The sequence below is a fragment of the Nocardia acidivorans NBRC 108247 genome (assembly GCF_001625085.1).
GTDB lineage: Bacteria > Actinomycetota > Actinomycetes > Mycobacteriales > Mycobacteriaceae > Nocardia > Nocardia acidivorans.
The window spans coordinates 1-57444 of the sequence record NZ_BDAW01000024.1 but is presented as its reverse complement, the minus strand read 5'-3'; the positions used below and the strand labels follow the sequence as shown (position 1 = coordinate 57444).

Annotated in this window: 52 protein-coding genes, 4 tRNA genes and 1 pseudogene (1 of these 57 only partly in view); 26 read left to right on the top strand and 31 right to left on the bottom strand. The window is 66.9% G+C overall.

What is annotated here, in order from left to right:
* Together NA10_RS14855 and NA10_RS14850 are read right to left on the bottom strand one after the other, a co-directional pair.
* Positions 1-383: the 5' portion of a DUF937 domain-containing protein gene (locus NA10_RS14855; RefSeq protein WP_067568409.1), read on the bottom strand. It extends 211 nt beyond the left edge of the window; 383 of the gene's 594 nt are visible here — the first part of the coding sequence; it begins with the start codon at positions 381-383; the stop codon falls past the left edge of the window.
* Positions 384-539: 156 nt separating this feature from the next.
* Positions 540-612: transfer RNA gene (locus NA10_RS14850), tRNA-Lys, on the bottom strand.
* Positions 613-1727: 1115 nt separating this feature from the next.
* Here NA10_RS14850 and NA10_RS14845 point away from each other — a divergent pair.
* From NA10_RS14845 to NA10_RS14825, 6 genes are all read left to right on the top strand, one after another.
* Positions 1728-2393, top strand: a complete 666-nt coding sequence (locus tag NA10_RS14845) for a TetR family transcriptional regulator (RefSeq protein ID WP_067568408.1) — start codon at positions 1728-1730, stop codon at positions 2391-2393.
* Between the two features lie 94 nt (positions 2394-2487).
* Positions 2488-2560: transfer RNA gene (locus NA10_RS14840), tRNA-Glu, on the top strand.
* Between the two features lie 36 nt (positions 2561-2596).
* Positions 2597-2670, top strand: a tRNA-Asp gene (locus NA10_RS14835).
* Between the two features lie 35 nt (positions 2671-2705).
* A tRNA-Phe gene (locus NA10_RS14830) sits at positions 2706-2782 on the top strand.
* 85 nt (positions 2783-2867) lie between these two features.
* Complete coding sequence (locus NA10_RS37565) at positions 2868-3041, top strand: hypothetical protein (protein ID WP_169812581.1); 174 nt, start codon at positions 2868-2870, stop codon at positions 3039-3041.
* Positions 3042-3201: 160 nt separating this feature from the next.
* Positions 3202-3903, top strand: coding sequence for a polyprenol monophosphomannose synthase (locus NA10_RS14825; protein ID WP_067568460.1), 702 nt, complete (start codon positions 3202-3204; stop codon positions 3901-3903).
* On the opposite strand, the gene NA10_RS14820 is transcribed toward NA10_RS14825, so the two are convergent.
* Together NA10_RS14820 and NA10_RS14815 are read right to left on the bottom strand one after the other, a co-directional pair.
* Positions 3900-5399, bottom strand: a complete 1500-nt coding sequence (locus NA10_RS14820; protein ID WP_084514687.1) for an HAD-IB family hydrolase — start codon at positions 5397-5399, stop codon at positions 3900-3902. The genes NA10_RS14825 and NA10_RS14820 overlap by 4 nt on opposite strands.
* Positions 5396-7762: a glycerol-3-phosphate 1-O-acyltransferase gene (locus NA10_RS14815; protein ID WP_067568407.1), complete on the bottom strand. Its 2367-nt coding sequence runs from the start codon at positions 7760-7762 to the stop codon at positions 5396-5398. Before NA10_RS14815 ends, NA10_RS14820 begins: the two co-directional genes overlap by 4 nt.
* A gap of 200 nt (positions 7763-7962) precedes the next feature.
* Between NA10_RS14815 and NA10_RS14810 the strand changes: the two genes are divergently transcribed.
* Positions 7963-9300: a salicylate synthase gene (locus tag NA10_RS14810; protein ID WP_067568406.1), complete on the top strand. Its 1338-nt coding sequence runs from the start codon at positions 7963-7965 to the stop codon at positions 9298-9300.
* 378 nt (positions 9301-9678) lie between these two features.
* On the opposite strand, the gene NA10_RS14805 is transcribed toward NA10_RS14810, so the two are convergent.
* The 4 genes from NA10_RS14805 to NA10_RS37560 all read right to left on the bottom strand — a co-directional run bounded on the left by NA10_RS14805 (position 9679) and on the right by NA10_RS37560 (position 13208).
* On the bottom strand, positions 9679-10557 hold the full coding sequence (locus tag NA10_RS14805; RefSeq protein WP_067568405.1) for an oxidoreductase: 879 nt from the start codon (positions 10555-10557) through the stop codon (positions 9679-9681).
* 134 nt (positions 10558-10691) lie between these two features.
* Positions 10692-12317 carry a (2,3-dihydroxybenzoyl)adenylate synthase gene (locus tag NA10_RS14800; protein WP_067568404.1) on the bottom strand — a complete coding sequence of 542 codons (1626 nt, stop codon included), beginning with the start codon at positions 12315-12317 and terminating at the stop codon, positions 10692-10694.
* Between the two features lie 73 nt (positions 12318-12390).
* Positions 12391-13050, bottom strand: a complete 660-nt coding sequence (locus NA10_RS14795) for a disulfide bond formation protein B (RefSeq protein ID WP_067568403.1) — start codon at positions 13048-13050, stop codon at positions 12391-12393.
* The gene (locus NA10_RS37560) at positions 13044-13208 is read right to left on the bottom strand and encodes a DUF5993 family protein (RefSeq protein ID WP_169812580.1); all 165 of its coding nucleotides are present in this window, start codon (positions 13206-13208) and stop codon (positions 13044-13046) included. Before NA10_RS37560 ends, NA10_RS14795 begins: the two co-directional genes overlap by 7 nt.
* Positions 13209-13367: 159 nt before the next feature.
* Here NA10_RS37560 and NA10_RS14790 point away from each other — a divergent pair, with 159 nt between their 5' ends.
* From NA10_RS14790 to NA10_RS14780, 3 genes are all read left to right on the top strand, one after another.
* Positions 13368-14252 carry an oxidoreductase gene (locus tag NA10_RS14790; RefSeq protein WP_067568402.1) on the top strand — a complete coding sequence of 295 codons (885 nt, stop codon included), beginning with the start codon at positions 13368-13370 and terminating at the stop codon, positions 14250-14252.
* Positions 14253-14255: 3 nt separating this feature from the next.
* Positions 14256-14618, top strand: coding sequence for a PH domain-containing protein (locus NA10_RS14785; RefSeq protein ID WP_067568401.1), 363 nt, complete (start codon positions 14256-14258; stop codon positions 14616-14618).
* A gap of 289 nt (positions 14619-14907) precedes the next feature.
* Complete coding sequence (locus NA10_RS14780; protein WP_067568400.1) at positions 14908-15996, top strand: 3-deoxy-7-phosphoheptulonate synthase; 1089 nt, start codon at positions 14908-14910, stop codon at positions 15994-15996.
* 186 nt (positions 15997-16182) lie between these two features.
* Here the strand turns inward: NA10_RS14780 and NA10_RS14775 are convergent, their stop codons facing one another.
* Positions 16183-16764 (bottom strand): GNAT family N-acetyltransferase, encoded by a 582-nt coding sequence (locus tag NA10_RS14775; protein WP_067568399.1) that lies wholly within the window; start codon positions 16762-16764, stop codon positions 16183-16185.
* A 134-nt stretch (positions 16765-16898) separates the two neighbouring features.
* On the opposite strand from NA10_RS14775, the gene sigJ reads away from it, so the two are divergent.
* Positions 16899-17825: an RNA polymerase sigma factor SigJ gene (gene sigJ / locus NA10_RS14770; RefSeq protein WP_067568398.1), complete on the top strand. Its 927-nt coding sequence runs from the start codon at positions 16899-16901 to the stop codon at positions 17823-17825.
* Between the two features lie 66 nt (positions 17826-17891).
* Here sigJ and NA10_RS14765 read toward each other — a convergent pair whose 3' ends face one another.
* Positions 17892-18146: a hypothetical protein gene (locus NA10_RS14765; protein ID WP_067568397.1), complete on the bottom strand. Its 255-nt coding sequence runs from the start codon at positions 18144-18146 to the stop codon at positions 17892-17894.
* 174 nt (positions 18147-18320) lie between these two features.
* On the opposite strand from NA10_RS14765, the gene NA10_RS14760 reads away from it, so the two are divergent.
* Entirely contained in the window at positions 18321-19502 is a 1182-nt protein-coding gene (locus NA10_RS14760; RefSeq protein ID WP_084514701.1) for a pyridoxal phosphate-dependent aminotransferase, read from the top strand.
* Positions 19503-19675: 173 nt separating this feature from the next.
* On the top strand, positions 19676-20320 hold the full coding sequence (locus tag NA10_RS14755; protein WP_067568395.1) for a LysE family translocator: 645 nt from the start codon (positions 19676-19678) through the stop codon (positions 20318-20320).
* Between the two features lie 31 nt (positions 20321-20351).
* On the opposite strand, the gene NA10_RS14750 is transcribed toward NA10_RS14755, so the two are convergent.
* The 4 genes from NA10_RS14750 to NA10_RS14735 all read right to left on the bottom strand — a co-directional run bounded on the left by NA10_RS14750 (position 20352) and on the right by NA10_RS14735 (position 24887).
* Entirely contained in the window at positions 20352-21761 is a 1410-nt protein-coding gene (locus NA10_RS14750) for a M1 family metallopeptidase (RefSeq protein ID WP_067568394.1), read from the bottom strand.
* A gap of 60 nt (positions 21762-21821) precedes the next feature.
* The gene (locus NA10_RS14745; protein WP_067568393.1) at positions 21822-22460 is read right to left on the bottom strand and encodes a LysE family translocator; all 639 of its coding nucleotides are present in this window, start codon (positions 22458-22460) and stop codon (positions 21822-21824) included.
* A gap of 61 nt (positions 22461-22521) precedes the next feature.
* Entirely contained in the window at positions 22522-23190 is a 669-nt protein-coding gene (locus NA10_RS14740; RefSeq protein ID WP_067568392.1) for a DUF3239 domain-containing protein, read from the bottom strand.
* Positions 23191-23228: 38 nt separating this feature from the next.
* Positions 23229-24887, bottom strand: coding sequence for a DNA repair helicase XPB (locus NA10_RS14735; protein ID WP_067568391.1), 1659 nt, complete (start codon positions 24885-24887; stop codon positions 23229-23231).
* A gap of 207 nt (positions 24888-25094) precedes the next feature.
* On the opposite strand from NA10_RS14735, the gene NA10_RS14730 reads away from it, so the two are divergent.
* The 3 genes from NA10_RS14730 to NA10_RS14725 all read left to right on the top strand — a co-directional run bounded on the left by NA10_RS14730 (position 25095) and on the right by NA10_RS14725 (position 27325).
* A complete protein-coding gene (locus NA10_RS14730) occupies positions 25095-26534 on the top strand; it encodes an endoglycoceramidase I (protein ID WP_067568390.1) in 1440 nt (479 codons plus the stop codon).
* 10 nt (positions 26535-26544) lie between these two features.
* Complete coding sequence (locus tag NA10_RS36705; RefSeq protein WP_157556518.1) at positions 26545-26700, top strand: hypothetical protein; 156 nt, start codon at positions 26545-26547, stop codon at positions 26698-26700.
* Between the two features lie 97 nt (positions 26701-26797).
* Positions 26798-27325, top strand: coding sequence for an LppU/SCO3897 family protein (locus tag NA10_RS14725; protein WP_067568389.1), 528 nt, complete (start codon positions 26798-26800; stop codon positions 27323-27325).
* A 3-nt stretch (positions 27326-27328) separates the two neighbouring features.
* Here NA10_RS14725 and NA10_RS14720 read toward each other — a convergent pair whose 3' ends face one another.
* From NA10_RS14720 to NA10_RS36700, 4 genes are all read right to left on the bottom strand, one after another.
* Positions 27329-29581: a helicase-associated domain-containing protein gene (locus NA10_RS14720; protein WP_067568458.1), complete on the bottom strand. Its 2253-nt coding sequence runs from the start codon at positions 29579-29581 to the stop codon at positions 27329-27331.
* 366 nt (positions 29582-29947) lie between these two features.
* Positions 29948-30136, bottom strand: a complete 189-nt coding sequence (locus tag NA10_RS14715) for a hypothetical protein (RefSeq protein ID WP_067568388.1) — start codon at positions 30134-30136, stop codon at positions 29948-29950.
* A 156-nt stretch (positions 30137-30292) separates the two neighbouring features.
* Positions 30293-30919 (bottom strand): resuscitation-promoting factor Rpf1 domain-containing protein, encoded by a 627-nt coding sequence (locus NA10_RS14710; RefSeq protein WP_067568387.1) that lies wholly within the window; start codon positions 30917-30919, stop codon positions 30293-30295.
* 425 nt (positions 30920-31344) lie between these two features.
* Complete coding sequence (locus tag NA10_RS36700) at positions 31345-31575, bottom strand: hypothetical protein (protein ID WP_157556517.1); 231 nt, start codon at positions 31573-31575, stop codon at positions 31345-31347.
* A 181-nt stretch (positions 31576-31756) separates the two neighbouring features.
* Here NA10_RS36700 and NA10_RS14705 point away from each other — a divergent pair, with 181 nt between their 5' ends.
* Positions 31757-32185 carry a cold-shock protein gene (locus tag NA10_RS14705; protein ID WP_174562516.1) on the top strand — a complete coding sequence of 143 codons (429 nt, stop codon included), beginning with the start codon at positions 31757-31759 and terminating at the stop codon, positions 32183-32185.
* A gap of 113 nt (positions 32186-32298) precedes the next feature.
* On the opposite strand, the gene NA10_RS14700 is transcribed toward NA10_RS14705, so the two are convergent.
* From NA10_RS14700 to NA10_RS14690, 3 genes and pseudogenes are all read right to left on the bottom strand, one after another.
* A complete protein-coding gene (locus NA10_RS14700; protein ID WP_067568385.1) occupies positions 32299-32883 on the bottom strand; it encodes a DUF2771 family protein in 585 nt (194 codons plus the stop codon).
* 15 nt (positions 32884-32898) lie between these two features.
* Positions 32899-34736 (bottom strand): annotated as a pseudogene (locus NA10_RS14695) (MFS transporter).
* Positions 34737-34840: 104 nt separating this feature from the next.
* Positions 34841-35635: a glutaminyl-peptide cyclotransferase gene (locus tag NA10_RS14690; protein WP_067568384.1), complete on the bottom strand. Its 795-nt coding sequence runs from the start codon at positions 35633-35635 to the stop codon at positions 34841-34843.
* 17 nt (positions 35636-35652) lie between these two features.
* On the opposite strand from NA10_RS14690, the gene NA10_RS39530 reads away from it, so the two are divergent.
* On the top strand, positions 35653-37053 hold the full coding sequence (locus NA10_RS39530) for a DUF3027 domain-containing protein (protein WP_084514684.1): 1401 nt from the start codon (positions 35653-35655) through the stop codon (positions 37051-37053).
* A 184-nt stretch (positions 37054-37237) separates the two neighbouring features.
* On the top strand, positions 37238-40237 hold the full coding sequence (locus NA10_RS14680) for a sacsin N-terminal ATP-binding-like domain-containing protein (protein WP_245677210.1): 3000 nt from the start codon (positions 37238-37240) through the stop codon (positions 40235-40237).
* A gap of 49 nt (positions 40238-40286) precedes the next feature.
* On the opposite strand, the gene NA10_RS14675 is transcribed toward NA10_RS14680, so the two are convergent.
* Positions 40287-40901 (bottom strand): TetR/AcrR family transcriptional regulator, encoded by a 615-nt coding sequence (locus tag NA10_RS14675; RefSeq protein WP_245677209.1) that lies wholly within the window; start codon positions 40899-40901, stop codon positions 40287-40289.
* A 127-nt stretch (positions 40902-41028) separates the two neighbouring features.
* On the opposite strand from NA10_RS14675, the gene NA10_RS14670 reads away from it, so the two are divergent.
* Positions 41029-43104, top strand: a complete 2076-nt coding sequence (locus NA10_RS14670; protein WP_067568382.1) for a neutral/alkaline ceramidase — start codon at positions 41029-41031, stop codon at positions 43102-43104.
* 159 nt (positions 43105-43263) lie between these two features.
* Here the strand turns inward: NA10_RS14670 and NA10_RS14665 are convergent, their stop codons facing one another.
* Positions 43264-43503: a DUF2530 domain-containing protein gene (locus tag NA10_RS14665; RefSeq protein ID WP_067568381.1), complete on the bottom strand. Its 240-nt coding sequence runs from the start codon at positions 43501-43503 to the stop codon at positions 43264-43266.
* A 163-nt stretch (positions 43504-43666) separates the two neighbouring features.
* Between NA10_RS14665 and NA10_RS14660 the strand changes: the two genes are divergently transcribed.
* Complete coding sequence (locus tag NA10_RS14660) at positions 43667-44104, top strand: MarR family winged helix-turn-helix transcriptional regulator (RefSeq protein WP_067568380.1); 438 nt, start codon at positions 43667-43669, stop codon at positions 44102-44104.
* A gap of 343 nt (positions 44105-44447) precedes the next feature.
* Here the strand turns inward: NA10_RS14660 and NA10_RS14655 are convergent, their stop codons facing one another.
* From NA10_RS14655 to pdxH, 6 genes are all read right to left on the bottom strand, one after another.
* Positions 44448-44858: a YccF domain-containing protein gene (locus tag NA10_RS14655; RefSeq protein WP_174562515.1), complete on the bottom strand. Its 411-nt coding sequence runs from the start codon at positions 44856-44858 to the stop codon at positions 44448-44450.
* A gap of 57 nt (positions 44859-44915) precedes the next feature.
* On the bottom strand, positions 44916-46121 hold the full coding sequence (locus tag NA10_RS14650) for a GNAT family N-acetyltransferase (protein ID WP_067568379.1): 1206 nt from the start codon (positions 46119-46121) through the stop codon (positions 44916-44918).
* 505 nt (positions 46122-46626) lie between these two features.
* On the bottom strand, positions 46627-47940 hold the full coding sequence (locus NA10_RS14645; protein ID WP_084514680.1) for a citrate synthase: 1314 nt from the start codon (positions 47938-47940) through the stop codon (positions 46627-46629).
* Positions 47941-48142: 202 nt separating this feature from the next.
* Positions 48143-48517: a DUF4189 domain-containing protein gene (locus NA10_RS14640; RefSeq protein WP_067568378.1), complete on the bottom strand. Its 375-nt coding sequence runs from the start codon at positions 48515-48517 to the stop codon at positions 48143-48145.
* Between the two features lie 96 nt (positions 48518-48613).
* The gene (locus tag NA10_RS14635; protein ID WP_067568377.1) at positions 48614-49894 is read right to left on the bottom strand and encodes an MFS transporter; all 1281 of its coding nucleotides are present in this window, start codon (positions 49892-49894) and stop codon (positions 48614-48616) included.
* Between the two features lie 108 nt (positions 49895-50002).
* On the bottom strand, positions 50003-50728 hold the full coding sequence (gene pdxH, locus NA10_RS14630) for a pyridoxamine 5'-phosphate oxidase (protein ID WP_067568376.1): 726 nt from the start codon (positions 50726-50728) through the stop codon (positions 50003-50005).
* A 100-nt stretch (positions 50729-50828) separates the two neighbouring features.
* Here pdxH and NA10_RS14625 point away from each other — a divergent pair, with 100 nt between their 5' ends.
* The gene (locus NA10_RS14625; RefSeq protein WP_067568375.1) at positions 50829-51968 is read left to right on the top strand and encodes a citrate synthase 2; all 1140 of its coding nucleotides are present in this window, start codon (positions 50829-50831) and stop codon (positions 51966-51968) included.
* Between the two features lie 178 nt (positions 51969-52146).
* Here NA10_RS14625 and NA10_RS14620 read toward each other — a convergent pair whose 3' ends face one another.
* On the bottom strand, positions 52147-52956 hold the full coding sequence (locus NA10_RS14620; protein WP_067568374.1) for an RDD family protein: 810 nt from the start codon (positions 52954-52956) through the stop codon (positions 52147-52149).
* Positions 52957-53133: 177 nt separating this feature from the next.
* Here NA10_RS14620 and NA10_RS35600 point away from each other — a divergent pair, with 177 nt between their 5' ends.
* Positions 53134-53313: a DUF1272 domain-containing protein gene (locus tag NA10_RS35600; protein ID WP_084514676.1), complete on the top strand. Its 180-nt coding sequence runs from the start codon at positions 53134-53136 to the stop codon at positions 53311-53313.
* A gap of 50 nt (positions 53314-53363) precedes the next feature.
* A complete protein-coding gene (locus tag NA10_RS14615; RefSeq protein ID WP_245677208.1) occupies positions 53364-54233 on the top strand; it encodes a polysaccharide deacetylase family protein in 870 nt (289 codons plus the stop codon).
* A 245-nt stretch (positions 54234-54478) separates the two neighbouring features.
* On the opposite strand, the gene NA10_RS14610 is transcribed toward NA10_RS14615, so the two are convergent.
* Positions 54479-55312 (bottom strand): hypothetical protein, encoded by an 834-nt coding sequence (locus tag NA10_RS14610; RefSeq protein ID WP_245677207.1) that lies wholly within the window; start codon positions 55310-55312, stop codon positions 54479-54481.
* Between the two features lie 133 nt (positions 55313-55445).
* Between NA10_RS14610 and serC the strand changes: the two genes are divergently transcribed.
* Together serC and sepH are read left to right on the top strand one after the other, a co-directional pair.
* On the top strand, positions 55446-56570 hold the full coding sequence (gene serC, locus NA10_RS14605; protein WP_067568373.1) for a phosphoserine transaminase: 1125 nt from the start codon (positions 55446-55448) through the stop codon (positions 56568-56570).
* 175 nt (positions 56571-56745) lie between these two features.
* A partial coding sequence (sepH, locus tag NA10_RS14600) for a septation protein SepH (RefSeq protein WP_218021523.1) occupies positions 56746-57444 on the top strand: 699 nt, incomplete at its 3' end.

The window sequence follows — 57444 nt, the reverse complement described above, 5'->3', positions numbered from 1 at the left end:
CCAAGGTAGGCCAACACGATGGGGGCGAGCATGGGGAGCAGTTTCGCCATCAGGTCCTGCGCATTGCCGCCGCCCACATTTCCGAGCGCGCTGATGACGGTGTTCTTCTCGGTGCCGAAGGTCTGATCGACGATCTGGTTGCCATTCTCGGTGTCGACCTGGGTGATGTCGACGCCGCCGTCGAGCAGACCGAGCGGCTGGTTGGCTACTTCACCCTCGAGGTTCAACCCGACATCGGGGTTGCCGGCCTGTGCCTGAAAGCCTCCGAGGAGGACGGGAATGGCCGCGTTGATCGCGGTGGTGGCGGTCGCCTCGTCGACTCCGAGCTTATCGGCGATCTGTGCGACGGGCACGTTGGAGAGCAGGTCATCGAAGGAAGTCATGAACTCCGCCTGTGGTGTTGGCATCCCGGAAAAGCCCTACCCGGGTCACGGTAGGCGAAATCCGGACAGATTGCCACGGATTCGCCAACGTGGCGAGGGGCCCGAATGTAGTATCCCGGACCCCTCGGCAACTGTGTCCCGAACAGGGACAAACGGTGCCCCCAGCAGGGCTCGAACCTGCGACCTGCGGATTAAAAGTCCGTAGCTCTACCAACTGAGCTATAGGGGCGCGGCGGTGAGTTTAGTAGGTTGACCCCGCAACTGTTAAACGAGTATCCGATTGTGTTCTGGCGCGGGCTGTTTGCGCTGGTCACGGCGGTTGGCGTCGCATGCGCGCGGTGTCGCCGGGCGCGGCGGGCGGATTGCGCCGACGGGCTCGCGGGTGGAGCGGGCGGGGGCCCGCCGGGGGTCCCGGATATCCGGTTCGCGGGCCGCGGGGTGATGGTCGACCGACCGGTTGTGCCGAAGGGGTGACCGGTTGTGCCGATCCCCTATTTTCGGGGGCAGCGGAGTGGGTCCGGCGGGGCACGATGAGGGGCTGTGAGGGTGCGGACCGGTCGGTGGGGATTGTGACGGGGCGAGGGGTGCGCCCGCGCCGCCGTCCGGGCGTGTCCGGACCCGCCGGAACCGGCGCTGTACTGCTGTTCGGCAATCGCGTTGACACGCAGATTGTTTCGATGCGCCCAATTGTGAATATCATCCAATGGTGATGTGGTGCAAGCGTTTTGGGGCGTGGGGAGGGAACCGGGCCGTTTCGGCGCCGGGGCGGTGGCCTCGGCGCGCGGGCGTCGCCGGGCGTTCCGGGGTGGGGTCCGCGGGTGCGGCGGAATGCCGAACATCCGTGGGATATGGGCGAATTCAGCTTATCGGACCATTTACCCGGTGGTTAGCTGGGGAATTGCGGCTTTCGATAGGGGGCGTGCTGGCTAACTGACTCTCCGGTACACCTCACGCAGGGTGCGCATTCCGGGTACGGTGACCGACTGGTGAATTCCTGAAGAACCGGGATTGCCCCGGTAGCACGGGATTCGGCTTATCGTTGAAGTGCCCGAACGTGTCGAGACCGGTTCCGGCCGATCACGACTCCAACAAATCAGGCTGCGGGAGGCCCATCCAGACGACTAGAACGCCCGGGTGCGCACCCCCTGCGGCGCACCCGGGCGAGAAAAACTATACCAGTTGGTGTGTTTCAAGTTTTTCGCGCTTTTTCGTACCAAAAGTTTGGTAATTCGGGCGAAGCCCGTTTTGAAGTATTTGAAAGACACGTAACTTTGCGTCGAGGGCGCTTTGTGGAACACCACGGGGTAGCCAGCGGCGGTAGCTAGCTTCGGAGGCGTTTCGAGCATGGCACGGCAGCAAGAGCGGGCCCGCCGGACACGCGCGGCGATCATAAGGTCCGCCGCCGTTGAGTTCGGGAAGAGCGGCTATGCCGCTGCATCGCTCAACCGCATATTGGAAGGTTCACGCGCGACCAAGGGCGCCATGTACTTTCACTTCGACTCCAAGGAGGACCTGGCTCGTGCGGTCTTGGAAGCGGCCGTCGACCGCTACCGCGCGTCCACCGAAAGATGGCTCGGCAGAGGGGATCTCGGACCCCTGGATGTCCTGCACGGCATGATCGACGAGATCGCGCTGCGGCTGGAGAACGACATCATCATCCAGGCCGAGTTCCGGCTCATCATCGAACCGGAGTTCTACCGCGATATCCAGGCGGGCGGCGGTCGTATTCTCGGCCGCTCGATTCGGCTGCTCGCGGTGCGCGCCACCGAGCACAAACAGTTGCGCGGTGACACCGATCCGGATCGCTTCACCCGCACACTGGCGGCGGCCCTGGCGGGTCAGCGTTATATCGCCGATGTGCTGGGCGGTCCGGTGGATCTGCGTTCCCGGTTCACCGAGGCGCTCGAGATGATCGTGGAAGCCACCGCGACTCCCGAGTGGACCGAGGAGTTCAGGCGCGTCGGATGGCGGGTGTCAGCCAAGCTGGAAGATCTCAATTTGGCTATTTGACCAGCAGATTTGGGATTACGGCGGATGCTGTCATAAGCTATCTCCGCTCCCAACGGAAGCCGTTGAGTGTAAACGGTCCAGAGAAATCTGGCGGGCCCCCTTCGTCTAGCGGCCTAGGACGCCGCCCTTTCAAGGCGGTAGCGCGGGTTCGAATCCCGTAGGGGGTACAACAGTGGCAACACTGTTGTTGAGGAGCAGAGCAAGGCCCTGTGGCGCAGTTGGTTAGCGCGCCGCCCTGTCACGGCGGAGGTCGCGGGTTCGAGTCCCGTCAGGGTCGCAAGACTTATCTTGGCATTCGATACCGGGTGCTTCGGCCAGGTAGCTCAGTTGGTACGAGCGTCCGCCTGAAAAGCGGAAGGTCGCCGGTTCGATCCCGGCTCTGGCCACCACAGTCATCAGAGACCGCGCCCTCGGGTGCGGTCTTTTTTGCGTGTTCGGCTCGGCCCCTTCTGATCTTGGTGGGATGCTGGGGTCATGGCTGAGCAAGACAATCAGTGGTACTACTGCATCGACCATCACCGTGCCGAACAGGGTAAGCAGTGCTGGGTGGGTGGCCGGATGGGGCCGTATCCGGATAAGGCAACGGCCGAAAGGGCTTTGGAGATCGCGAAGGCGCGGAACAAGGCCGCCGACGCCGACGACGACTGAAGTCACCGTGACTGGGCTAATCTCTGCTGCTGGTGCGCTCACTGGGCGCACAGGCGCATCAACTAAAGTTTCTGGAGCAGAAACGACGATGTGCCCGCCCGTAATGGGGGTACGGGTGTGAATCGAGCGGGAGGGCAAGTCCTTGAAGGTGACTGTTGTGGTGCCGACCTACAACGAGCGGGAGAACCTGCCGGTGGCGGTGGAACGACTCACCGCGCTACCGGTGGCCGACCTGCATGTGCTGGTGGTGGACGACAATTCACCCGACGGCACCGGCGAGGTCGCCGACAAGCTGGCCGCGGACCTGCCGAACGTGGTCGGCGTGCTGCATCGCACCGAGAAGGACGGCCTGGGCCGCGCCTACATCGCGGGCATCACCAAGGCCCTCGAAGAGGGCGCGGAGGTGGTGATCCAGATGGACGCCGACCTCTCCCATCCCGCCGAGGTCATCCCGTCCATGCTGGAGAAGCTGGAGACCACCGACGCCGGCGTCGTGCTCGGATCCCGCTATGTGCCCGGCGGTTCCACCGCCGAGGAGTGGAAGTGGCATCGCAAGGCGCTGTCGGCGTGGGCGAACTTCTACGTGAATCTGATTCTGCGCCTGGGCGTCAAGGACGCGACAGCGGGCTTCAAGGCGTGGAAGGCCGATACGCTGCGCGCCATCGGTGTGGCGTCGATCAAGAGCAACGGCTACTCGTTCCAGGTGGAGATGAACTACCGGACGGTCAAGAAGGGCATTGCCATCGCCGAGGTGCCGATTCGCTTCGAGGAGCGCACCAAGGGCGCGTCCAAGATGACCTTCAAGGTGCAGCTGGAGTCGGCGCTCATGCCGTGGAAGCTGTTGTTCGGCAAGCAGGTCTAGTTCTCCGGCCATCGCAGCAGGGTGTCGACGAAGAGTTGACGCACCCGCTCCACCTCGTCGTCCATATGCGCGGGGTCCCAGCCGCTGACGTCGATGGGGGGTAGGACGGCGACGTCCACCACTCCTTTTCGCACCACCGCCGAGTTCCGCCAGGCGATTTCGCCCGCATTGCGGATGACCACCGGAATGATCGGCGCACCCGCCTGGATGGCGATGTGGAACGCGCCCTTCTTGAAGGCGCCCACGCGCGGGGTGAGCGACCGGGTGCCCTCCGGGGCGATGACGACCGACAGTCCGCCCCTGAGGGTTTCGACCACGGGCGCTAATGCCGCGCGCGCCGCTGCGCTGTCGCCGCGGTTGATGAAGGTGACCTCCACGAACCGCATGAGCGGTCCGAACAGCGGATTGTTGGCCACTTCCTTCTTGGCGATACCGGTGAATCCGGCGCCGAGCACCTCGGCGATCACGACGATGTCGAATTGACTCTGGTGATTGAATATGAACACCGCGGGCCGTGGGGCGCGGGCGTTTTCGGCCCCCACCACCCGGACCCGCACCCCGGTGCCGCGCAGGGTGGAGTCGGCGGCCACGGTCATCATGGAATCGGCCATCTGCCTGCGCTGTTTGGTGTGCGCCTTGGCCAGGACTCCGACGACCGCACCGCCGATCAGCGCGCCGAAGCCGCTGACGGTGCGCGCGTAATCGGTGGCCCGGGGGGCCTGCCGGGGCCGGAAATGCAGTACCGGCCAACCTTTTTCGGCGGCCTCCAGCACCACGCGCGGATCCGGGTTGACCGCGACGGCATGTCCCGCGAGCTGTAGTAGGGGCAGGTCGGCGGCACTGTCGGCATAGCTCCAGCTCTGTGCCAGGTCGATACCGCGGGTGGCGGCGAACCGGCGCACGGCATCGGCTTTGCCGTTGCGCCACAGTGGTTTTCCGTCGACATGGCCGGTGAGGACGCCGTCCTGGACGGTCATGGCGGTGCACAGCACGTTCGGTATGCCGAGCTCATCGGCGACGGGTTGCACCTGATACCTGGTCAGTGAGCTGACGAGTACCAGTGTGTGCCCGGCGGTTTCGTGTTCGCGCACCAGTCGCCAGGCTTCGGGGTAGAGGTGGCCGTGCACGGTCCTGTGGAACAGTGCCGCCCCGAGTTCGCCGAGTTCGGTCTCGGGCACCCCGGCCCAGGTGTGCATGGCCTGCTGTAGGAAGCGCTCGTACTCGCCCTCGCTGCGGGCCCCGCGGATGCTGGCGAGCAGCACGTTCGTCATGGCGGCGCGTCCGCCGCGCCGCCGCAGCAGGCGTTCCAGGGCGGCGGGCGGATTGAAGCCGCTGACCACGGTTCCGCCGAAGTCGAAGACCGCCGCGATCCGCGGTCCCCGCGGTCCGGTTCGGATGGCCGCCACCGCCTCCTCGAGATCCATTGCGCCGATGGGCTGTTCGATAATGCCGACGCCCGGCGCGAGGAGTTCCCCGCCGGCGGCTCGGTGCGTCATAGCGCGTCCAGCCGATTGGACGGGTCGAGGGTGGCGGCGCGGGAGATGCGCCCGCCGATGGCACGCAGTTCGGCGGCGAAGCGGGTGCGCCGGGCCACCAGATCCTCGGGATCGTCACCGGGTTCGATCAGGCCGTGATTGTCGGCGAGTTTGAGTGCGCTGCCGAATAATTCGGAGGAGACCGATTCGGGACTGTGCAATCGCTGTTGTAACAGCATCTGTTTGCCCACCTGCAGACATTCGTCGATGAAGGTCTTCTTGTCGATGGTGACGGCGGGATCGCGGGCGGCCAGGCGCTCGGCCACCACGAGTTGGGCGTCGAAGAAGGATCGCAGCACCCGGTGCGCCATCATGAAACCGGATTCCGCCAGGCGGGCGATGATTTCCGAGCCGACCGTGCCCGCGGCGGTGCGCCGATGCCACTCCGGATCGACCCGCAGCATTTCAGCGGTGAGCTGACTGGTGAACTCGGCGCGTTCGGGGAAGAAGAATTCGAATTTGAGCAGGTCGCGCAGTCGGTAGGCGGCCTCCCAGCCGACTCGCAGCTGATCGCCCTCGGGTGCCTCGACGGCGGTGAGTACGGCCAGCTCGAGGATGGCGCGATTGGCGAACCAGTGCACCGCGCTATTGCGGTAGAACGCGGCCTCGAGGTGTGCGCCCGCGCCGATGGCGTAGACCGGTTCCAGGCCGCCGCGATAGACGGTGACGACCTTGGCGACGGCGAGCTGCTCCAGCACCACGGCCAGGCCGTGATCATCGCGCAGGGTTTCGAGTTCACCGCGCGGCAGGCTCCGGGTTTCGATGTAGTCGAGCACCGGTGCGATGGCATTGCCCAGCTCGGCGCGGGTGAGCGCACGCTCGTGCACGCCGAGCAGGACCAGGGTGGTGAGGGCGTTGACGGTGATCGGGGTGACGTCGTTGATGCCGACGGCGACCTCGAAGGCCAGGCGCTGCACGGCCCGGTGCTCCAGCTCCTGCTGCTCGGGATCGGCGTTGAGCGCATGCGTTTTCAGCGGATCGCCGTGCGCGGCCAGCCGATCACGCGCGGACAGCGGATTCCCGAAGCGCACGTAGACATGTCCGGCGGAATGCTGTTGATTGCGCACGTAGCGGGCCAGCCAGGCCAATCCCTCGGCCTGTTTCATTCCGCCGGTCTGTTCGTCGGCAATGGCGCCGATTTCATTGAGTCGCTCATAGGTGATGGAGACCGGAACGAGCATCACATCGTCGATGCGGGAGGAACGCAGCGCCGCCGCAAGATAATTCAACAATCCGTAGCGCGGCGGCCGGAGTTTTCCGGTGCGGGTGCGCCCGCCTTCGAAATACCATTCGAGATTGAATCGTTTGGCGAGCAGATAGGCGAAGTATTCTTCGACGACCGCTTTATAGACCTCGTCATCGCCGAAACTGCGCCGGATGAATACGGTTCCGGTGCGCCTGGCAATGGGCCCGATCGGCCAGAATTTCAGGTTTGCCCCGCCGACCACATGATTGGGCGGAAAGTCATTGCGCGCCAGAATGTCCCCGAGCACGAAAGCGTCCACATAGGAGCGGTGCGAGGGCAGGAATACCAGCGGATAGCGGCGGTTCAGCGCGCGCAGCCGGTCGAGTCCGAGCGGATCGTCGTCGACCTTCCAAGTGGAGGCGTGCACCGGCCGCATGGCCTGGGTGAACAGATCCGAGACCAGCCGGCTCTGCGCGGCGACGAGTTCGCGCAGCGCCTTCTCCGCGCGCCGGTACACCTCGCGCGGGTTCGTATCCGCCTGTTCGGCGATGGCATCGAGGCGGCGCAGGAATTCGGGGGAGTCCAGGATCTCCTCGGCGACCAGGCGCGGCACCTTGTAGCGGTCGCCGATCACCGCGCGTTCCGCGCGCTCCAGGGCGACGGTGCCCGCGCGCACGATGGCGCGCGCGAAAGATTCGGGGGCGCCGATGGATCCGGGATTATTGGCACGCAGCTCGCTCAGGCGCGCGGGCGCGCCGGTGAGCACCAGATGCCGGTCCGGGGCCTTGGTGACGAGTCGGCGCTGCATGAGCCGATTGGGTTTGCGCGGATTCGACAGGGTGATGAGGTCGCCGAAGCTGGTGCGCCGCACCCCATCTCGTTCGGGTGGCAGCCACAGCACGCGCACCGGCACCACCAGCGGATCGTCGTGCCGCCCGACCAGGCGGGTGGTGAGGGCGTCCGGATCCAGGTCGATCTGGGTGACGGGGGCCGCGGTGCCGAATTCCTGGGCGATACCGCCCTCGGCGAGCCAGTTGCCGATGAGTTCGCGTTCGACCCGTCCGGTGGCATCGACGAGCGCCACCACCGACCCGGGGGTGCTGGCGGCCTCCGGGAGCCGACTGTCGTGATCGAGCATCTGTTGTTACCTCCGCACATGGACCGCCGCAATCCATTGAAGCCGATGCGGCGCTCGCGGGGCGGCGGGTCGGTCAATTCCCCGATCGTGCTGCGGGTTTCGGCGGGTGTGACGGAGGCCGTACGGCGAGGTTGACCAATCGAAGGAAGGCAATGCTAACCTTCCGCAATAAGTTAGGTAAGCATAACCTTGGAGGACCGGTGGCGGCCACGGACGAACGGGTACGGCTCGACGACGAGCGGCAATGGGGCGACTACGTCACCGATCCGGTGGCGGCGGTGGCGGCACTGGCCGCGGCGGATCGCTTCGGCGAATACGTGGTGTATGAACGCCCCGGCGTCTGGGTGTTCGCGGCCGACCCGATCGGCGGTGTCGAACTCGATGCCGACGAACTGCGGGTGAGCTGGGACGGCGAGACCACTTCCGGTGCGTGGGAAGGCAGTCCGGCGCAGGCCGTGGACCGCGCCCTCGCCGGTATTCCGCTCGGGCGGCGAAACGCCTACGGCTGGATCGGATTCGAGTTCTGCGCCTGGTCGCTCGGCGCGACCGCGCATGTGCATCCGCGAGCCACACTGGCGCACCTGATGATTCCGCGCATCGAGGTGCGTATCGACGCCTCGGGCGTGCGGGTCGCCGGCGCGACCCCGGCCGAGACGGCCGATATCCACGAACTCATCGCCGCGGCCCAGGGCAGTACGCTGCCGGTCGCGCATCCGGTGGATGTGACCCTCGACCCCACCGGCTACACCGATCGGGTGGCGACCGGCGTCGCCGAGATCCGCGACGGCAAATATCAGAAGGTGATCCTGTCGCGGAAGGTGGATCTGCCCTTCGCGGTGAACATTCCGGACTCCTACCGGCTGGGCCGGATGAACAACACCCCCGCGCGTTCGTTCCTGCTGCGCCTGGGCGGACTGGAGGCGGCGGGCTTCAGCCCGGAGCTGGTGGCCTCGGTCGACGGTGAGCGCATCGTCACCACCGAACCGCTCGCGGGCACCCGCGCCTTCGGCCGCGGTGCCGCGGTGGACTCGGCGGCCCGCGCCGATCTGATCAGCGATCCCAAAGAGATTGTCGAACACGCGATCTCGGTGCAGACCTCGTTCTCGGAGATCGCGGCGGTCGCCGAGCCGGACAGCACCGCGGTCTCGGATTTCATGGCCGTGCGCGAACGCGGCAGCGTGCAGCACCTGGCCTCCACGGTCAAGGGCCGCCTGGCCGCGGACCGCAGCCCGTGGGACGCGCTGGAGACCCTCTTCCCGTCGGTGACCGCCTCGGGCATCCCCAAGGCGGCGGGCGTGGACGCGGTCTTCCGCCTCGATCACGATCCGCGCGGCCTGTACTCCGGTGCGGTGGTGACGATTTCACCTGACGGCGCGCTGGAGGCGACCCTGGTGCTGCGCGCGGTCTACCAGACCGGCGCGGGCGCGTGGCTGCGCGCGGGCGCGGGCGTGGTCGGACAGTCCCGTCCGGAACGCGAATTCGAGGAGACCTGCGAGAAGCTCGGCAGCGTCGCACCGTACGTGGTACGCGCCCACTGAGTTTCGACCCGCACCGTCGCGCCCGTCATCGCGCGCTGTCGCCCCCGTCGCATGCTGTCGCCCTCCGTGGGGTGTTGTCGCCCCCGTCGCATGCTGTCGCCTTTCGTGGGGTGTTGTCGCCACCGTCGCATGCTGTCGCCTTTCGTGGGGTGTTGTCGCCACCGTCGCATGCTGTCGCCTTTCGTGGGGTGCAGTCGCCACCGCGGGGTCTGTCGCCCTGCGTAGGGTGCTGTCGCCTCCGTGGGGTGCTGTCGCCCCCGTCATCCCGGCATGCTTTCGGCCGGGATCCACACGGGTGATGGCCCAACTGGTTTCAGCGGATCCCCGCCGAACGCACCGGGACCACGGGGCGTCTCCCTCTCCCGCCGATCATCGACTTCAATCCGGGTGGACCGCGAAGTCGACGCCGGTGAGTTTCTCGGCCAGCTCCCAGAGCTGGGCCGCGACCTTCTCATCGTGTGAGGCGGCATTGGAGGAGACCTGGACCGGGTGCCCGCTCCAGTTGAAGTGGCTCGGGCCGTAGTAGCCGCCGGGTTCGGCCTCGGCGGTTGCGGCGAACAGTGTTGGCAGCGCGCCCATCTCGGCGCTCTGGGCGATCAGCCGATTGCCCAGGCCGATGATCTGCTCGAGCAGATTCTGGGTTTTCGAGTTGATCTCGGTGGCGGCATAGCCGGGGTGCGCGGCCACCGCCAGTTTGGCCGATCCGGCCGCGAGCAGGCGGCGCTGGAGTTCATAGGTGAACAGCAGTAGCGCCAGTTTGGTCTGCGCGTACGCCCCGAAGCGCGAGTAGGCGCGGTGCTCCCAGTTCAGATCCGCCAGATCGATGCGCCCGATGTAGTGGGTGATGCTGGAGACGTTCACCACGCGTTCGCGAATGCGGTCCATGAGCAGTCCGGTGAGCGCGAAGTGGCCGAGGAAGTTCGTGCCGATCTGCATTTCGAAGCCGTCGGTGGTGCGGCTGTACGGCACCGCCATCACCCCGGCATTGTTGATCAGCCCGTGCGCGTAGTCGACGGTGCCGGCGAAGGCGCGCACCGAGGCCAGATCGGCCAGATCCAGCGGGCGCACCTGCACCCGCCCGTTGATGGTCTTGGCGACCGCCTGCCCCTTGATCTCATTGCGGCAGGCCATGATCACCAGTGCGCCCGCCTCGGCGAGTCCGCGCGCGGTGGCCGCGCCCAGCCCGCTGGTCGCACCGGTGACGACGTAGGTCTTATCGGTCAGATCCGGGATATTCGACGTATTCCACCCACCCATAGACGAACCCTATGATGCCCACGGCGGGGCGTCGCGCGGAAACGCGGTGATGAAGTGCACACGCCCAAAATGGCCGATCCCCGGTGCCCGGGATGCGCCCGCCGACGATCCGTGCTCGCTGTGCGCGGGCGACTTCACCCCTCGCGCAACGCCTTCTTGTCGATCTTGCCGACGGCGGTCACGGGCAGGGTGTCGGCCTGGCGCAGCACATCCGGCAGCTTGTAGGTGGCCAGTCCGCGCGCGGTCAGGAAGGTCTTGATCTGCATCAGCGAGGGCATATCGCCGTCGACAACCAGTACGGCACAGACCCTTTCGCCGAGCGAGGCATCGGGCAATCCGACCGCCGCCGCATGCCGGACCGCTGGGTGGGCGAGCAGATGCTCTTCCAGTTCATCGCAGGAGATGTTCTCGCCGCCGCGATTGATGACATCCTTGATGCGCCCAGAGACCATGAGATGTCCACTGGGCAGGCGGCGCACCAGATCCCCGCTGCGATAGAAGCCGTCCGGGGTGAAGGCGCGCGAATTGTGTTCGGGCGCACGGTAGTACCCGCGCAGCGTGTACGGGCCACGGGTGAGCAGTTCGCCTTCCTCGCCGTCCGCGACGGGATTGCCGTCGGCGTCGACCACTCGCACTTCGTCGGCGGGGGAGAGCGGCCGCCCCTGGGTGGTGCAGACGAGCTCGTCGGAGTCCTCGAAGCGGGTGTAGTTGAGCAGTCCCTCGGCCATGCCGAACACCTGCTGGAGCCGAACGTTCAAGGCGGGCTGTACTTCTCGCGCGTTGACCTCGGCCAGGCGGGCGCCGCCGACCTGGAGTAGGCGCAGGGTGGACAAATCCGCCTCCTCCCACTCGACCGCCGCCGACCACAATTGCGCCAGCGGCGGCACCACGGCGGTGACGGTGACGCCGTGTTTCTCGATGGCGGCGAAAGCGTTCTCCGGGCTGGGATCGGTGACGAACGCCATGCCGCCGCCGGTGGCGATGGTGCCGAGAATGCCCGGGCAGGCCAGCGGGAAGTTGTGTGCCACCGGCAGTGTCGCGAGGTACACGTCCTCGGGTCGCAGCTCGCATACCTCGGCGCTTGCCTCGGCGTTGTAGGTGTAGTCGTCGTGGGTGCGCGCGATCAGCTTGGGCAGTCCGGTGGTGCCGCCGGAGACCAGCATGAGCGCGATATCGGAGGCGTCCACCTCGGGCAGTGAATTGCCGTGTGCGGGAATCGAATGCAGGTCGGTGAAGGCCCCCGGATCGCCGAGTACCAGCACATGCCGCAGGGTCGGCACCGCGGCGCACACCTCGTGCGCGAGCACGCGATAGTCGAAATCGGCTGCGCGGTCGGCGATCACATAGGCGACCGCGCCCGAGAGCCGGGTGAGATGCTCGATCTCGGCGCGGCGATGCGCGGGCAGGGTCAGCACCGCAATGATGCCCGCGCGCAGCAGCCCGAACAGGACGGGTACGAATTCGAGCACATTGGGCAGCTGCACCACGACCCGATCGCCCGGTGCGATTCCGAGTTTCAGCAGCCCGTGCGCCATTCGATCGGCGGCGGTGTCGAGTTCGGCGTAGGTGGAGCCCGCACCCGGAGTGCCGGGATCGCCGAGCAGGGCGATGCGCTCGGGCCACCGTCGCGCCGCGTCCCGCAACAGGTCGCCGAGGGGGCGTCCGGCCCAGTATCCGGCCCGCCGATAGCTTTCGGCGAGGTCGTCGGGGAAGGGGACGAAGCCGTCGCGGTGGTCGCGGGCGGTGGAGAGCGATGTCACGGTGCTGAGCCTCTGTGAGTAAGGTGCTTAACGAAGGTTAGGCAACCCTATCTCACTGCCGCAAGCGCCTCATTCAGTGCGCGGGCAGCACACAGCCGCCGTCGAGAATCCCCAGATCGTGCAGCAGTTGATAGCAGGCCGGATCATCGGGCAGCTTCCAGTGGAAACCCTCCAGGAAGAAGGTCGCCACCAGATTCACCGTGATGACCAGCGCCAGAAATCCGAAGGCCGCCTTCCCGGCCGTCCGATGCGGTGACGCGGGCAGGTTGACCGTCGAGGTGGTGTACGAAAACGTCAGCACCACACCGATTGTCGTGATCGCGGCGACGAACAGAATCCACGCCCACACGTACAGGTGCAGTCCGAACACCGCGCCCATGTAGCCGGGATCGCCCGGCGGGATATGCAGCATGGTCTGCCTCCAGGCGGTGAACGCGCCGCCGAAGCAGGCCACGATCGCCATACCCCAGCCCACCGCGTAATCGCGCGGCGCGATGGTTCCGGTCATGCCCTTGCGCACGATATAGGCCCCGCCCAGCGCGGCCAGCATCATGAAGTAGCGCTGCAGCATGCATAGCGGGCACGGGTACTCCCAGTTCACGAATTGGAAGCCGAGACCGCCGCAGATCACCCCGGCCCAGCCGACGATGAAGACCAGCGCCAGCCAGTACTGGAGCTGATTCAGCGCTCCGCCACGGCTTTCCACGGTTGCGGGTGCGGTATCGGTCACCATGTCAGCCCCAATCCGAGGCTGCTGGTGATGTGCAGCTTCAGCAGCACCCCGCAGGCGAGGGTCACGACCCACCAGGCCGCCAGGATCGCGCGGCGCGAACTTCGTCTGACAATGAGGAACAGCACGCACAGCAAACCCGCGAGTATGAGCGTGTCCATAGGCGCGGACGCTACCGCTCGGCCTGGTCATGGCCGGTGAATCGGCGGTGGACACGCCGCCCGGCGCGCGAGTGTAGCGAACCGTCGGCGAATTCGGCGCGGATCGCGGTTGCGCGCGAGACCCGACGGGCGGGCCGCCGCGCCCCTAGACTCGATCTCGTGAGTGGTTGGGACATCGCCGACATCCCGGATCAGACCGGTCGAACGGTTATTGTGACGGGCGCCAACAGCGGGCTGGGCGCGGTCACCGCGCGGGCGCTCGCGGGGGCCGGGGCGCAGGTGATCATGGCGTGCCGCAATGAGGTCAAGGCGCGTTCGGTGGCCGACGCCATCGGAAAGAACGTGCAGGTGCGCCGATTGGATCTGGCGGATCTGGCCTCGGTGCGCGAATTCGCCGATGGCATCGATGCGGTGGATCTGCTGATCAACAATGCCGGGGTGATGGCGGTACCGCTCAAGCGCACCGCCGACGGCTTCGAAATGCAGATCGGCACAAACCATCTCGGCCATTTCGCGCTCACCGGCCTGCTGCTGGACCGGGTGCGCGATCGCATTGTCACCGTCTCCAGCGGTATGCACGCCACCGGCAAGATCGATCTGGCCGATCTGAACTGGGAGCAGCGCCGCTATCAGCGCTGGCTCGCCTACGGGCAGTCCAAGCTGGCGAATCTCATGTTCACCTATGAATTGCAGCGGCGGCTGACAGCCGCGGGCGCACCGCAGCTTTCGGTCGGCGCGCATCCCGGCTTCGCGGCCACCGAATTGCAGTCCCATACCGAGTCGATCCAGGACTTCTTCCTCGGGATCGGCAACCGTCTCTTCGCGCAGAGTGCCGAAATGGGCGCGCTGCCAACGCTTTACGCGGCCACCGCCGCCGGTGTGCGGCCGGGCGGATACTACGGGCCCACCGGATTGCGCGGTATGCGCGGCCATCCGGGGCCGAGCGGCTCCACCGCCGCCTCACGCGATGAGGTGACCGCGCGCCGCCTCTGGGAATTGTCCGAGCAGCTGACCAAGGTCAGCTATAGCTTTCCGCGCAGGTAGGTCATGAGCATTCCGTTCGATCGACGAGATCAGCTGGAGAAGATCCAGCAGGGGCTGCTCCAGGGCGAGCAGATCCTGGCGGTGTACGACGCCATCGGCGTGGGCACCGGATTTCTCGGGCTCACCGATCGCCGGGTGATCATTCAGGACAATTCGTTCGTGGGGAAGAAGGTCGCCATCACGAGCATCCCGTACGCGCGGATCAGCAGCGTCAGCGTGCTCACCAACAAATCCTTCGCCGGGCAGTTTTTCTCCTCCGGGCACATCGTCATCAGCACCGGGCACAACAACTACGAGGTGGAGTTCCGCGGCGATGAGAAGACGCGGCACGTGCACGATGTGATCCTGCATTACATCGCACGGTAGCTACGCGCCCGCGAATGTGGTTCGGGTGCGGTCGTTCCCGGCGTCGCGTCTCATATATTGAGAAGCCGTTCCACAGTGTGTCAGCGGCCACACGCAATTTTCGTGATCTCTGATACGGTGTCCGGCATGCAGCGCGTGTATTTCTGGTTTAGCCAGCCGGCCCCGGGTGGGTCGAGCGGCGTGAACCTGCGCTGACCTCCTCCACCCCGAGCCGGACAACAGACCGGCTCCGAGGGGTTCCAGAAATTCGAATCTCCGTGGGTCGGCCTGAGAAAAGGAACCCACGATCATGACTCTCGCTGCCGATCTCGATCCCCGGCACGCCGATCTCGACGACCAGCGCACTCTCAGCGTGAGCCCGCTGCGCTCGCCCGCCGACGTGCGCGGATCGCATCCGCTCGACGACACCCTGGCCGATACCGTGCGCGCCGGGCGCAAAGCCACCATCGACGTGCTCAATGGTGACGACGACCGCCTCATGGTGATCGTCGGCCCGTGCTCGGTGCACGACACCGCCGCGGCCATGGAGTACGCCCGCAAGCTCGCCGCCAAGGCCGCGGAACTCGGGGACCGGCTGCACGTGGTCATGCGCGTCTACTTCGAGAAGCCGCGCACCACGCTCGGGTGGAAGGGGCTGATCAACGATCCGCACCTGGACGGCAGCTTCGATATCAATACCGGGCTCGATGTGGGCCGGCAGCTGCTGGTGGACATCACCGCGCTCGGTCTGCCCGTGGCCTGTGAATTCCTGGATCCGATCACCCCGCAGTACATCGCGGATCTGGTGGCGTACGGCGCGATCGGTGCGCGCACCGCCGCCAGCCAGGTGCATCGGCAGCTGTCCTCGGCGCTGTCCATGCCGGTCGGCATCAAGAACGGCACCGACGGCGATGTGCAGGTCGCGGTGGACGGTGTGCGCGCGGCGGCGGCCAGCCATGTCTTCCCGGGCACCGATCTCGACGGGCGTTCGGCGCTGATCCGCACCGCGGGCAATCCGGACTGTCATGTCATCCTGCGCGGCGGCAGCAATGGCACCAACTTCGATGCCGAGTCCTGCGCGGAAGCCCTTATCCGCCTGGAGAAGTCGTCGCTGGCCCAGCGCCTGGTGGTCGACGCCTCGCACGGCAACAGCAATAAGGACCACAACAAGCAGGTGGACGTGGTGACCGATATCGCCGGGCGCATCGCCGCGGGCGAGCGCACCGTGGTCGGCCTGATGATGGAGAGCTTCCTGGTCGCGGGCCGCCAGGACCTCACCCTGGGCCACCCGGAGACCCTCGTCTACGGCCAGTCCATCACCGACGCCTGCCTCGACTGGGACGTCACCGCCGCCCAGCTCGACATCCTCGCCGCCGCCGTAGCTACCCGCCGCGGCTGAAAGGCTGTCTCCCAGGATATTTCGGGCGTCTGCCCGCGTCATCCCGGCGCGTTCTTGGCCGGGATCCACCGAATCTGTTGTGTCGCAACGGGTGTGGATCCCGGCCAAAACCATGCCGGGATGACGGGGTGATGCTGCCGGGATGGGTGACGCTGCCGAAGGGGTACTGGTGCCCGGGGGACGGGGCTAGATTCCGGCGGGCCAGTCGGTGGCGGGGACGGCGGGATCGGCGGGTAGGCGGGCGGCCAGCCAGCTGTCCAGGCGGGTGCCGCGCTGGACGCAGCCGCCGCGGAGCAGGCCCTCGTAGTGGAAGCCCGCGCGGCGGGCGACGGCGGCCGAGGCGTGATTGCCGACGATGGCGCGCCATTCGATGCGTTCCACGGCGAGCCAGTCCGGGGCGAAGGCGGCCGCGCAGACCAGGTCGACGGCCTGGGTCATCAGGCCCCGCCCGCGTACCGCCGCGGAGAGCCAAAAGCCGATCTCCGCGGAGTTGTGATCGCGGCGGGAATCGATCGGTCCGAGGCCGATCATGCCTACCACCTGGGAGTCTTCGCCCAAGCGCAGCGCCCAGGTGGGACTGCGGTCGGCCCAGCCGGGCGTCACCATGTCGTAGATGAACTTCTCGGCGTCGGCGCGGATATAGGGGACCGGCATGGTCGTCCACTGCCCGACCGAGGGTTGTTGACAGCACGCGGTGATGTCGTCGATATCGAGCACGGTCGGCGGCGAGAGCCAGACCGTGCCATTCGAGAGCGTCCGCGCGTCCATGCGGCCATGCTGTCACGGAACGGTGTACCGGCGCAGCGGGATTCCGGCGTCGAACCGGGCGGGCGTCCATCTCCGGGATCCGGCATTCCGGGCCGGTGCCCGATTGGTCCGACCGCGACCGTAGGATCGGTTCGATGGTCGCCGCGCTGCTCACCGATTTGTTCGAAAACCATCGGCCACACCTGCTCTCGGTGGCCTACCGGTTGACGGGCAGCGTCGCCGATGCCGAGGATGCGGTGCAGGAGAGCTGGTTACGGCTCGCGGTCGCCCGCCAGCACGAGATCGAGGATCTGCGCGCCTGGCTCACCACGGTGGTCTCGCGCATCTGCCTGGACCGGCTGCGCAGTGCCAGCGCGCGCCGCGAGCAGTATGTGGGGCAGTGGCTTCCGGAGCCGATCGTCACCAGTCCGCTACCCTCCAGCACGCCCGATCCGCTGGCCGCGGTGGTGCGCAAACAGGATGCCCGCTTCGCCGCCCTGGTGGTGATGGACACCCTCACCCCGCCGCAGCGCGTGGCTTTCGTTCTGCACGACGGCTTTTCGGTGCCGTTCGACGAGATCTCCGATATTCTCGGCGTCTCCACCGAGGCCGCGCGGGCCCTGGCCACGCGGGCGCGAAAAGCCCTGGCGCACACGCCCGAACCGGTCAGCGACGACGAACACAATGCCGCCGTCCAACAGCTGCTGGAGGCGCTCTATCGCGGTGATGTGAATGCCGTTGTGGCGGCGCTGCATCCGGACGTGCGCACGGTCGGCGATGCGGGCGGCACCACCACGACCGCCATCAATATCGTGACCGGCGTGGACAAGAATGTCCGGCTGTGGCTGGGGCTGCGCACCCGGTACGGCTTCGACGATCCGGCCATCTATCAGGCGGGCGCCTTCGAATTCGTGCTCGTCAACGGCCAGTTGGGCATGCTGGTGCACGAGCGGGCCTCGGAGCAGGGTCGGCCCGGGACGCCGCCGCGCGTCTACGGGTTCACCGTGTGCGACGGAAAGGTCTGGGGCATCTACGATCTGGTCAATCCGGCCAAACTCAAGGGGCTGCGGCTGCCGCACTGAGGCCCGCGCTATCCGATGCCCGATGGGCGGCACACCCCCGACCGACATGCCGCACATCGGCGGTCATCAGCCCGGGTAGCTGGTTCCGGAGCCGGAGGTGCAGTCCATTCCGCCGGACAGGCTCACCGAACCGGTGGGCAGGCAATTGCCGATACCCGAGCCGGTGCCGGAGCCGGAGCCGCCCGAACCGGAGGGCGGGAAGCTGGAGCCCAGGTTCCAATCGCCGGTGGACCAGTTGCCAGCAATAAGCTGGTGCGCAATCTGATGCACAATATCGACCGCTTGTGTGGGGTGCAGGAGAAGTTCCAAGTACGAGGGCATATTTCGCCCCTTTCGAGAAAACCGCTGATAGGCGGTTGTGAGATAAAACACGGGCAGGCTAGCTGCCTTTAGGGCATTGCACAACGAGCCAGGTAGAAGGCTCGAATGCAAAGTGAAACATAGTCTTTCGCTATCGCATCGCAACTGTTGGCCGCGGTGGACTATCCTCCGGACATGCCCCAGATTCCGACCGTCGCAAGGCTGCGTCCCTACGCTTCGACGATCTTTGCCGAGATGACCGAACTCGCCGTCCGGCACGGTGCGGTCAACCTCGGCCAGGGCTTCCCGGACTCCGACGGACCCGCCGGGATGCTCGAGGTCGCCCGGCAGGCCATCGCCGACGGATTCAACCAATACCCGCCCGGCCGTGGGGTTCCCGCGCTGCGCCAGGCCATCGCCACCGATCGCGCGCGCCGCTACGGCACCCACTACGACCCGGACAGTCAGGTACTGGTGACGGTCGGGGCGACCGAGGCCATCGCCGCCACCATTCTGGGGCTGGTCGAACCCGGTGACGAAGTGGTGCTCATCGAGCCCTACTACGACTCGTACGCTGCCGCAGTCGCCCTGGCCGGGGCGCGGCGCCGCACCGCCCGGCTGGTTCCGGACGGCGACGGATTCGCCCTCGATCTGGACAGTCTGCGCGCCGCCATCACCCCGAAAACCCGGATGCTGCTGGTGAATTCACCGCACAATCCGACCGGTGCGGTGCTGTCGCGCGCGGATCTCACCGCCATCGCGGAGATCGCCATCGAACGCGACCTCTACGTCATGTCCGATGAGGCATACGAACATCTGGCCTTCGACGGCCACCGGCACATCAGCATCGCCACGCTGCCCGGCATGTTCGAGCGCACCATTGTGATCTCCAGCGCCGCGAAGACTTTCAGCGTCACCGGGTGGAAGATCGGCTGGGCCTGCGCCCCCGCGCCACTGCTGGACGCCGTGCTGGCCGCCAAACAGTTCCTCACCTTCGTCGGCGGCGGACCCTTCCAGCCCGCCGTCGCACACGCCCTGGAACACGAGCAGCAGTGGATCGCGGCACTGCGGGACGCCCTGTCCGAGAAGCGCCTACGGCTGTCCGCCGCCCTGTCCGAAGCGGGCTTCGCGGTAAAGCGCAGTGACGGGACCTATTTCGTCTGCGCCGACATCACCCCGCTCGGTGCCACCGACGCCTACGACTTCTGCCGCGAACTCCCCGAACGTCTCGGCGTGGCCGCGGTCCCGGTGAGCGTCTTCGCCGACGACAAACCCGCCTGGAACCACCTCGTCCGCTTCACCTTCTGCAAGAAAGAGGAAACCATCGCCGAGGGTGTCCGCCGCCTCCGCGCGGGCCGCACCGCCGCCACGCACTAGCCCCGCCGTTATCCCGGCCCGGACCACCCGTCATCCCCCGGACCTCGTCATCCGGGCGTGGACCACTCTCGTCATCTCGGCATGCGTTTGGCCGGGATCCACACCCCGCGACGGTCCACTGATTGTCGACTGGACCGCGACACCGGGGTCTGGTTTCGCGCAGAATCCGAGGCATGATCCAGCTGTCCGCGATCCTCGGTGTCGCCTCGGTGGCACTCGGCATGGTGCTCACCCCCGGCCCGAACATGATGTATCTGGTATCGCGAACCGTATCGCAGGGTCGCCGCGCCGGATTCATCTCGCTCACGGGCGTGGCCGCGGGCTTCGCCGTCTACCTGACCGCGGCGACGGTGGGCATTACCGCGATCTTCGCCGTGGTCCCCGCGCTCTACCTGGCCTTGAAACTGGCCGGTGCGGCCTATCTGCTGTATCTGGCCTGGAAAACCCTTCGCCCCGGCGGTCTTTCGGCCTTCGCCCCTGAGGCGATGCCCGCCGATCCCACACGCCGCCTCTTCACCATGGGCTTCGTCACCAATCTGCTGAACCCCAAGATCGCCATCATGTACATGGCCCTGATCCCGCAGTTCGTGGTCCCGGCGCGGGGCAGCGTCTGGTCGCAGAGTCTCGCGCTGGGCGCGGTGCAGATCGTCATCGCCATCACCGTGGACGGCCTCATAGTGCTGAGCGCGGGCGCGATCGCGACCTTCCTCGGTGGTCGCCCGCTCTGGCTCCGCGCCCAGCGCTACGTCACCGGCTCCATACTGGGGGCCATGGCGGCTCTGGTGATCACGGACCGCGCCCGTCCGGTTCCCGCCTAGCGGGAACAGGTTTCGACGGCGCAGCGGTCCGTCAGGACCGCAGTGAGCCCGGGTAGAGGAATTCGTCGGCGGGCGGTTCGGTGCGATCCAGCCAGGCCGTGAAGAATCCGGTCAGATCCGTCGGGGTGCGGGACCGCATGAATTGGCGGAATTCCGGCATGGACGCATTGCCGTAGCGGTGACCGTCCACGAAATCGTGGACGGCGCCGAAGAAGGCGGTATCACCCATGGTGCGGCGCAGCGCGTGCAGGAAGAGCGGGCCGCGGTAGTAGACCGAGGTGAATTCGTTTCCCACACCGGGGTTTTGCAGCATAATCTGCCAGAACTTCGGTTCAGCGCGGTATTTCGCGACGGCCTCGCGGTATTGCGCGTCGACGTCCTTGCCCTCCATACGTTCCGGCCACAGGTAGTCGGCGGTGTAGCTGGCGAAGCATTCGTTCAGGCAGATATCGGACCACTGCTTCACCGACATGGAGTCGCCCCACCACTGGTGGGTGAGCTCATGCACCACGGTGTTCAGATCGGTCCAGGGCGCGTAGATGGGCCGGGACTGGGTCTCCAGTGAGAACTGCAGATCGGTGTCCACGTAGATGCCACCGGCGGTGTCGAACGGGTAGGGGCCGTACAGGGTTTCGAGGAAGTCCAGGAACTCCGGCAGCCGCGCTTCGTTGTCCCGCGCCTGTTTGCTCGCATCCGGGGCGAAGGCGCTCAGCAGCGGTGTGCCATTGGCGCGCTGCTGGGCCAGGAAATCGAATTTGTCGATGGCGATGGTGGTCAGATAGCCGACCACCGGCTGGCGCATCTCCCAATTCACCGTGCGGTTCGCGCCGTTCACCACATCACTGATCTTCAGACCGTTGGACATGACCTCCCATTCGGCCGGCACGGTGGCGTGCAGCGCGAAAGTGGCCTTGTCCAAAGGCGTGTCATTGAGCGGATACCAGGACGAGGCCGAATGCGGTTGTCCCGCAACGAAAGCCCCGCCGCTGGGGGAGAGCACCCAGCCGTCGCCGTCGGTGCCGGTGATCTCACCCGCGTACTCCACCTGCACGGTGAACGGCAGACCGGGCAGCAGCGGCAGCATGGGGGTGACCACCAGTTCGTGGTCCCGGGTGCGATCGAACCAGGCGGGCAGATTGTTGACCGTCACCTTGGCGATCCGCGGGCCGCTGTAGTCCAGGTCGAAGGTGTGCAGCGCCTGGGTGGCGACCGCGTCCACCCGGGTGGAGCCGGTCATGACGTGCGAGGCCGGATCGTAGCCGAGGGTGACGTCGTAGTGCTTCGCGTCGTACCCGCCATTGCCGTCCAGCGGATAGTACGGATCGCCGAGTCCGGGCGCGCCCGCGAAGGGGTCACCCGGATCCGCCTGTGCGGGAACCGCGTTCGCGGCCGCCACCACGGCGGCGCCGACCACCGTGTACCGCCACCAGCTATGCCTCATACGTCGAGCCGCCCTTTCCGGCGTACACACCCCGACCAGCGACTCTAGTCGTCGCCGGGATCAATGACTGGTGCCCGACACGGCAACGCTCGCACCGAGTCCGATGATCATTACCCCGCCCGCGCCGCCGACCCGCTCCAACCGCTCCGGTGAGCGCGCGAACCAGTCCCGGGCCAGCCCCGCCACCAGCGCCCACGCACTGTCCGAAACCAATGCGATGGCCAAGAAGATCAGGCCCAGGATGAACATCTGCACGGCTATCGGCCCGCTGTCCGGATCCACGAACTGCGGCAGGACCGCGGAGAAGAAGATGATGGCCTTGGGATTGCTGATCCCCACCAGGAACGCCTGCCGCATGAGCTTGCCGCCCTGGGCCCGATCACCTTTGGACTCCCACGCCTCGCGCAGGGATTTGCGCTGGCGAATCGCCTGTACGCCCAGGTAAATCAGGTACAGCGCACCCGCGATCTTGACCGTATTGAGTGCGATGGCCGAGGCCGCCACGAGCGTGCCGAGCCCGACCGCGACCAGGGAGAGCACCAGCAGCACGCCCAGGGAGTGACCGAGTACGGACAGCAGGGCCGCTTTTCGCCCGCAGGTGAGGGCGCGGCCGATGACGAACAGCACGCCGGGTCCCGGGATGACGATCAATACGGTGGCCGCGACGAAGAAGGCGGCAAGATTCGCGCCGGGTATCATCGGATCATTCTATGTTCCGGCGCAAGGGATTTCGGTGGGAATGCGCCCGGCGGACTCCCCGCTATCCGCGGAGCTCCTCGGGGAGCTGCTGCGGGTCCAGCAGCAGCCGCTTGGCATCCACATGCCGCACCTTGTCGGCCAGCTCCAGATTGTCGGTGAGCAACTGCCATTCGACATCGCGGATGGTGGTGCGGGCGCGCTCGATAATGTTCAGATCCCGGGTGCCCCAGGCGATCGGCATGGCGCTCACCGACTGCCACAGCTCACCCACCGAACCGGGCGCGCGGTCGATGCGCACCGTCACCGACGGCACCTGTTCGCCGATCCGATTGCGATGTCCGGGCAGGCTGCGCACCGTGCGGGTGACCAGCGCGTAGCGCGGGCCGTCGGTCTTGGGCTTGGCCAGATCCACCAGGGCCAGCAGCACCGTCTTGGATCCGTCGGTCTCCGAGACCACCGCGGGCACGAGTTCGCCCGCGGCATAGAGCCGATCGACCCGCCCGCGATGCGGTGTCCACAGGCCGATGAACAGCGAGGTGGCCGCCCCCAGCAGGAATGCCACCGCCAGCAGCCAGGACCACGGATGATTCACCCACACCAGAAACGCGGTGCCCAGGCCCAGCACAATGGCGGCGCCCACCCCGAGCACCCGCAAGCGCCGCAGATCGGCGACGACTTCGTTGACCGCCCGGGCATGCTCACGGTCCACCGCGAATTCGAAGCGTCGCACGTACGTTCCCTCCCGCCTACTGGAGGCTTCTCCTCCAGTTATCCTAACGTCGGCCCCAACAGGTCGTCCGCATCGGTGATGCGATAGGCATACCCCTGCTCCGCAAGGAAACGCTGCCGGTGCGCGGCGTATTCGGCGTCCAGCGTGTCACGTGCGACAACCGAATAGAAGTGAGCCTGGCCGCCATCCTGTTTCGGGCGCAACAGTCGCCCGAGCCGCTGCGCCTCCTCCTGCCGGGAGCCGAAGGTGCCCGAAACCTGGACGGCCACAGACGCTTCGGGGAGATCGATGGAGAAATTCGCGACCTTGCTGACCACCAGCACCGGAATCTCCCCGCGCCGGAAGGCGTCGAACAGCTCCTCCCGCTCCTTGGTGCGGGTGGAACCCTGGATGATCGGGGCGTTCAGATGCTCGCCCAACTCCTCCAGCTGATCCAGGTACGCGCCGATCACCAGACTCGGCGACCCCCGGTGCTGGGCCAGAATCGACTCCACCACAGGCAGCTTGGTTCGTGCGGTGGAGCACAGTTTGTAGCGCTCCTCCGGTTCGGCTGTGGCGTATGCCATACGTTCGGCATCGGTGAGCGTCACCCGCACCTCGACGCAGTCGGCCGGTGCGATCCAGCCCTGCGCCTCGATGTCCTTCCATGGCGCGTCGTAGCGCTTGGGGCCGATCAGCGAGAACACATCACCCTCGCGACCGTCCTCGCGCACCAGGGTGGCGGTCAGTCCGAGGCGGCGGCGGGACTGGAGGTCCGCGGTCATGCGGAAGACCGGTGCGGGCAGCAGATGCACCTCGTCGTAGATGACCAGACCCCAGTCGCGGCTGTCGAACAGTTCGAGATGGCGGTACTCGCCCTTGGTCTTGCGGGTGATCACCTGATAGGTGGCGATGGTGACCGGGCGGATCTCCTTGCGCTCACCGGAGTACTCGCCGATCTCCTCCTCGGTGAGCGAGGTGCGCGCCAGCAGTTCGCGCCGCCACTGCCGACCGGCGACGGTATTGGTGACCAGGATCAGGGTGGTGGCCTTGGCCTTGGCCATGGCCGCCGCGCCGACCATGGTTTTGCCCGCGCCACAGGGCAATACGACGACTCCGGAGCCGCCCGCCCAGAACGAGTCGGCCGCCATCTGCTGATAGTCGCGCAGTTCCCAGTGCCCGCCCTCGTAGTCGAGGTCGATATCGTGCGCCTCGCCGTCGACGTATCCCGCGAGGTCCTCGGCGGGCCAGCCGATCTTCAACAGCAGCTGTTTGATGCGACCGCGCTCGGACGGATGCACCACCACGGTGTCGTCGTCCACGCGTGCGCCGAACATGGGGGCGAGCTTCTTGTGCCGGAGCACCTCTTCCAATACCGCGCGATCGAGACTGACCAGGGTGAGCCCGTGCACCGGACTCTTGACCAGTTGCAGTCGGCCGTACCGGGCCATGGTGTCGACGATGTCCACCAGCAGCGGCTGCGGGACGGCGTACCGGGAGAACTTCACCAGGGCGTCGACCACCTGCTCGGCATCGTGACCGGCGGCGCGGGCATTCCACAGGGCCAGGGGGGTGATGCGGTAGGTGTGCACGTGCTCGGGAGCGCGTTCGAGCTCGGCGAAGGGCGCGATGGCCTGCCGGGCGGCGTCCGCGGCCTCGTGGTCGACCTCGAGCAGCAGTGTCTTGTCGCTTTGAACGATGAGTGGTCCGTCGGTCACGGCACCTCCTGGCTTCTCGGACCCGATCGGGCCGCAGTCCATTGTTCCTGATGGCACCGACAGGGGTCCGGACGGCTGCTACCTGCGCGGCTGCGGGCAATTCGGTGAAAACGGTCAAGCCCCGAGTTCCGGTGGCTACGATCACCTCCAACTTGGGCGGTTGTCCAGTTAATTCGCGTTACTCCGAAAGCTGAATAAGAGGTACCTATGCGCAGGGGACAGCGGGGCAGACGGTGGCTGGTGGGCCTGATGGCGGGTGCGCTCGGGGGAGCGCTGCTGGTCGCGCCGCCGAGCGCACAGGCCGCGCCGGGTATTGCGGCCATCCACACCGAGGGCGGCAGGTTCGTCGACGAGTTCGGGCGCGTCGTCCTGCTGCACGGTGTGAACAATGTGGACAAGGACGCGCCCTATATCCAGCTGGGGGATGGCTTCACCCTCACCGCCGAGGATGCCGCGCTACTGGCCGGGCACGGATTCAATACCGTGCGGCTCGGAGTGTCCTTCGACGGACTCATGCCGACCAAGGGCGTGGTCGACACCGCCTATCTGGATCGCGTCGCCGCCGTGGTGGACACCTTGGCGCAGAGCGGGATTCACACCCTGCTGGACAATCATCAGGATGGTCTGTCGAAGATATGGGGCGGCAACGGTTTTCCCGAATGGGCGCTGAAATCCCGTCCGGGAGTGCTGGAACCGAATCTCGGCTTTCCGCTCTACTACCTCATGCCGAGTATGAATCAGGGCTGGGATGAGGTGTGGGACAACGGTAATGGCGTGCTGGACTATCTCGGCACGGCGCTCGGCGCGCTCGCGGCACGCCTGGACGGGCATGCGGGCGTACTCGGCTTCGAGCTCATGAACGAACCGTGGCCGGGCAGCGCGTTCCTGTCCTGCTATCCGAACGGCTGCCCGGGCTTCGATGTGAAATACCAAGCGGCCATGCAGAAATTGACCGATGCGGTGCGGGCGCGCAATGCGAACACCATGGTGTTCTGGGAGCCCAATGTCACCTGGAACGAGACCATGCCCTCGAATCTGGGCAAGAATCCGCCGATCACCGCACCGGATATCGCCTTCGCCCCGCACGACTACTGCATTCCGAGTCAACTCGCCATCTACCTGGGCCTGCCCGCCTTCCTGCGCGCGCTCTGCCCGCTGCAACAGGACAAGACCTGGGGCAATATCGATTCCTTCACCCGGCGCACGCAACTGCCGACGCTGGTCACCGAATTCGGCGACGGTGATCCGACTGTCTTGCGCAACACCGTGATTCGTGCCGATGAGCGCTTCGTCAGCTGGCAGTACTGGCATTACTCGTCCCGTTTCGGCGCGGGTGGAATCCGCCCGGACCCCTTCCTCGGTGAGATCGGGCAGCAGCTGGTGCGGACCTATCCGCAGGCCACCGCGGGGACGCCCGGGCGCCTGACCTTCGATGCGGGCAACGGCGACTTCGCTTACAGCTACACACCTTTCACCGCTGGTAAGCCGACCGAGATCTATGTCTCGGATCTGCATTACCCTCGCGGTTATCAGGTCCGAGTGGACGGCGGCACCGTCACCTCGCCGGCGGGCGGGCGGGTGGTGACCGTCGTGGCCGACTCCGCGCGGCCGGTGACGGTTCGCATTACGCGGGCCGGTTCCGCGTAACGATCGGCGGGTGGCCGACGACACAGTCTTCGGCGCGACTTTCTGGACGTGCGCCCAAATCGAGAGGGAACAGATGACCTACCTGAGCCTGCAAATGCTCAATGCGCTCCTGCCCACCATCCTCAATATGTCCATGCTGGGTATGCGCGGCCTGCATATGCTCTGAAATACCCCTATTCGGTGATGCGTCCGCCGATCACGCACAGGTATCCTCACCGCGTTCACGGCAGCCGTGAACTGTACGGTGAGAAAGGTTTTCGCAGGTGAAGTTCACAGGAACGAGGCCGCTGCTGCGCCTCGTGCTGGCCCTCGTGGCCGTGGCGGTGGCCGCGCTGGCAGTGACCGGTTGTTCGATGGTCAAGGACGCCAGCAAGTCCGATACCGCCAAATCCAAGGTCGGCGATTGCATCAATGTGATCGCGGGATCCATGGTCGACTCCAAGACCGAGCCGGTCGACTGCTCTTCGGAGAAGGCGGTCTACAAGGTCGCCCAGATCTTCGACACCAAGACCGACTGTAAGCAGGAGCAGACCTCGTACGAGGAGACGCTCAATGGCGGGACCACCGCATTCCTGTGCCTGACGCCCAACTTCAAGGAGGGCGCCTGCTACAACGAGAGCCAGACCACCGGATACAAGAATGTCGCCTGCACCGCGCCGGAAGCCTCTTTCAAGGTGACCAAGCGCATCGACGGTCAGGCCGACGAATTCCTGTGTGATGCCGGCACCGCGATCGGCTTCCGCACCGTTTCGGATCCGAAAGCCACTTTCTGCCTGGGCAATCCCAAGTAGGAGCTATTCGACAAGCGCTACCGACGCGATTCGGTGCAGAGTGAAGTGCCGGATCGCGCCGGTGACCGGATCGAGTGCGTCCAATTGTCCGCCACCGACTTTGAGCGGTTCGACAATGCGCTGGGTGGCTATGCCCGAGGCGTCCACATAGCCGATATGCACGGGTCGCCTGGTGCGCGCGGCCAATTGGAGCAGATTCAGGGTGGCGGCCGTGGTGGTGCGCGATCCGTCCGAGCGTACCGTCTGACCCGAACGTGACTGTGCCGCACGCTCACCCGCGCGCAATTCCGAGACCAGTGCCCGAAGTTGTTCCGGGCTGGGCGGATTCGGCCGCCAATTCGGCTTCTGGCCATTGCGGGCCGGGATGCGCGCGCCGCGCGGGCGCAGATCCACGATCGCGCCGGAGGAGTCCTCCCCGGCGGGGCTGAAGCCCGCCGCGCGCAGCTGTTCCAGCACCTCGTTCAGCGAGGCCTGCGAGATCGCCACGGTCGGTGCGACCGCCCGCAGCGCCAACTGCCCGGCGACCGGTGCGGCCAGCACCTCGGCCAGCAGCGCGGGATCCTCACTGCGGACGAAGGATTGGGCCATACCCGCGCGCAGTCGGCCGTGCCGTCGCGCCACATCGTCGATGAGGTAGGTCAGCGCCTGCGGCACCGGGGTGCGCGAATGCGCGCTGAACAGATTGTGCAGTTCGGCAGCGGTGGCGCCGCCGTCCAGGGCGCGCCGCACCGAGGTGTCGCTCAACCGGTACACCGTTGCGGCTCCGGCGGATTCGACATCGGCGACGAGTGAGATCCGCTCCTGGAGTTCGGGCACGAGCGGTCCGGGCGCGATAATCGTCAGATCCGCCTGTACCAGCACATGATCCACGGGCACGGGCAGCGCCGCCGCCATCTCCGATTCCGCGTCCTCCGGGCGGCCGTGCAGCAGCGCCCGGCCCGCCGAGGTGATCGCGCCGCGCGCGGCCAAACCCAGCGTCTCGGCCTCCGCGAGCGTGCGCTGCACCGACTCCAGGCGATAGTGCCGCCGCCGGCGCGGCTGCCGCCAGGCCAGCGTCCGCGCCAGATCGGCGGCGGAAACCGCATTGCCGGTGGGGTATTCGGCCAGCAGGCTCAGCAGTGCGCGGCGATCGCGAACGGCGTGCACATTGCGCAGTTCGGCCGAGAGCGCGGCCAGGGGTTTGTCATTGGCATCGCGCAGCCCGATCATCCACGGGAAGCGATCCAGGTCCAGCCACGCCTGCGCCAGCACCACCCAGCGGCGCGACGGCACCACGGCCAGCCAGGCGTCGGCGGTGGTGGTGGGCGCCCAGAAATCCTCGGTGCCGTCATCGGGAAGCGGTTCGGGCGAGCCCTTGTCGAGCAGCCGGGCGGCGGCCAGCACCTCGGCGATGAGGCCGATGCGGGCCTCGTCGACACCGGTCTGTTTGACCACCCGCCGGATCTCCCGCACCCCGAGGCCGCCGGAGCGCAGCGCGGGCGCGGGGGTCTGGCCGAGCACCTCGAGAATGGATGCGCTGTGCCGCAGCAGTTCTCCCACCTCGCCGGCGGCCGCGGCATTCACATCCGAACTGGTTTGTTTGCGTAGTTCCGGCTGCGGTGGGGTCAGCGCGTGCGGATCGGTGACCGGTTCGCCCCGCAGTACCTGACCGACCGACAGCGGTAGTTCGACCGTCTCGTCGTCGATCCAGTTCAGTAGTCGGCGCGCCAGCAGGCGCTGTACCGGCCGATCCGCCGGGGTGCCCGGGGCTGCGTCCCGGGTGCGCCCGCGCGGTCCGGTCGCCGCCAGTGTGTCCAGCAGTCCGCGCTCGGGCGGATTCAGCTCCGCCAGGGCGGCCTCGATCTCGGGTTCGGTGAGCGCGTCCGGTAGTTCGGTGGTGCTGCCCAGCGGCCAGGGCAGCGCCTCCTGCGCGGCGGTGGTCAACCGCAGCGCCTTGTCCGACCCCCACACCAGCGCGCGAGCGCGCAGCGTGGCCACCGCGGCATCGAGGGCCGCCTTGCCGACCCGATCCCCGAGCAGTTTGGTCAATGCGGTGCGCGGTACCGGTTTCGGATCGCGTAAAGCGGCGGCCCCCTGCACCACCAGGGTTTCGATGACCGCGAAGTCGAGTGTGTCGAGCTCGTCGGTGGCGCGCAGGACCGAGGCGCGCTGTTCGGTCCGCGCCGCCAGCACCGCCATCGAGGCGGGCAGCGGCACCGCGAGATCCGGGCGCAGCTGCAACAGCTCCACCAGTGCCGCGTCCGAGAGCGCGGCCAGCCAGTCGGTGAGCGTCGTGGGCTCGGGAGTCTTCGCCGCGGCGGCCTTGCGCGGTTTGGCGGCCTTGGCCGCTCGGCCGGCGGAGCTCGCCGCGCGGGCATCGCTCTCGGCGCCGTCGGTCGCGGGGGCGCTGCCGTTCTCGGCAGGGGGAACGGTATCGGTCACTTCACCCGATCCAGGCGGAAGACTGCTTCTGTCTCGAATACCCGGTGAGACAGGCGGAATGGGCGCCGCGGGCCCGCGGGAACGCTGCCGGGCGCACGGCGAAGGGGCGGTATGAGGCGCGGTGCGACGGCCGCCGCGGATGCGACGGCCGCATCGGAGCGAGCCGCGCCGTCAACCGCATGGTTATCGGTGGAAGGCTGATCAGCGATTGATGATCGTGTGCGGGTGCACGTAGGGCAGCTGATCCACGGGAAGCGGGAACTCGGTGTCCTCACCGTACGGGGAGAGGCCGCCCGAGCGGGTCGACGAGAGCTCGGTGACGGCGTGATCGCCATTGGCCGTCTCCGGCCAGCCATTGTCGACGTAGGGTTTCTTCGATTTGTTCACCACGCGCTCATTCTGGCATGCGGGGTGTGCGAGTGCCCCCTCCGGCACCCGGAAGTTTGCCCGCGGCACGGCGTTCGGGCAGCAACACCGGTGTGCGGCAAACACAAACGCCCCGCATCGTCATTGATGCGGGGCGTTCGTATACGCGAAGCAGGTGTCTCAGTTGGGAAGCAGACCCTTGTTCGCCTGGAAGAAGTTCACGATCGTCGGATCGAGCTGAGTGTTGTTGGCCTTGCTCACATTCAGGAAGTCGAGCACCGGCTGCGGGATGTTGATGCCCTGCTGCTGTGCGATCTCCATGGCGCGGTCCACGGCCTGGAAGACCTGCTGGCTGCCGTCGGCGGCCTGGACGTTGCCCGGGGCCGGGGGATTCCACTTCGTCGGCGCTTCCGTCTGAGGGGCGGTGCGCTGCGACGGGGCGCTGTGCAGGCCGAGGTTCGCGGAGCAGGAGGGCCATGCGCTCCAGCCCTGCGAGGCGAGCACCTTCTCGGCGACTGCGATCTGTTGTTCGCGGCTGGCCTGGTTGGCGGTGGGGGCGTATTCGCCGCCGCCGTGGGCGGTCCAGGTGCTGGGCGAGAACTGCAACCCGCCCTGGAAACCGTTCCCGGTGTTGATACCCCAGTTGCCTCCGGCTTCGCACTGTGCGAGGCGATCCCAGTCGGAGTCGGGTGCCGCGCTGGCGTTACCGGCCATGGCCACTCCGGCTCCGCCGAGGGCGATGCCCGTCAGGGCTACCTTGGCGACCGTGCGACCGGTGTTACTCGGCTTGCGATGGCGTCCACTCATGTTCGGGTTTTCCTCTCGTACGCGCCTCGAGGCATGACTACCGGGGGCGAACTGAGAGGTCGTCCGCTCCGGCGCGCTGATGCGCGCTGTTCCTCGCCCTCACCCCTGGTTCCAGTTGGGGTCCGTGCCCGCGGGGTGAGGTTCGGTGCGGCGGGCCGGTGGCGCCGGGCTGACCCGGCTGAGGAGTGACACTACGACGGCTGCCGCGAAAAATCACCATTTGGTAACCGTCGTGTCTGTCCGGGACGCTATCCGGCCCAACGGGTTCCGCATACCGTCTGCGCAGGTGGTCACGGCGAGTCCGGCCCGGTAGCGGTCTGTCACCCGGCTGTGACCGTTCTGTTATGTGATGAAGATCACACGCATGGCCGGGTAACGAAGTGGGCAATCGGACGTGTCACAGACGGGAATCGGCGCGCGCCCGATCAGCGCGCCCGGCGACCCGACCACAGCGCGAATACCAGCGCCAAGAGGAATCCGAGGGGTGCCGCCATCGCGGTCAGGTAGAGCCACAGCCCCGGCTCGGAATCGGTCAACAGTCCGACGCCGAAGATTGCGACGATTGCCAGCAATCCCACCGCGAACAAAGCCATGGCGATATAGAGGAGCCAGCTTCCGGACCTGCGCGGAGCCTGCTGAGAAGAGGTGTCGGACACCCTAAGACCGTAAAACTGATGTGCTTGGGCTATACGCACCGGGGTAGACTCGGCCCAATCGCGTCCTGCCATCGCTGTGGGGCGCGTTCTTTTCGCAAACGCAAGGTTGCGGACGATTGGTCCGACAGCCAACAGCTGTGCCCGGCGAGCCCGGGCATCGAATGACGAACGGGTGAGCGCAGTGCCGACCGGCAAGGTGAAGTGGTACGACGTCGAAAAGGGCTTCGGCTTCCTTTCCCAGGACGAGGGTGAGGACGTCTATGTTCGATCGTCGGCGCTGCCCGAAGGTGTCGAAGCGCTCAAGCCTGGACAGCGGGTCGAATTCGGGATGGCGGCGGGTCGCCGCGGTCCGCAGGCGCTGAGCCTGAAGTTGCTCGAAACCCCCACTGTCCGTGGGCCGGAGCGCGAACGCGGTGAACGCCGGCCCCGCGGCGAGGGCCCGATCAATCGCAAGTCCACCGATGAGCTGCACGGCCTCATCGAGGACATGATCACGATTCTGGAGACCAAGGTGCAGCCCGATCTGCGCCGCGGCAAGTATCCGGATCGCAAGACCGCCCAGCGCATCGCCGAGGTTGTGCGCGGCGTCGCGCGCGAGCTCGACCACTAGCTCGCGCGCGAGCGCGACGCTTAGGTCGCGGCCGAAAAATCAACGGGCCCCGGTGAGTTCGACTCACCGGGGCCTCGTCGTCCGCGAGAAGGCCTGTGCCGCTCGCGTTTACGTCACTGGATCTCGAGACCCTGGTACGCCGGGGTGTGGATGGACCAGATGGCGCTGGGCACCCAGCCCACATTGCCCGCCGCGTCCATGGCGGGCACCGGCAGGTACAGCTCGGCCACGGCGAGGGTGATCTGCGGATCTTTCGGGGTGGGCACCGTGATGGCGTACGGCGTGCCGTCGCTCTTGACCTCGGTGTTGACCAGGCCCTTCTTGTAATCGTCATAGGAGAACGCGCCGACGGCGACATTGTCGCCGGGGATGCGGTACCAGAGCTTCATCCGCCAGGGCGCGTTCGCGATCTCCTTGGGCAGCGAGATCTGCAGCGGCGTGCCCGAGGGCACATCCAGGTTGGAGATCGATTCGCTGGTGTCGCAGTCGTTCAGATCGATCTGGCTGTTCGCGACCTTCGGATCGCAGAACATGAAGGGCCGCACCGTAACCGCTTTACCGTGCGCGTACGCGGTGATCTCCGGCTCCGGCTCGCTCGCGCGCTGGGCCACCACCACGATGACGGCGACATAGGCCACGGCCACCACGAGCAGGGCCGCGAGTAGCGCGACGATCGTGCGGGCTTTCGGTTTGCTCACCGTTGATTCCTGTCCTCACTGGGTGGGCTCCCCGGTGCCGTGAGCGCCGGGGATCTCCTGCTGCGCGTGCTGCGGTCGATTGCCGCCCAAACCGGGCAGCAGCGAATGTCCACGGTAGCTGACCGCCGTTTGCGCCAGCCCCAGCGCCATCACCGCCGTGACCGCAGCGAAACCTTTCCACCAGTCGGTGGGCAGCAGCACGCCCATTGCGCCGCCGATCACCCAGGACAGCTGCAAAACCGTCTCCGACCTGCCGAAACCGGAGGCGATGGATTCGGCGGGCAGGTCATCCTGAATGGCGGCGTCCAGCGAGACCTTGGCCAGTGCGCTCGCACCCGCGGCGACCAGAGTGGCCGCGATCGCGCCGATCAGGTTGTTCAGCACGATGGCCGCGGCTGCGGCCGCGACGCAGGAGAGCGTGCAGAGCAGCACGATCAGGGTCGGCGGCCCAATTTCATGCGCGCGCCCGTGGCATTGCCGGCGAAGTTGCCGATGGCGGCGGCCGCGCCGACCAAGCCGAGCATGGCGGCCTGCTGCACCGGGCGGTGTTCGGTGGCCTTGGCGACGAACGCCACATAGAAGGTGAGGAATCCGGTGAGGACACGGACGGTGCCATTGCCCCACAGACCGGTGACCACCGCGCGGCCCAGCGGCTGACGGCGGTTGCCGGGCTGGATCTGCGCGGCCTTGGTGGCGTCCAGCACCTCGGTGTGCGAATCATCACCGTGATAGGTCAGGGTAGCGGGCACCTCGCCCTCGGTGACCTCCACCCAGGACGGGATCTTCAGGCTGAGATAGCAACCGGCTCCGGCCAATACGGCCGCGAACAGCAGTGCGCCCGCCGAATGCGCCACCGAGGCGATGAGACCCGCCACACCGCCCGCGCCCAGCGTGCCGCCCACCAGGCCGAAGACGGTGAGCCGGGAATTGGTGCGCACCAGATCGATTCCCGGCGGGAGTACGCGCGGTGTGACCGCGCTCTTCAATACCGAGAACGATTTACTCAGAATCATCATGCACAACGCGAGCGGGTAGAGCGCCCAGTTGTCCACATTGAAGATCAGCAGCACCGCCACCAGCACACGCACAGCGAACGAACCGGCAAGGGCCAGTCGGCGACCGCGCTGCAAGCGGTCCAGCATGGGGCCGATCAGGGGTGCGATCACCGCGAACGGGGCAATGGTGATCAACAGGTACAGCGCGACCTTTGTCTTGGATTCGGCTGTCGCACTGGCGAAGAACAGGGTGTTGGCCAATGCCACGGCAACCGCGGCATCGGTGGCGAAGTTCGCCATGGTCGCGTAGACCAGCGCGGTGAGCCCGGACTCCTCGGCCCCGTCCGCCTTGGCGGCCCGCTGGAAGGTCGCGAAACCGCGCTCGGTCAGCTCGATACTGCGCCGCGCGGCCACCCGGGTCACGGTGAGCTTGCGCGGCGGTTTGTGCAGTCCGGCATCGCTGATCTGCTCGGTCTCACCGTTCCGCTCATGCGAATGCGGCAGCGGCCGAGTCGTTTCCGGCCGGGCGACCTGCGAGTGCTCGGGCCGTGCGGGAAAGGGCTTGGTGTGCGGGGTTTCCGGCGGGATCGGCTCGGAGCGGCGGCGGGACCATCGCGAGATGTGCCGGTGCTGGTCGGCCGGTTTTCCCGATCCGGGCGCGGGGCCGGGCGTGTCGGAGGGCTGTGCGGGGGTGCGGTGGGCCAGGAACTCCGGCACCTCGGACTCGCTCCCGGTTGCCGGTCGCGACGGCTTGTTGGCGGGCGGATACCGGTCGTAACCGGGATGCCGTTCGATGAGCGGAGACTCCTCATCCCCCCACCGACCGGAGTCGGCGTCAGGGTCGCGGGGAGTCGTCACGCGGTCAATTCTTGCAGTGTCGAACGACAGCGTCGTCACTACGGCGGGTGTGCACCGCCACAAATCCTCCCGAACATCGCAATTCGGGCGTGTCGAATCGGTGCTCAGGCGGGGGTGAAACGGACTTCGTATGTGGTGGGCCACTTCTTTCCGGTGAGCAGGAAATGGTCGGTGCCGGGCACGGCGGCTATGCCGTTCAGGACATCGGCCCCGGGCAGTCGCTCCGCCCGCGGATACAGTGCGGAGGCGTCGATGGTGTGCAGGACAGCGCCCGTTTCGGGGTCGATGTGCAGGATGGTGTCGGTGGGCCAGGCATTGGCGTAGACCGAACCGTCGGGGGCGCAGTCGAGTTCATTGAGCCGACTGCCCCGATGGCTGGTGAGCGTGATGGTTCCGGTGGGCGCGAAGGTATTCCGATCGCGGAAGGTGAGGGTGTCGCCGCCATTGCTCATGACAATGCGCTCGCCCCGGGTGCACAGGCCCCAGCCCTCGCCCTCATAGGTGGTTCTGCGCAGTTCGGCAAGGGTTTTCGGGTCGCGGGCGAGGGCGATGCCGTCCCGGTAGGTGAGCTGCCACAGCAGGTCCCCGGCCCTGGTGATGCCCTCGCCGAACAGGGGTGCGGCCAGCTCGGCGCGCGCGAACTCGTGCGCGCCGTCGAGGGTGCTTGCGCGGATATCCGACAGGCCCGACAGCCCCGTGCTTTCGTACAGCGTGTCCCCGTCGATCTCGAGTCCTTCGGTGAAGGACTGCGTGTCGTGCGGGCGAGTCGCGATGACTTCGACTCGCAGACTCGGCGTGTCGTCAGCTCTGTCGCATGCGGTGATTGCGGCGGCCAGGCACATGGCTGTGGACAGCACGATCTTCCCGGCCGCTACCGGTGCACGACGTTTGCGCTCCATACGGCAAAATGTAGGGCGTGAGCGCGGTTGGAGTTTCGGAGTCCGGTGTTCGGCCGATCCTGGCGGAGGCGGTCGACCTGGCTCGCCATGCGCTCCTGGAGTTGGAGCCGCTCGGTGTCGGCAGGCATATCGGTGTCACCGCCGACGATGATTCGGCGGCCACCCATCACTTCGAGGCCACGTTGCCGGGCTATCGCGGCTGGCAGTGGGCGGTCGTGGTGGCCGCCCCGCCCGAGGCGACCCATGTCACGGTGAGCGAATCGGCGCTGCTGCCCGGCCCCGACGCACTCATCGCACCCGACTTCCTGCCCTGGGATCAGCGCATCCGCCCCGGGGATCTCGCGCCCGGCGATCTGCTCGCCCCGCCCGCCGGTGACCCCCGTCTGGTCCCCGGCTATCTGGCCACCGGTGATCCGGTCGTCGACGAGGTCGCCCTGGAACTCGGCCTCGGCCGCCCCCAGGTGCTGAGCCGCGAAGGCCGCGAGGAGGCCGCCGAGCGCTGGTTCTCCGAATTCGGCCCGGATACCGATATGGCCCGTGCCGCACCGGGAACCTGTGGTGCGTGCGGATTCTTCGTGCCGCTCGCCGGTGGTCTGCGCGCCGCGTTCGGCGTCTGCGCCAACGCCATGGGCGCGGACGGCCGTGTGGTGCATGTGGAATACGGCTGCGGCGCGCACTCCGATACCGAACTTCCCACCGGTGCGGGCTCCCCGGCCTTCGAGGCTTTCGACGACGCCGCGTTCGACGTGATTCCGGCGGCGGAGCTCCGTAAGCCGGAGCCTGCCCCCGAGACCACGGCTGGCGCGGTGGAGACTCCAGTTGGCGTGGTGGAGACCGACGCCCTCGCAGTGGAGGCTCCAGCGGCTGCGGCTGCGGCTGCGGCAGAGGCTCCCGCGGCTGAGGCAGTGGTCGGCGAAGCTGTGGCTACGCCCGCGAATAATATTGCCGCCGAAGCGGATTCGAGCACTGCCGATTCGAGCACTGCCGATTCGAGCACTGCCGATTCGAGCAGTGCGGAGTCGAGCAGTGCGGCGTCGAGCACCGCGGCGTCGGCCGCGATCGTCGACAACGCGGGCGAGGCGGTGACGGTGGCCGAACCGCTGTCCGACGCCGGATCCGTGGTGACTGTCGAAGCGGCCGCCGTCGCCGAGAATTTCACCGGGGCGTCGAATTTCACCGGGGCGTCGAATTTCACCGATGCATCGGATTCCACTGCGGTCGAAGGTATTTCGGACGCCGTCGCGCCCGAATCGACCACCGCCGCGGAGCCGAGCACGCCCGCGGACAATGTCATTCCCGCCCCGTTCGATATGGCCGATCCCGATGCGGTGGTCGATGACGCCTGGGGTGTGAGCGCGGTGCGCGTGGAGGCCGAGACCGGTGCGGTGCGGCCGGAGGACTCCGGAGCCCCGGAGTAGTCGACGGCGCGCGCGGCCGGGATATCGGACGCCGACACGGTGAGCGGGTTGGGTCATTCGGTCCCGCCCGGGTTTGAATTCAGCACGGCGGTTCCCGCCGCGCTTCGTCGTGCCTTCCGGCTGATTCGGGCACGGCGGGTGGTATCGCGGCGGCCGGGCGCACACGAGCGGAAGGATGCGTGGGTTGAACGGCGGTAGGGCAGTGGGGGATCCGTTCGATACCGCGGGACTGCGGGCGGGGGTGATCGCCGCCTGGCTGGGCTCGCCCACCCGATTGCGCGAGGACGCCGCCACCGAGGCGGATCTGGTGCGCGCGGGCTATCGGGATCGGCTGCTGACCGAGTTGGCGCAGAACGCCGCCGATGCCGCCGCCAAGGCGGGGGTGGCCGGAAAGGTCGATGTCCGACTGGATGGGCGCACCCTGCATATCGCCAATACAGGTGTGCCGCTGGATGTTTCGGGTGTACACGCGCTGACCGCGCTGCGCGCGTCGGCCAAATCCGGTGCCGATGCCGCGGTGGGCCGCTTCGGTGTCGGCTTCACCGCCGTACTGAGCGTTTCGGACGAGATCGAGTTTCTTTCCACCGGTGGTTCGGTGCGCTTCTCCCGGGCCGAGACGCTGGCCCTCATGCGCGCGGAAGGGGTGGAAATCCCGGATGTGGACCAGGATTTCGCCCCGCCCGCCCTGCGCCTGGTCTGGCCGAAGGACGCGGAGCCCGCGACCGGATTCGACAGTGAGATCGTGCTGCGGCTCCGCGACGACGTGGGCGCCGAGGCCCTGCTCGCGGGCATGCGCGCCGAAGCGGTGGATCTGCTGCTGGAATTGCCCGCCCTGCACAGCATTCGGATCGCCGGTGACGAGATCACCAGTGCGGTCACCGATCTGGACAACGGCATACAGGAATTGCGGATCACCGGCGAATGGGAGGACCGCCGCTGGTGGCAGTTCCGGACCGCGCGCTCACGCTGGTTGCTGCCGGTTCGGCAGGGCCGTCCGGTTACCGCCGCGCCGGATGTGCTGCGTGCCCCGACCCGGTCGGATGAGGAATTGTCGCTGCCGGCGTTGCTGATCGCCGACATTCCGATGCAACCGGATCGCCGCCGTCTGCTGCCGGGCGTCCGGATCGCCGAATTGGCCTCGGGCTACGCCGATTTCGCGTTGGCGCTGCCGCCCGCGGATCGTCTGGTGCTGGTACCCACCCCGGGCTTCGCCCGCAGCGAGGCGGATGCCACGCTGCGCGAGGCCCTGCTCGCCGAACTCCGGGAAACCGCCTGGCTGCCGGTCTTACGGGGACCGGATACGGCCCCCGGTGGCGACCCGCGATCGGGTGCCGATCCGCTGCTCGATATCGATGCCGCCCTCGCTGCGAATGCCGCGCGGGCCGCCGCACCCGCCCCCGGGACCTCCGAGGCCGAACTCCAGCTCGAACTCGATCTCATGGGTTCGGAGCCGAGCGTGAATGGTGTTCTCGGCCATGATCTTTCACGCGAATCGACCGAGCCCCCGCAACGCATGCCCGAGTCCGGGCCGACCGCGGTCGAGCCGCGTCACGCGAGCGTCTTCACCGGTGTGACCGCCGAATTGGCGGGTTTGCTGGCGGAGCTGGTCGGCCCCCTGGTTATCCCGGAGCTTTCCGGCCGCCCCGGATCGGACGCGCTCGGCGCCCTGGACGTGCATCGTCTCGGTCTGGCCCGGATAGCGGAGCTGTCCGGCAGCCTGGAACGCCCGGCGCAGTGGTGGTATGCGTTCTACGACACCCTGGAGCCGTTCGTGCTGGATCCGCTGTCGGTGGAGGAGTTGGGCGCGCTCGCGGTGCCGCTCGCCGACGGCCGGGTGGTGACGGGTCCGCGCACGGTGGTCCTGGATGATCAACTGGAGACGGCCATTCCGGTGCACTGGGCGCGCCTGGTGCATCCCGAGGCCGCGCACGATCTGCTGGGCCGCCTCGGCGCGCGCGCCGCGACCCCCGAGGATCTGCTGAACGACCCTGCCCTGCAAGCGATTCTGGAGGACGACCCGAGCGATCCGGATACCGTGGAGGCGGTGCTGAACCTGGCCGCGCACGCACTGCCCGGCACCCTGCCCTCCTGGCTCGGCCTGCTCGAATTGCCGGACGGCACCGGGGAATTGCTGCCCGCCGACGAACTCCTGCTGCCCGGCGCCCCGCTGGCCCGGGTGCTGGTGGCCGAGTCGCCGTTCGAGACCATCGCCGAACAGACCCTGGAGCGATACGGCCGGGATGCCTTGCGCGCCATCGGCGTCGGCTGGAGTTTCACCGTGCTGATCGAGGAGGATCCCACCGGTCCGGATCATCACCTCGATGACGAGGACCGTTGGTGGGAGGATCTGCGGGAGGATCCGCCGGTGCTGCGGGCGGTCCGCGACCTGGACCTGGTGGACGAGGACCAGTGGCCGGAAGCCTTGCGCCTGTTGCTCTCCGACGAAACCACCCGCCCGCTGCTCGCCGATCGCGACGGCTACACGGCCTGGTGGTTGCGTAAGCACGCGCAGATCGACGGCATCCCGCTGGGCCTCATGCGCCATCCCGAGGATGAGAGCCTGCACGGCCTGCTCCCCGCGATTGCGGGCTTCGCCGATCCGGATCTGCGCATCCTGCGCGGTGTGCTGTCCGCTCCCGAGATCATGACCGCCCAACTGGCGGAGGAGCTCCTGGACGCGCTCGCGGATCCGGCGAGAATGCCCACCCCCGAAGCGATTTCGATCACCCACCGCCGCCTCGCCGAGGCCATGGCGGCGGGCCTGCTCGATGTCGACGACCTCGATTTCCCGGGTCAGGTCCGCGCGCTGTCGGGTGCGGTCATCGATCCGGCCGACGCATTGGTCCTGGACCAGCCCTGGTTCGGCCCCGCGCTGCCCGCCGACCGCCTGGTGGTGGGTGATATCGCCACGGCGCATTCCCTTGCCGCACTGCTGGATCTGCCCCTGGCCTCGGAGGCGGTCACCGCGGAGGTGCTCGGCACCGGCCGCGCGACCACTTGGAGCGCGGACCCGCTCGGCATCCTGCTCCGCCTGCAACTCGGCACCCCAACCCGCACAGGCGAACTCGTCATCCACGACGAACTCCGCGTCCGCCTCACCGGCGCGGTGGAAGCCACCGTCTCGGTCCCGTGGTGGCAGGTCGGGGACACCACGCACGTGCGGTCCCCGCGCGAGGGCAGCTGAAATGACTCCGGCGCGCGAGGGATTCGCGCGCCGGGGGAGGGTGGATTGTTCAGGAGGCGTGTGAGCAGACCATGGTTGCTAGGAGGTCCAGCTGTTCGCGGACCGCGGCGCTGTCATTGTCGACGAGCCAGCGCAGCACGATGCCGTCGATGGCGTTGAGCGTGAAGCGGCTCAGCGTGGCGACGGGAATATCCCACTGGGTGCCGGTGGCTTCGCGGGCGTGTTCGACGATGTCGGCGAGTGTGGAGTCGTTGAACGTGTACTGCTCGCGAGCGATTGCGAGTTTCGCCGGAGTTTGTTCGCCTTCGCGTAGTGCGTAGGTGGTGGTTTCGTAGGTGAGTAGTTGTCGTTCGGGTGTGGCTTCAACGTTGAGCCACATGAGTTCCAGGGCGGCGCGCACCAATTTTTGAAGCGCTTCTTTTCCAGTTCCGACGTCTTGCCATACCGCTTCGTTGGCATCGACGGAATCTCGCAATTCCATCGAAAGCGCCTTGACCAGCTCGGTCATCAGCTGGTCTTTGTTTTCGAAACAGTAATGCACCACACCGAGCGAAACACCGGCTGCCTGTGCAACATCGCGCGTGGTAACTCCTGCCACGCCCTTTTTTTCGGCAAGGCCGATGGCCGCCTCGATAAGGTGGGCCCGTCGTTCTTCGACGCTCAATCGGGAGGACACTCCAGGGAGTTAAGCGTCCGGGAAGCGTGCAGTCAATTCGCGCGCTGCGAAATTCTTGACTGGACGAACGTCCAGTTCTATGGTTCGCTGCCTTCCGGAACGGAAGGAGACGCGAATGGCGCTGTCGGACAACGGAACGGCCGATCCGAGCGAGGTCGCGACCGTCTCGCGCAGAACCGTGCTGGCCGGCGCCGCGGTGGGCACCGCGGCCCTCGCTGTTTCGGCGACATTCGCGCAACCGCAGGGTGTGGCGCACGCGGATTCCGGCGAATACCTCGTCGGAGTGGGCATTTCAGACATAACCGGTCCGGCTGCCGAATGCGGCATGATGGGTTACTCGCAATTCGGACAGGACACCGCCGGTATCCACCTGCGCCCGCGCGCCCGCGCCTTCGTCTTCGGCACCCAGGCGCAGCGCCTGGTCTACGTCGTCGCAGACAACGGCATGATCTTCCAATCCGTGCACCGCGGCGTCATGACCGAACTCGCCAAGCGATTCGGAGATCGCTACACCGAGCAGAACGTCCTGCTCACCTCGACGCATTCGCACGCCACCTGCGGCGGCTCCAGCAATGACTACGCCTACAACCTGTCCATTCTCGGATTCCAGCAGCAGGTGTACGACGCCGAGGTGAACGGCATCGTCGAGGCCATCGTCGCCGCCGACGCCGATCTCGCGCCCGGCAGCCTGGCCCTGGGCCGGGGTGAACTGCACGACGCCAGTGTGAACCGTTCCCGGATCGCCTGGGAGCGCAATCCCGAAGCGGATAAACAGGTTTACCCCGATGCCATCGATCCGGCCGTCACCGTGCTGTCGCTGCGCCGGGGCGGTCGCGAGATCGGCGTCATCACCTGGTTCGCCACCCACAACACCTCGATGAGCAATACCAACCGGCTCATCAGCGCCGACAACAAGGGTTACGCCTCATACTCGTTCGAGCACGAGGAACACGGCGTCCGCTATCTGGACGGCTGCGATTTCGTGGCGGCCTTCCCGCAGACCAACTCCGGCGATATGTCGCCCAACTTGAATCTTCATCCCACCGACGGGCCGACACGGAACGAATTCGAGAACACCCGGATCATCGGCGATCGCCAATACCGCGCGGGGAAGGCCGCTCTCGCCGCGGCCCGGCCGCTGAGCGGACCGGTCGACAGCATGCTCTGCTATATCGACATCGCCGATATCGAGGTCGACGGCCGCTGGACGCCGAGCGGGCAGCCGCGCCATACCGCACCCGCCTGCGCGGGCGTATCCCTCATCGCGGGCAGTACCGAGGACGGCCCGGGCCTGCCCGGCATCCCCATTCCCGAGGGGGTGCGAAATCCGTTCGTGGACGCGCTCGGTGGCGTCAACCAGCCGATTCCGGACTGGCTCGCCGACGCGCAGGCCCCCAAAGCGATCGTCGCGCCCCTGGGCATCATGCCGCCGGTGCCGTGGGTGCCGAGTGTGGTGCCGTTGCAGCTCGTGCGCATCGGCGAGCTCTATCTCGCCTGTGGCGGAGCGGAATTCACCATCACTTCCGGTCTGCGCATTCGCCGCGTGGTCGCCGAGGCGCTGGGCGTTCCGCTCGAACAGGTACTCATGCAGGGCTACGCCAACTGCTATCACGAGTACGTGGCCACCCCCGAGGAGTACGACGCCCAGCAGTACGAGGGCGGATCCACGCTGTACGGCCGCTATACCCTGCCCGCCTATCAGCAGGAATTCCACCGGCTCGCAACGGCTTTCGCCGCCCAGCAGCGGGTGCCGCGCGGACCCGCCCCGCGTGATGTGTCCACTCTGCAGCCCAATTTCGCCGCCGCGCCCGGTCCGGACGCCACACCGCCCGGCGCGAACTTCGGCGAGGTGCTCACCCAGCCCGCCGCGAGCTATGCCCCCGGTGACCAGGCCGCGGTCGAATTCGTCTCCGCGCACCCGAAACACAACGCCCGCCGCAATGGGACGTTCCTGGAAGTGCAGCGCGCCAACGGATCCGGCTGGACCCGGGTCGCCAACGAGGGCGAGTGGGCGGTCAAGTTCTACTGGGCCCGCAGTGGTACGGATATCTCGAAAGCCCGGTTTACCTGGGACATTCCGGCCGGGACCGCGGCGGGCCGCTACCGCTTCCAGCACTTCGCCGATCAGCTCGCCGCCGACGGCAGCCTGCGCCCGTTCACCGGAACCTCGAACGAATTCGACATCGCCTGAGCCGCCCCCGTCATCCGGGCATGTTCTCGGCCGGGATCCACACTCGCGGCGCGGCAACCTGTTTCGGTGGATCCCGCCCGAAAGCGCGCCGGGATGATGAGACTTGTCGTTCCGGGATGACCAGGCTGGTCGTTCCGGGATGGCAGGGGGTGTTTCGGCTCAGTCCAGTCCGAGTTGCGCGCCCTTGTCCCCGCGCCGCGCACCCCGGCGCTGAATGGCGAAGATGGTGTAGCCGAGCAGTCCGACCCCCAGCCCCATCAGGCAGACGGGGCGGGCGGTGGCCCAGTCGTCGTTCAGCCAGACCGCGATACTGGCGATCAGGAAGCCGATGCTGCCGATGGCCAGCACCGGGCGCGGGTCGGTGAAGCGCGGTGGGATTTCCGGGACGGGCTGGGTCACAGGTTTCAGCGTAACCAGTGCGGGGGTAATAGGGAGTGGGGGCGCGTACCGGTGGGTTCGCCGCCCGGTGGCGGGGCTCGAATCCTGCATGTCGGTGCGGGTGTACCGCGGGACCGCACGAACAGGCGTCCCGTGCGCGGGGCGTCCCGTATCGTTTCGCTCTGTGACAACGCCTCCCGATATTCGAGCGCTCGCCGGTGAACTGTCGCTGGCGGTGGTGCGCTTGACGCGACATCTGCGAGGTAGGCGCGCCGATGCCCAGATTTCGCTGACCCAGCTCTCCGCGCTCGCGACGCTCAATCGCGACGGGGCGATGACCCCGGGCGGGCTGGCGGCCAAGGAGCGCGTACAACCGCCGTCCATGACGCGGGTGATCGCGTCCCTGTCGGAAATGGCGCTGGTACAACGTGATCCGCACCCGACCGACGGCCGGCAGATCATCGTCTCGCTGTCCGAGAACGGGCGCGCACTCATCGCCGATGAGACGCACGCCCGCGAAGCCTGGATGACCGAACAGCTCTCCCGGTTGAGCCCGGATCAGCTGTCGGTGCTGGCGCAGGCCGTCGGCATCATGAAGCAGATCGTCGACCAGTCGGAGTAGCAGTGGCGCTCAGCTCGGCGAGCGGCCGTACCGGAGGTACTCGGCGAGCAATTCGGCGGCCAGTCCGGGCGTGAGTGGTCGGTACTCCAGTGATTTCGTATCACCCAGGTAGACCGGATCTTCGGTGAGCCAGGACGCGCGGCGCAGGGTCGGCTTATCGAGCTTGCGGGTCGCGGTGACCGGAATCGATCATCGAGGATTGCGACCTCCATGAAGCCGGGTGTTCAGTCCGCGTTCAGCGGTCTCGGCGGGCGTCAGGCGCGGGATCTCCGGGCCGGACGCCCACAGCGGATTGTCTTGCATGCCCAACATCTTCGTGCGCGCACCGCGGGCGCGGAGCGGTTCAGGCGGCGAAAGCCCGGTCACTGGGCACGATTTCGCGCCCCAGCGGGAACAGTGAGATCGGGATGAGCTTCAGATTCGCCCAGGCGAACGGGATCCCGATAATCGTGATGGCCAGCGCGATGCTGGTGAACAGATGCCCCAGCGCCAGCCACCACCCCGCGAAGATCACCCAGATGACATTCCCGATGAGCGATCCCGCCCCCGCCCCCGGCTTCTCCACGGCCTCGCGCCCGAACGGCCACAGCACGAACGAGGCGATCCGGAACGAGGCGATACCCCACGGAATCGTGATGATCAGAACGCAGCAGATGAGTCCGGCGATCACATACCCGACGGCCATCCAGAATCCGACCAGCACCAGCCACAGGATGTTCAGAAGCAACTGAATCGGTTTCACGCCCTCCAGCATGCCAGCGCGATCACGGCCGCGGCACCGGGAAAACCCTGACTTTCCCGGTGCCGGCGGTCAGAAGAACCAGCCCAACTCGGGATCGCGGTCGCCGGCGAAAGCGTCGTCGAAGGCCCGCAGGACCGCGGGGTCCTTCGCTTGGATTCGGTGGGCGGCGGCGAAGACCCGCGCGCGATGAGCGCCGAAGTACAGGCTGCTCAGTACGTCGATGCCGAGTTCGAGATCCGCCGAGCGGCCGGTGGGCGCGCATTCGGCCACGCCGTCGCGGACCCGCAGCGCGAAATTGCCGCCCGCGTCGCGGAACGGGTCCGCGACGGTGAGGACGATGTCCAGGTCGGTGCGGTAGGTGCGCGCGGACAGTGCGGCGGGCACGTCCATGATGCGCGCCCACACCCCGTCGTAACGGCTCTTGGTGCGGACCAGCCGCGGGTTGGTCACCAGCCAGGGCAGGGGATCGTCATCGACGAGTTCGGCTTCCACCCTGTCCAGCAGGTCCATGCTGAGCAGCACCCGCCACAGCGCGATATGCGCCTCCAGGGTGACCGCGCGGAATTCGGCGACGGTGGCGACCGATTCGTCATCACGCCATTGCCGCCGGTACAGCACATAGCCGTCCGGATGGGTCAGGACGAACAGGGTGGACGCGCCGTCGCGGAAGCGCTCCGGATCGGCGAACCAGATGGTCCAGTTGGCCTCGGGCCGGGCCTGGGCGCCGGGCGTGAGCCGCCGCCACCGGTCGTACACCTCGCGGATATGGTCGTGCGAATCGGCAAGTTTCGCGGTCCGCACCCCACCGGGATCCGGTGTGCCGGGCCGGAATTCGGCCTTCTTACGGTCGATGGAGACCTCGTTCGCGACGGTGGCGGGGCCGTAGCCGAAGCGGCCGTAGATGGTGCCCTCGCTGGCGGTGAACATGGTCAGCGGAACGCCCTCGGCTTCGGTGCGGGCGTGCTGCTCGGTGTAGAGCGCGCGCAGGATGCCGCGCCGCCGATGCGTGGGCGCGACCGTCACCGAGGAGACGCCGCAGGCTTGAACGGTGCCCTCACCGGGCACGGTGACCGTCATGGTGGTGTCCACGGTGTGGCCGACGATCTGCCCGTCGTCGACCGCGACAATGGCGCGGTCGGTGGGGAAGAGGCCGGGGATATTGTCGATCTCGACCCTGTCGTAGCGCATACCGAAGCAGACCTCGGCCAGCTCGACAATGGCGGGAAAATCGCTCTCGGTGGCCGAACGCAGGGTAATACCATTCGCAAGTGCCATGGTTCGACCATCCCATGAATCCGAACCCCGGCGCATTCGATTTTCCCCCCGGGTGGCGTCACCCGCCCCCGAACTCCTTCGGGTGACGCCACTCGCCCCTGCCGTCCCTCCCCGCCATCGCGCCTCCCCGCGCTTCGCCGCCTTCGGACTCCGCCACCCCCCGATGGCGTTTCCCCCGATACGCCACCCCCCGATGGCGTCCCCCGATACGCCACCCCCCGATGGCGTCCCCCCGGTTTTGCCACCCTCCCTGGTGACGTCCCCTCCGATTCGTCACCCTCCCCGGTGACATCCCCCCGGTACCTCCGCCACCCTCCCCGGTGACGTCCCCCCCGGTCGAGATCGTCTCGATCTCGTGAGAACTACTGTGCCGGTCGGGACTGATGGTCTTCTTAACAAGTCCTTGCAATACCGAAACCTTGTTGCCGGAACAGCTTCCGGAACGACGAAACCCACCTCCGTTGTGCCGGAGGCGGGTTCGATGTCAGGTACTACGCGGCCGGGTTCAGCGCTCGGTGATACCGCGGTAGTCACGCTCGGCGTGACCGGTGTAGATTTGCCGCGGGCGGCCGATCTTCAAAGGCTCGCTGTGCATTTCGCGCCAGTGCGCGATCCAGCCCGGCAGCCGGCCCATGGCGAACAGCACGGTGAACATGCGGGTCGGGAAGCCCATGGCGCGGTAGATGACGCCGGTGTAGAAGTCCACGTTCGGGTACAGGCGGCGCTCGATGAAGTACTCATCGGTCAGCGCGGCCTCTTCCAGCGCCTTGGCGATATCGAGCAGCTGATCATCGCCGCCGATCTTCTGCAGGATGGTGTCGGCGACATTCTTGACCAGGGCGGCGCGCGGGTCGTAGTTGCGGTAGACGCGGTGCCCGAAGCCCATGAGCTTCACGCCGTCTTCCTTGTTCTTGACCTTGCGCACGAACTCCTTGACGTCGCCGCCGTTCGCCTTGATCTCGTCCAGCATCTCCAGCACGGCCTGGTTGGCGCCGCCGTGCAGCGGACCCCAGAGCGCGTTGATACCGCCGGAGACGGAGGTGAAGAGATTGGCGTCGGACGAACCGACAAGGCGCACAGTCGAAGTCGAGCAGTTCTGCTCGTGATCGGCGTGCAGGATGAGCAGCATGTCCAGCGCCGCGGCGACTTCGGGGTCGACCTCGTACGGCTCGGCCGGGAAGCCGAAGGTCATCCGCAGGAAGTTCTCGACCAGCGACAGCGAATTGTCCGGGTACAGGAACGGCTGACCGACCGACTTCTTGTAGGCGTACGCCGCGATGGTCGGCAGTTTGGCCAGGAGTCGAATGGTGGACAACTCGACCTGCTCGGGATCGCGCGGATCCAGCGAGTCCTGGTAGTAGGCCGACAGCGCGTTCACCGCGGAGGACAGCACCGGCATCGGATGCGCGTTGCGCGGGAAGCCGTCGAAGAAGCGCTTGAGATCCTCGTGCAGCAGGGTGTGCCGCCGAATCCGGTCGGTGAAGTCGTCGAGCTGGGCCTGGGTCGGCAGCTCACCGTAGATGAGCAGGTAGCTGACCTCGATGAAGGTCGACTTTCCGGCCAGCTGCTCGATCGGGTAGCCGCGGTAACGCAGGATGCCCGCTTCACCGTCGATGTAGGTGATCGCCGACTTGGTCGACGCGGTGTTCATGAAACCGGGGTCGTAGGTCACGTACCCGGTGCTGGCGAGCAGCTTGCCCAGGTCGATCCCGTCGTTGCCCTCGACGGCCTTGGCGACCGTCATCGGGTACTCACCGCCGGGGTAGCTAAGCACCGGCTTGGCGTCGTCGTCGACGTTGATGATGTTCTCAGCGGGCACGGAAGGATCCCTCTCAGGCTTGAAACCATAGGCTTCGGCGCGGTGGCGCACGACGCGCTTGCTTCAACGCTAGTCGCTGTCCGGTAAGCCCGACTAACGAGGGTGTCCCTTTGCTACCTCACAGTCACATGGTCGCGATGTGAGGATCGGCGCGGTTATGCGCTATGAGCATGAACCGCGCCGGTCACTCCGCAGGCGGTGGCTAGTCGTTGCAAACGGTCTTGATGATTTCCGAATCGAAAGCCACGCGGGCGCGGTCCTCGGCCTCCTCGCGTGTCGCGCCGTAGCGGCCCACGTACTGGTGCTGGCTCCGGGAGTAGCTGATCGAACCGCAGTCGGTGAAGGCCACCAGCACCTCGCAGTTGTGGCCGTTGCAGCGGTTCAGCGCCTCGGACTTGGCGTCCTCCTTGGTCGAATAGTTCCAGGAGGCATGCCAATTGCCCTCGTCGGAGACGGCGATCGCGCCCCAACTGGTTCCGGAGGCGTTCGCCTGGGCCGGAACGACGAGCCCGGCGAAGCCGAGGGCGGTCATGGTGAGGGTGGCTGTGACGGCCTTGGTCGTGAAGAGACTCCGCATGATGTTTCCCCGTGCATCGGTAGTGCCTGAGCTGGTGACGCACATGAAGTTAGGGGCCGGTCTTTGCGAACTCCTTGGAAGATTCTTATGAGACGTTCAGGCGGGAATTTCGGCGTGCGCGCGTGCCACCCGGTAGCGAACGAAGGCCGGGAAGATCAGCGCCGCGACGACCATGCCGATCACCACGAGCACCCCGCCGCCCGCGGCCGCCGCGGCGGTACCCACCGCCGCCGCCGCGAAACCGTGTGCAACATCACCGATTCGGGGTCCGCCCGCGACCACCACGATGAACACGCCCTGCAATCTGCCGCGCATCTCATCGGTGGCCACCGACTGCAACATGGTGGTGCGCAGGGCCGCCGAGAACATGTCGACCGCACCACCGAAGGCCAGCGACCCGAACGCGATCCACAGCGCCACCGTCGTGCTCAGGCTGTGCCCGGCCGCGCCGACCGCCAGGCCGAAGCCCACCATGCCCACACCCCACAGCACGATCAGCACCACAACGGCCAAGCCCTGCCGCCGAATTCGCGACAACCAGCCGGAGAAGACGCCGCCCAGCACCGCGCCCACCGACATGGCCGCGAACAGCAGGCCGAGGGCGTGACCGCTGCTGGCGGTATCGCCGAAGCTGTCCTGCGCGATCTGCGGGAACAGTGCGCGCGGCATGCCGAAGACCATGGCCACCACGTCGACGGCGAAGGAGGCCAACAGGATTCGCTGCGTCGCCAGGTAGACGAAGCCGTCCAGCACCTCGCGCAATCCGGCGCGGCGGGCCTCACCGGTGGGCGGGATGGGCGGCAGTTTCCAGGTCGCCCACAGCGTGGCCAGCAGCGCGATGGAGTCCAGCAGATACAGCGTGGACAGGCCGCTGACCGGAATCAGCATGCCCGCCACCACGGGCCCGGCGATGGCGCCGAACTGCATGACCGTCATGGACAGCGAATTGGCCGCGGGGAGTTGATCTTCCGGCAGCAAACGCGGGTAGATGGCGCTGCGCGCGGGCTGATTCACCGCGAAGAACGCCTGCTGCACCGAGAACAGGATCAGGATCAGCCAGGGGTTGTTCAGCCCCGCCGCGGCCTGACCCCAGAAGGCGAGCGCGGTGAGTCCGGTGCCCGCGCTGGTGATCAGCAGCAGTTTGCGCCGGTCCATCACATCGGCGAGCGCGCCGCCCCACAGCCCGAAGACGATGAGCGGAATCAGGCCGAAGAGTCCGGCCAGCCCGACATACGAGGAGCTGTGCGTGATGTCGTAGAGCTGCTTGGGCACCGCCACCACCGAGAGCTGCGCGCCGATCACCGTGACGATGCCGGTGGTCCAGAGCCTCCGGTAATCGGCGTTGCGTAAGGGGGTTATATCGGCGAGCAGCTTCACCGCGGTGACATTAATGGGATGAATTGTGCCGCGACTAGCGTTTTTCCCCGTCGTCCCATGATTCGGACGTGAGAAACCCCACGCGCCGAACCATTGCGATCATGCTGGTCAGGGCTGCAATCGCTCGACCTTCATGGCGGAAACGTCGGTATTGCCCGGCTCCAAGGTGACGCGAATGCGATTGTGCATCCGGCTGCGGCGGCCCTGCCAGAACTCCACGTACTCCGGTTCGAGCAGGAATCCGCCCCACTGCGGCGGCACCGGAATCGGATCGACGCCCTCGAAACGCGCGGTCACCTCGGCGTGCTGACGGTCCAGCTCCGCACGCGAGGCGATCGGCCGCGATTGCAGGGAGGACCACGCACCGAGCTGCGAACCGCGCGGCCGGGACTGCCAGTAGACCGCCGTGGTCTCCGGCGGAACCCGGCGCACCGGACCGCGCACGGTGATCTGCCTGCCGAGCGCGGGCCAGACGAAAGTCGCCGACGCGTACGGCGTCGCGGTGAGCTGCCGCCCCTTGAACGATTCGTAATTCGTGTAAAAAGTCACACCCTCGGGCGACAGACCTTTACAGAGCACGGTCCGCGAGGCGGCTTTCGGACCCGATTCGGTCAGCTCCACGGTGGCCAGCACCATGGCATTGGAATCGGTCAGTCCGGCGGCGGTGGCGTGCTCGATCCAGTTGCGCAGCAACGGTTCCCAGCCGTCCGTCAGCCAGCTTTCGTCGAGGTCGGTCTCCAGGCCCGGATGATTGTCCCCGGCGTCTACTCCGTACTCCACGCGCAGGGCCGCGATATCGAGGATGGGAGTGGCGTAATTCTCCTGGTCGCGCATGGGCCAGACGTTACTCCGCGGTAATGCGCGCGTTAAGGTCTAAGTGATCGGCGTGGCTGCCCATGGATCGGGCAGCCCGATTTGCAAGGAGAGTCACAACATGACTGCCAGCGCTGCGGCCAGCCCTGTCATCCCAGCTGATTTCGTCAGCGGTCTAGAAGGCGTGGTGGCTTTCACCACCGATATCGCCGAACCGGATAAGGATGGTGGCGCGCTCCGGTACCGCGGCGTCGACATCGAAGACCTGGTCGCGAACCGGGTCACCTTCGGTGACGTGTGGTCCCTCCTGGTGGACGGGGAGTTCGGACACGGACTGCCGCCCGCCGAGCCGTTCCCGCTGCCGATCCACACCGGCGACGTCCGCGTCGACGTCCAGGCCGGCCTGGCCATGCTCGCCCCGATCTGGGGTTACCAGCCGCTGCTGGATATCGACGACGACACCGCCCGCGACAATCTCGCGCGCGCCTCGGTGATGGCGCTGTCCTATGTCGCGCAGTCGGCGCGCGGTATCTACCAGCCCGCGGTGCCGCAGCAGAAGATCGACGAGTGCACCACCATTACCGAGCGGTTCATGACCCGCTGGAAGGGTGACCCGGACCCCAAGCACACCGAGGCCATCGACGCCTACTGGGTCTCGGCCGCCGAGCACGGTATGAACGCCTCCACCTTCACCGCTCGCGTCATCGCCTCCACCGGCGCCGATGTGGCCGCCTCGCTCTCCGGTGCGATCGGCGCCATGTCCGGCCCGCTGCACGGCGGCGCCCCGGCCCGCGTGCTGCCGATGATCGAAGCGGTCGAGCAGTCCGGTGACGCCCGGGCGCTGGTCAAGGGCATCCTGGACCGCAAGGAGAAGCTCATGGGCTTCGGTCACCGGGTCTACCGGGCCGAGGACCCGCGCGCCCGCGTGCTGCGCGCCACCGCCAAGCGCCTGGACGCCCCGCGCTACGAGGTCGCCGCCGCACTCGAGCAGGCCGCCCTGGCCGAGCTGCGCGAGCGCCGCCCGGACCGCGCCATCGAGACCAACGTCGAGTTCTGGGCCGCGGTCATCCTGGACTTCGCCGAGGTGCCGGCGCATATGATGCCCGCCATGTTCACCTGCGGCCGCACCGCCGGCTGGTGTGCGCACATCCTGGAGCAGAAGAAGCTCGGCAAGCTGGTCCGCCCGGCAGCCATCTACACCGGCCCGGCCCCGCGCAAGCCCGAGACCGTGGCCGGCTGGGATACCGTCGTCCGCAAGTGATTTCGGTGCGCGCCGGATAGGCAGCGCCCTGGACAGTCCGTGGCCCGCAGCGAATTGCGCTGCGGGCCACGCTGTTTCGAACCTGGCTGTTTCGAACCTGGCCGGGCCCCGTCATTCCGAGTCGGCCCGGCCACGTCATCCCGGCATGTTTTCGACCGGGATCCACGGTGTCAGCTGACTACACCTTCACCACGATGGTGCTGACGATCTTGTCGGCCAGGGTCTGGCGCTTGCTGTCCCACAGCGGCATCAACCAGCCGATGTAGCAGGCGATGCTGTCGACCGCGTGCAGCAGTTTGCGGCCGATGGCGAGGCCGAAGCCGACCGGCTGCCCGGTGGCTTCACGCACGAGGCGAATCCCGACGATCTTCTTGCCCGGTGTCTGCCCGGTGGTGCCTTCGCGGTAGGCCAGGAACAGACCCGCGCCGACGTAGAGGACCAGCGCCAGCAGGACGCAGATCGTGCCGAGGGTGTTCATCCCGCCGGAGGTGCATCCGGCGCTGTAATTGGGCGTCGAGCTGTGGGCGCTGTTGTACAGAGCCGAGCAGTCCGGTGAATCCGTCCCGGCCGTGGTCGCGATGAGCTGCAGCAGCGCGCCGGGCAGGAAGAACATCAACAGGTCGAGCAGGTACGCGCCCACCCGCGCACCCCAGCTCGCATACGGCAACTGCGGTGTGCCGTAGGGGGAGTAGCCGCCGATGCTGGGTTGCGGTGTGCCATAGGGCTGTTGGGGGTAGTCGTACCCACCCTGTTGTGGATAACCGGGCTGGGCGGGCGGCTGCTGTGCATAACCGGGCTGCGACGGCGGCTGCTGTGGATAACCAGGCTGTGAGTAACCGGGCTGTGCGGGCTGCTGGGGATAGCCGTAACCGGGCTGTGCGTCCTGGGGCGGATAGCCGTATCCGGGCTGCTGGGGTTGCTGCGGTTGCTGCGGCGGGTAGCCGTAGCCCGGCTGCTGCGGCGGATACGGATTGTTCGGGTAGGTCATGTACTTCCTTGTTGCGAGTCGAAACGGCCGACGCCGCAGGGAGAAGCGGCGCCGGGCACCCCCCGATTGCCGCCGATCGGCTACCGGCGGACAAGGTGACTGGGCCGATACAGTCTGGAGCACCGCGGCCGGTATGGCGCGTCGGGGCTGGGAAGAGCCGAAACATGGAGGTACGACATGGCATTGGAGATGCGGACGCGCTGCGAACGTTGCGAGGCGGTCGAATTGCCCGCGTCGGGTCCGGCGGTCATCTGCTCGTACGAATGCACGTTCTGCGAAGCCTGCGGCCGAACGATGAATTACGTTTGCCCGAATTGTGGTGGTGAATTGGTTGCGAGGCCGCGAAGGTCCGAATAATACAGATTTCAATCCTGGGCTTCGGGGCGCCGGTGGCATAACCTGCTCGGGTGTTCGATGCAGGACTTTCCCGGAGACGTTTGCTCACCGTCGGCGCGGCCATGGCCGCCGGTTACGTATCCGCCGGTTGCGGGCGGGCGAGCGGGAACGATCGCATACTCGAACCGCCGCTGAGCCGCACGGACAAGGGGCTGGCCCCGGCGAAACTGCCGCTCGCGCACGGCGGTTTGAGCCCGGACGCGGTGGCCGCCAAATACGCCGGGCGCAAGCCGCAGCAGTGGGGGACCGATATCCCCGGAATTCTCACCAACTTCGACGCCGCCGGCAAACGTTTCGCGCTGACCTTCGACGCGTGCGGCGGACCCGGTAACAGTGACATCGACGAGAATTTGCTGAGTCTGCTCATCGCACAGCAACTTCCGGCCACGCTGTTCGTCAACAAGCGCTGGATCGACGCGAACCCGGCGCGCGCGGCGCAGCTCGCCGCCAACCCGCTCTTCGAACTCGCCAATCACGGCACCGCGCATCGGCCGCTCTCGGTGAACGGCCGCGCCGCCTACGAGATCAAGGGCACCGCCTCGGCGCAGGAGGCCGTGGACGAGGTCTGGGGCAATCACGAACGCCTCACCGGGCTGGTCGGGCGCGCACCGCGCTTCTTCCGCAGCGGCACAGCGCATTACGACGAATTCGCGGTGGCCATTGTCCAGGACCTGGGCGAAACCCCGGTCGGCTACTCCCTCAACGCCGATTACGGCGCGACCTCCACCGCGGCCCAGGTGCAGGCGAACATGATGAAGGCGCAACCCGGCGGCATCTCCCTCGCGCATATGCATCGCCCCAACTCCGGCACCGGTCCCGGCATGTACGCCGCGCTGACGGCCTTGAAGGCCAACGGTTTCCAATTCGTCCGACTCCCGTAGCGACCGAAATCGATTCGACTCCGGTGGATCCCGGCCACGCCGGGACGACGGGTATTGCTCGTGCCGGGTGGGCGGGTATTGCTCGTGCTGGGACGACGGGTATTGCTGGTGCCGGGTGGGCGGGTGCTGCTCGTGCTGGGACGACGGGTATTGCTGGTGCCGGGTGAGCGGGTGCTGCTCGTGCTGGGACGACGGGTGTCGCTCGTGCCGGAATGGCGGACGCTGCTCGTGCCGGGTAGCGGGTGTCAGAGGGGCAGATGGGAGGCGTGCCAGTCGACGGCGACGGATTCGCCGCGGTCGACGGTGAAGAAGGCGACCTCCAACTGGCTGCCCAGGTCCACCAGTTCCAGGGCGGGCAGCGGGACGGGGGCGATGATGCGGACCCGCCAGGGGGACGGTTCGTCCCAGGCGCGCAGTTCCAGGTCCAGGCGCAGCACCGGATCGTCACGGCCGGTGTAGTCGGCGGCGATCGGGGTGGCGGCCAGGACGGTGGCTCGCGCGCGGCGGCCGTCGGCGAGGATCTTGGCGATATTGGTGCGGCTCGCCTCCTCGACGGCGGGCACGTAGAGCACCACGCGATCGTGGTCACCCGGATCGACGCGACAGCTCACCACATCACCGGGCTGCATCCAGTCCTGGTCAGGGGTATTGACGCGCTGCCGCACCCGGGTCTCGTAGGCGTGCCTGCCCTCGAGCTGGATGCGCACCCAGAACTCCCGGCCGACGCCCGGCCGACTCCGGCGCGGCTCGGAATCCGGGCGCGGATCGGGGTACTCGGGCGCCGCATTCTTCGCCTCGGAGCGCACGCTCAGGATGGTCGCGGTGCCCTCGGCGCCGTGCATGAGCAGTTCCCGGCGCGCGGCCTCGTCCAGCGCGGGACCTCGCCCGGCCAGACCGTGCGAGCCGAATTGGGAGGACAGCCGCAGTCCGGCGAGCCGGCGCAACAGGCTCGGCCGCGGCTCCGGAATCCCACCGTGCCCGGATGCACCTGCGGAAACACCTTGTGTGGCGGTCGAATTCGGGGACTCGGCGGGTACCCCGGCGGAAGATCCAGGTCGCTCGTGCGCGGCCATGTTCATGGTGCTGAACGGTAGTGGGTCTGTGGTCTCCGCCACAGCGATACCCGCCGTTTGCCGGAACCCGAGGTCCGAACGTGTTGCAGGGTCGACCCACTCGTTTCGAGACCGATGCGCAGCCTCTACCCTTGTCGCCATGACCTCTGCGTTCCCGACCATCCCCGACGATCTCAAGCCCGCCGACGGACGGTTCGGCTGCGGACCCTCCAAGGTGCGTCCCGAACAGCTGCAGTCCCTGGTGGATACCGGCGCCTCGGTGTTCGGCACCTCGCACCGGCAGAAGCCGGTCAAGGACGTGGTGGCGCGGGTGCGTTCCGGCCTGCGCGAATTGTTCGCCCTGCCCGACGGTTACGAGGTCGTGCTCGGCAACGGTGGCACCACCGCGTTCTGGGACGCGGCCGCCTTCGGCCTGATCCGCGAGAAGTCGCTGCACCTGACCAACGGCGAGTTCTCCTCCAAGTTCGCCTCGGTGGCCAAGGCCAACCCGTTCATCGGCGATCCGATCGTGGTCAAGGCGGAGCCGGGCAGCGCGCCCGAGCCCACCTCGGACCCCTCGGTCGACCTCATCGGCTGGGCGCACAACGAGACCTCCACCGGTGTGGCCATTCCGGTGTCGCGCCCCGCGGGCTCGGAGAACGCGCTCATCGCCATCGACGCCACCTCCGGCGCGGGCGGTCTGCCGGTGAATATCGCCGATTCGGATGTGTACTATTTCGCACCGCAGAAGTGCTTCGCCTCCGACGGCGGCCTGTGGATCGCGCTGATGAGCCCGGCCGCGCTGGCTCGGGTCGAGGAGATCAAGAACTCCGGTCGTTTCACCCCGGAATTCCTGTCGCTGCCGATCGCGGTGGACAACTCCACCAAGGATCAGACCTACAACACCCCGGCGCTCGCCACGCTGTTGCTGTTCGCGAATCAGATCGAATGGATGAATGGCAACGGCGGATTGGATTGGTGCGTGAAGCGCACCGCCGATTCTTCTTCGCGCCTGTACAACTGGGCCGAGACCAGCGAATTCGCCACCCCGTTCGTGGTGGATCCGGCGCATCGCTCGCAGGTGGTCGGTACCATTGATTTCAATGACTCGGTGGATGCCGCACAGGTTGCGAAGGTGCTGCGCGCCAACGGAATCGTCGATACCGAGCCGTACCGTAAGCTGGGTCGTAACCAGTTGCGCGTCGGCATGTTCCCGGCCATCGATCCGGAGGATGTGTCGCAGCTGACCCGCTGCATCGATTGGGTTGTCGGACAGATCGGCTGAACCCGAAACTTAGACACAGTATGCGGCGCGGGAGTCTGGCGACAGATTTCCGCGCCGCGTGTCTTACCCCACGAACCACAGAAGTGCACTACTGTTCCAGAACGTGGGCGGTGTAGCGAGCCTGACAGCTGTGTAGACGCAGCACTGTGTTCGACACAGTGACAAGGAGGTAACGGTGCGTGAACTTCGAGTAATCGGATTGACGCCCGATTCCACGCACATCGTGTGCATCGATACCGAGAGCGGCCAGAAGTACCGGCTGCCCGCCGATGACAAACTGCGTGCCGCCGCCCGCGGAGATCTTGCCCGATTCGGACAAATCGAGATCGAAACGGAAGCCACGATGCGCCCTCGCGATATCCAGGCTCGAATCCGTGCCGGTGCCTCGGTCGAGCAGGTGACCGAAGAGTCGGGCATGCCCGCCAGTCGAGTGGAGCGCTTCGCGTATCCCGTTCTCCTGGAACGTGGCCGGGCCGCTGAGCTGGCACAGCAGGCGCATCCGGTGCGCAATGACGGTCCGGCCGTCGAAACCCTCATCGAGATCGTCTCCGCGGCGTTCGCCGAGCGCGGTCATGAGATCGGCGTCGCCGAATGGGATGCCTGGAAAGACGAGAAGGGTTACTGGGTCGCCCAATTGCAGTGGCAGGCCGGTCGTTCGGTCATTGCCGCGCATTGGCGCTACCAGCCCGACGCGCACGGCGGTTCGGTTGTGCCGCTGGATGATCCGGCCTCGGATCTGATCGATCCCGACTTCGGCCGTGCCCTGCGCGGGCTGGCCACCATCCTGCCCGATCGCAATGAGCCGCCCGCCCCGGAACCCGCTCCGGCGCCGCGCACCACCGCGCCCGCGCCCCGCGAGGAGCGCGCCGAATAC

Bases quoted from the DNA above. Each gene is read 5' to 3' on its own strand.
- NA10_RS14845 (WP_067568408.1), top strand. From the start codon at position 1,728: ATGGCACGGCAGCAAGAGCGGGCCCGCCGGACACGCGCGGCGATCATA.
- NA10_RS37565 (WP_169812581.1), top strand. From the start codon at position 2,868: ATGGCTGAGCAAGACAATCAGTGGTACTACTGCATCGACCATCACCGT.
- NA10_RS14820 (WP_084514687.1), bottom strand. From the start codon at position 5,399: ATGACGCACCGAGCCGCCGGCGGGGAACTCCTCGCGCCGGGCGTCGGC.
- NA10_RS14815 (WP_067568407.1), bottom strand. From the start codon at position 7,762: ATGCTCGATCACGACAGTCGGCTCCCGGAGGCCGCCAGCACCCCCGGG.
- NA10_RS14805 (WP_067568405.1), bottom strand. From the start codon at position 10,557: ATGGGTGGGTGGAATACGTCGAATATCCCGGATCTGACCGATAAGACC.
- NA10_RS14795 (WP_067568403.1), bottom strand. From the start codon at position 13,050: ATGGTGACCGATACCGCACCCGCAACCGTGGAAAGCCGTGGCGGAGCG.
- NA10_RS37560 (WP_169812580.1), bottom strand. From the start codon at position 13,208: ATGGACACGCTCATACTCGCGGGTTTGCTGTGCGTGCTGTTCCTCATT.
- NA10_RS14785 (WP_067568401.1), top strand. From the start codon at position 14,256: ATGAGCATTCCGTTCGATCGACGAGATCAGCTGGAGAAGATCCAGCAG.
- NA10_RS14780 (WP_067568400.1), top strand. From the start codon at position 14,908: ATGACTCTCGCTGCCGATCTCGATCCCCGGCACGCCGATCTCGACGAC.
- NA10_RS14775 (WP_067568399.1), bottom strand. From the start codon at position 16,764: ATGGACGCGCGGACGCTCTCGAATGGCACGGTCTGGCTCTCGCCGCCG.
- sigJ (WP_067568398.1), top strand. From the start codon at position 16,899: ATGGTCGCCGCGCTGCTCACCGATTTGTTCGAAAACCATCGGCCACAC.
- NA10_RS14765 (WP_067568397.1), bottom strand. From the start codon at position 18,146: ATGCCCTCGTACTTGGAACTTCTCCTGCACCCCACACAAGCGGTCGAT.
- NA10_RS14760 (WP_084514701.1), top strand. From the start codon at position 18,321: ATGCCCCAGATTCCGACCGTCGCAAGGCTGCGTCCCTACGCTTCGACG.
- NA10_RS14755 (WP_067568395.1), top strand. From the start codon at position 19,676: ATGATCCAGCTGTCCGCGATCCTCGGTGTCGCCTCGGTGGCACTCGGC.
- NA10_RS14750 (WP_067568394.1), bottom strand. From the start codon at position 21,761: ATGAGGCATAGCTGGTGGCGGTACACGGTGGTCGGCGCCGCCGTGGTG.
- NA10_RS14745 (WP_067568393.1), bottom strand. From the start codon at position 22,460: ATGATACCCGGCGCGAATCTTGCCGCCTTCTTCGTCGCGGCCACCGTA.
- NA10_RS14730 (WP_067568390.1), top strand. From the start codon at position 25,095: ATGCGCAGGGGACAGCGGGGCAGACGGTGGCTGGTGGGCCTGATGGCG.
- NA10_RS14710 (WP_067568387.1), bottom strand. From the start codon at position 30,919: ATGAGTGGACGCCATCGCAAGCCGAGTAACACCGGTCGCACGGTCGCC.
- NA10_RS14690 (WP_067568384.1), bottom strand. From the start codon at position 35,635: ATGGAGCGCAAACGTCGTGCACCGGTAGCGGCCGGGAAGATCGTGCTG.
- NA10_RS14670 (WP_067568382.1), top strand. From the start codon at position 41,029: ATGGCGCTGTCGGACAACGGAACGGCCGATCCGAGCGAGGTCGCGACC.
- NA10_RS14655 (WP_174562515.1), bottom strand. From the start codon at position 44,858: ATGCTGGAGGGCGTGAAACCGATTCAGTTGCTTCTGAACATCCTGTGG.
- NA10_RS14650 (WP_067568379.1), bottom strand. From the start codon at position 46,121: ATGGCACTTGCGAATGGTATTACCCTGCGTTCGGCCACCGAGAGCGAT.
- NA10_RS14640 (WP_067568378.1), bottom strand. From the start codon at position 48,517: ATGCGGAGTCTCTTCACGACCAAGGCCGTCACAGCCACCCTCACCATG.
- pdxH (WP_067568376.1), bottom strand. From the start codon at position 50,728: ATGCGCGACCAGGAGAATTACGCCACTCCCATCCTCGATATCGCGGCC.
- NA10_RS14625 (WP_067568375.1), top strand. From the start codon at position 50,829: ATGACTGCCAGCGCTGCGGCCAGCCCTGTCATCCCAGCTGATTTCGTC.
- NA10_RS14620 (WP_067568374.1), bottom strand. From the start codon at position 52,956: ATGACCTACCCGAACAATCCGTATCCGCCGCAGCAGCCGGGCTACGGC.
- NA10_RS35600 (WP_084514676.1), top strand. From the start codon at position 53,134: ATGGCATTGGAGATGCGGACGCGCTGCGAACGTTGCGAGGCGGTCGAA.
- NA10_RS14610 (WP_245677207.1), bottom strand. From the start codon at position 55,312: ATGAACATGGCCGCGCACGAGCGACCTGGATCTTCCGCCGGGGTACCC.
- serC (WP_067568373.1), top strand. From the start codon at position 55,446: ATGACCTCTGCGTTCCCGACCATCCCCGACGATCTCAAGCCCGCCGAC.